The organism is Brevibacterium sp. GP-SGM9 (assembly GCF_047300845.1).
In the GTDB taxonomy this organism is placed as follows: domain Bacteria; phylum Actinomycetota; class Actinomycetes; order Actinomycetales; family Brevibacteriaceae; genus Brevibacterium.
In genome coordinates this window covers 1369584-1426789 of sequence record NZ_CP178563.1, presented here as the reverse complement: position 1 = coordinate 1426789, position 57206 = coordinate 1369584, and the positions used below count along the sequence as shown (strand labels likewise).

Here is a 57206-nt window from a genome sequence, read left to right as displayed (position 1 = left end):
TCTCCCGATCCATCTCCTCCTGGGAGCCGAGGATCCGCACCGGCATCTCCAGCTGTCCTGCCTCATAGCGGGGCAGCCGACGTTCGGCGACCCGGGCGGAGCCAGTGGCTCTGTCCGGGTCGGTTCGGGTGCGGAAGGGCTTGATCGTGGGCACCCGATCAGAATACGCGACGCGTCGGAGCGCGTGGGCGGCCCTTCGGTGCTCAAACTCGCTCTGGCATCCGTCGGTCCACACTTCCGTCGCAGACGCCGTCTCCCGAGGCGTTGTCTGCGACGGAACTGTGGATTGAGGTCACCCATTTCAGATTGAGGGGCGCCGCCAGACGGGAGGAGGCGCGCACTCAGCCGCCGGCGAGCTCCGGGTGGCGGGTATGGAAGTCCGTGGACTGTTGGAACGCGTGCGCGGCCGAGAACAGCAGCTGCTCGCCGAAATCATCGGCGACGAACTGTGCGGCCAGGGGAGTTCCCCGCTGGGTGAATCCCGCGGGCAAGGTGATCGAAGGCATCCCGCAGTTGTCGATGGGAGCGGTCGGCACAGTGGCGGCGGCGAACAGCTCGGGGTCCGAGCCGAGGCTCTTCATCTGCTCGACGGTCGGTGACCCGACTCCGATTCCGGGCAGCAGGAGGAGATCGATGTCTGCCATCAGGGATCGCATCCGCCCGGTGAAGGCTCGCCGGGACTCGAGGAGGTGATGGTAGTCGATGGCGGAGAGGCCCCGACCGATGTCGATGAGTCCGGAGAGGTCCGGCCCGTATTCGCTGCGCCTGGCAGGGTAGGTCTCATCGTGGACTCCGGCCGTCTCGACCCCGCAAAGCGCTGTCCAGTCCTGGGCCGCGGCCAGGAAATCCGGAGTCCGCACATCGATGACTCGCCAGCCCAGGTTCTCGATCGTCTCAATCGTCGATTCCAGCATCGCGTTCGTCGGCGCGTCGAAGTGGGCCTCGGCCAATTCGCGGTCGAAGCCGACCACCGGGCTACGGTCTAGGCGCAGGTGCTGGCTGTAGCGAGGCACCGGTTCGAGCGCCGAGGTGGGATCGTGCGGATCGTGTCCTGCGATGGTCTCGAGAATGATTGCGGCATCGCGGGCACTGCGCGTCATCGGTCCGATGTGATCGAGGCTCGGTGCGAGTGCGAAGATGCCGTGCCGGGAGACGCGACCCCAGGTGGGTTTGAGGCCGGTCACCCCGTTGGCTGAGGACGGCAGTCGGATCGATCCGCCCGTGTCCGAGCCGAGGGAACCGAAGCACAGGCCCGCCGAGGTGGCAACCCCCGAACCGCTCGAGGACACACCCGACCAGGTGGCCGAGTCCCAAGGATTGACCGGGGTCGGCAGGTCCGGATGGTGTCCGGTGAAGGCGCCCTCGGTCAGGCGCAGCTTGCCGAGGACGACCGCACCGGCCGCCCGAAGGCGGGAAACGACAGTGGCATCGAAGTCGGGGCGGAAGTCCGAATGGATCGTCGTCCCGGCAGCCGTGGGTGCGTCGTGAGTGTAGGCGAGGTCCTTGACGGCTATCGGCACGCCGTGCAGCGGACCGAGCCAATCACCGCGGGCAAGACGCTCATCATTGCGTTCGGCTTCGGCAAGGGCACTCTCACGCATGACGGCGGCAAAGGCGTTGAGAGAGGGATCGAGGCGGTCGATCCGGTCGAGCATGGCTGCGGTGACCTCCCGGGAGCTCAGCTGCCCGGTCTGGATCAGGCGGGAGATCTCGTGCAGTTCGCGGAATTCGACTCCGGTGTTCGCCGAGGTGGTGTTCATCGTGCCTCCTTGCGTCGGATGACCCTCATGCTAGCCGGGAACTCAGTGGCGGTCACGCCTTCAGCCGCCGGCGAGCTCGCGCAGCGCCTGGATGTGGGCCTCGATGCGTCTGCTGCCCTCTTTGCTGATGGAGACCCAGGTGCGGGGGCGTTTGCCCACATAGCCCTTATTGACGGTGACCAGCTCGGCTTTCTCGAGTGCGGAGATGTGGCGGGAAAGGACCGAATCCGAAACGCCGAGGGAGTCGCGGAGGAGTTTGAACTCGGCCCTTTCGCGATTCTTCAGGCTCGAGACGATGCCCAGGCGAGTCGGGTTGCCGAGGTCTGGGTCGATGCGGGCCAGGGAGTCGCCGAGATCGGGGATCTCATCGTCTTCGGGAATGTTCTGATACGGGTTCATGATCGCCTCCCGTTCAGCGGCGCAGGCCGACGAGGGCGAGGTTCGGGGAGGCGATCCACAGGAGACCGGCTGCGGCGAAGGGCACCCAGGAGGTCGGGGAGTAGGAGTCGACGATGATCGCGACGAGGTAGACGAGCATCGTCAGCGGCAGCCAGGTCAGCAGCAGCACCGTCGACCGGCGGCTCCAGCTCAGCGCCTTCGAGATGTAGACGATCATCGAGGGGATGAGCCAGGCGAGGCCGGCGCAGAGGATGATCAGCTGCGTCGTGTTGTCCTCGAGGATGCCGACGGCCACGAGACTGACCGAGACGACGCCGCTGAGGACGAAGAGCATCATCACCAGGGGCCAGGCGTCGCTCGATCGTGCCTGCCGCTGGGTGGCGTCGACCTGGGCGAGGAGGTCGCTGGCCTGTTCCGGGGTGGGGGTGGCGTTCATGGCTGCTCCTTCGGTGGGATCGGTGCCGGTGGTTCGGCGACTTTCGGGGTGGAAGTGATTTCATCCTAGCAACTACTTTCCATATTGGAAAGTAGTTTCACCGAAAAGTTCGTACAGTCCCCGTTTCCCGGTTCCCGCCTCCCGGTCTCAAGCCAGGGCCGAGGCGGCCACCGTGGCCACGAGCTCCGTGGCCTTCTCCAGGTGCTCCGCTCCCACCTCGCCGGTGAGGATGAGCGGATCGAAGGCCAACGACCAGCCGAGTCCGGTGCTGATCTGCTTCATCGCGGTCTCGGCTCCGGTGGTGTCGTACCCACCGTGGATCCAGTACGAGAAGGGCCGACCCGCGGTCGGATCCCTGACCTCGTCATAGGTGGTGTCGAAGAAATGCTTGAGCGCACCGGAGATATAGCCGAAATTCGCGGTGGTGCCGAGCACATAGGCATCGGCGGCGAGTACATCGGCCGCGCTCGCCTCCAGGGCGGAACGCACGACGACGTCGATGCCGCCCAACCCGGGCATCCGCAGCCCGGCCAGGGCCGCCTCGGCGATCCGATTCGTCGCCTCCGAGGGCGAATGATGAACGAGAAGTACGCTGACCATGGGCTCAGCCTAGCTCTCGGTGTGCGTGGTGTCAGTCCCCGCGCCTACAGTGGGAGGCGACGAGACACGAGGAGGACGCATGGCGATCATCGTCGACCCCCTGCGCGGGCGCCTGCGCCCTGAGCCGAGCCACACCGACGGCGAGATCATCGGGGCCCTCACCGCCTCGGCGAGCTCCGACTGGGCGGTGCTCACCGGTGCCGGCATGAGCACGGCCTCCGGCGTCCCCGACTACCGCGGACCCGACGCCCAGCCGCGGCGGCCGATGACGATCCAGACCTTCCTCTCCCACCCCGACCAACGGGCCCGCTACTGGGCCAGGTCATGGGTCGGCTGGCCGCGGATGCTCAGGGCCCGCCCGAACCGCGGACACCGGGCGCTGGCCGAGATCGACGTGGCCGGGATCGTCACCCAGAACGTCGACGGACTCCACCAGGCCGCCGCCGAGGAGGTCCCTGCTCCGAGCCCCGTCATCGACCTCCACGGCAGCCTCGACCGAGTCATCTGCCTCGACAACGGGCACCTCTTCGACCGGAACTGGATGCAGCGGCGACTGAGCGAACTCAACCCCGACTTCGTCGAACTCACCGGCATCGACCCGATCGATGTCGAGACCGCTCCGGACGGCGATGTCGAACTCGAGGAGACCGCGGGATTCCGGGTCGCCGACTGTCCGATCTGCGGGGGAGCGCTCAAACCCGATGTCGTCTACTTCGGCGACTCGGTGCCGGTGGAGCGGCAGCGGGAGGCGAACCGCATCTGTGAGCAGGCGGGCGGACTCGTGGTGCTCGGGTCCTCTTTGGCGGTGCTCTCGGGGCTGCGCTTCGTCCGCGCCGCCGCCAAGGCGGCCAAACCGGTCGTCATCGTCACCGACGGGCCGACCCGTGGTGACGAGTTCGCCGATTTCCGCTCGGTCTCCCGGGTCGCTGACTTCGTTCGGGACTGGGCCGCTGAACTCGGCATTCAGGTGAGTCCAAGGCAGTGATGACAGACTTCCGAGCATGACCAATCTTGCTCGCACCGAACGACTGCGCCTCGTCGACTCCGCCCGCCGTGCCGGTGAAGACGCCCCGACCCTGTGCGAGGGGTGGACGGTCCGCGACCTCGCCACTCACCTGATCATCCGCGAACGGCACCCCCGGGCGGCCCTCGGCACATTCGTCTCCCGATTCGACGACGCGCTCAAACAGAAGGCGGACGAGTACGCGGAGATGCCGTTTCCGCAGCTGCTCGGTCTCGTCGCCGCCCCGCCGAGGTGGACCCCGGGAGCGCTGCCGGGTGTGGAGTCCGCGATGAACACGAGCGAATTCCTCGTCCACCACGAGGACATCCGGCGGGCGGCGATCGAATGGATCCCCCGGCGCCTGTCCCGGTCGGAGAACGCCACCGCCTGGTCGCAGGCGAAGCTCATGCTGCTGCCGTTCGTGGCCAAGGCCGACGGTCCGGTCGAGATCAGCAGCCCCGAATTCGGCAGCCGCCGGATCGGGAAGAAGCGCGGCAGCTCGGTGACGATCACCGGGGAGCCGCTGGAGATCCTGCTCTACCTCATGGGACGTGAGCGGCACGCGCTCGTCGACGTGAAGTGAACGGCGTGAAATGAGTGCGACTCGGGAAAACCCCCGTCGAGGTCAGAGGTTTTAAGCATTCACTCAGCTGACGCGGATTCCTAGGCTGGTCTCAACAGCCAACGCAGAAGGAGAGACCCAGCCATGAATGCACCCACCGATCCCACCCCCGGACTGCACCAGCACACCGACTACCAGCAGCACACCGGCCCCCAGTCCTACGTTCCCGGCCCGGCGCCGAGAGCCGAAGAGGACCCGGGCAAGGTCCTCGGCATCATCTCACTGGTCGCGACCCTCTCGACGTTCCTCGGCTTCAACTTCCTCGGCCCCATCGCCGGCATCGTCACCGGCTACATGGCCCGCAACAACTCCCGTCGGGCCGGCTACGCCGACAACGAGATGGGCAAATGGGGCTTTATCCTCGGCATCGTCTTCCTCTCCCTGGCCGCACTCGGCGGTCTGCTCGGGCTCGGGTTCGTCGGAGCGGCCGGACTGTTCGGACTCCTCGGGGCCTGAGCTCCTCAGTAGCCCACCCAGGCTCCGCGCTCCTGATCTAGTACGCGCGGATGAAGCAGCGTCGAGGCCTCCACCTCACCGACCGACGAGCGATCGCGATCGGGTGGGAACGTCGTCGAAGCGGCGAGCACCTCAGGCGTGGCGAACTTCAATCCCCCGGGATGATCCCGGGGGACCGTCACGTCCGGACCGTGTTCCCCACCGTCGGGGACGGCGGCGAGGAAGTAGCCCCAGTCGCCGAAGCTGGGCACGTCCACGTGATAGGGCGTGGTCGTCAGGCCCGCCTCGGCGACTCCCTCGCCGATTCCCCAATACGCCTCCGGGGCGAAGTAGGGGGAACCGGCCTGCACGACTAGGCGAGCCGAGGGTGACATCACCTGCTTGATCAGTCCGTAGAACTCGACGCTGTAGAGCTTCGAGGTGGCGACGTCATCGGGGTCGGGCAGATCCGCGACGACGGCATCATAGTGTTCGTGCTTCGCCTCGCGCAGCCACGTGAAGGCATCGGCGGCGATCGTGCGTACCCGGGGGTCGTCGAGCGAATCCTCGTTGAAGTCCGTGAAGTGCTCCGAGGTCCGGGCGAGTTCGAGGACCCGGGGATCGAGATCGACGAGGGTGACGGTCTCGACGTCGGGGTATCTGAGGATCTCCCGCACGGCCAGGCCGTCGCCACCGCCGAGGACGAGGACGTTGCGTCGCGGACCGTTCATCAGCGGGTGGATGAGCGTCTCGTGGTACCGGTATTCGTCGGCCGAGGCGAACTGCAGATCCCCGTTGAGATAGAGCCGAGTGTCCCCGGTCTTCGGGGACTCGGTGAGCACGATCTCCTGATAGTCCGTGCGCTGGGAGTACACGATCGGGTCGCGGTAGAGACGCTGCCGGGTGGTCATCTCGATGTCGTCGGTGAACACCCACACTGCGGTGAGACCCCCGACGATGACGACGAGGAGACCGGCGAGGATGACCTGCGTGCGGGTGCGGATCTGCGCTCGGAAGAGCCACAGGACGATGAGGATGCCGACGACGGTGTTCGTGATGCCCACCGCCAGCGCCCCACGCGGCAGACCGAAGATCGGCAGCAGCACGAAGGGGAAGGCGAGCCCGCCGACGAGTCCGCCCACATAGTCGGCGGCGAAGAGATCGGCCACCGCACTCGAGGCCTTCTGCGCACGGATGCGCTGCACGAGCTCCATGAGCAGGGGGATCTCCGCGCCGATGAGGGCGCCGATCAAGAAAGCGAGGACGATCATCGCGACGGTGTAGACATCGGCGAAGGCGAACGCGAGGTAGAGGAGGATGACCGAGAGTCCGCCGATGATGCCGAGTGCGGCCTCGATGAGGGCGAAGGCGACGGCGGCGAACCGGGTCAGCCGCTTCGTCGCCAGTGAGCCGATGCCCATCGCGAAGACCATCACCGAGAGCACGATGGAGGCCTGGACGATGGTGTCGCCGAGGAGGTAGGAGCCGAGCGCGACGAGCGCGAGCTCGTAGACCATGCCGCAGCTCGCGCAGATGAAGACGGCCAGGAGGACGAAGAAGCGGGCAGGTCCCGGCTTCAGCGGCAGCGTTGCCGCAGCCGGATCGCTCGCAGCGGTGTCTGTGCTCAAAGGAGCGCTGCGGCCATGATGCCCGCGATGCCCAGGTGTGCGGTGGCGTTGACCCACACCTCGGGGTGGAACTGATCGGGTTTGACGATGTCGCCGAGCTTGCCCGGGGTGAAGGCGTCGATGAGCAGAAAGCTCAGGGCCATCAGAATGATGCCGACGATGCCGAAGACCAGGGTGGAGATGACCCCGAGAAGCAGGTCATCGGAGCTGGCCCTGATCGCGGCGATGACGATGATCGCGACACCGGCGAGGTCCGAGGCCACGAGCACCGCCGCGGTCCGCGACTTCTGCTGCCACAGCAGGACGTGGAGCTTGCCGGGGGTGAGGAGGTCGACGACGAAATAGCCGATGAGCATGAGCACGAGGCCGCTCACGGCATAGGAGAGGACGATCCCGATCTCCAGGAAGAGTTCTGCCAACATGTCTGCCTTTCAGAGTGCCATCTGTGCTGGTCGCATCGTGTCTGCCGTCATTTGCCCGTGCCGGGTCCGCCGCCGCGGAAGCCCGAGCCGTCGCCGTAGTTCGATCCGGTGGAGCTGCTGCCGAAGAAGGGCAGGAAGAAGAATCCTCCGCCGCCGGAGCCGCCTTCGTCATCGGAGCATCCGCGCATGACGTTTCCGATGAGCACGAGGATGACGATGAGGGCGATGATCGTGCCGCAGCCGAATCGCCTCGGTTTCCGCCCCGAGTCGTTGTTCGCAGGCCCCGAACCCCAGCCGCCCGAGCCGCCGGAGGATCCGCGGCCGTTCTCGGCATCGAAGTCGAAGGAGCCTCCGCCCATGGAGACGTTCGGGTCGCGGCTCATGCGTCCCTCCTCAGCTCGCTGTGGCTGTGCACGATCTGGCGATGCTGCGGATAGCAGTGCCAGGTCTGCCAGGCCAGCCTGTCGGGATCAACGTGGGTCAGCGCCAGGGCGGTGAGCGCGCTCGGATCTCCTGGGAAGGAGACGACGAGGTGATCGCCGTGGGCGCCGGAACGCCGGACCACCTCGGCGGCGGCAGCGGCGAAGTCACCGGGCACCTCGGTCAGGGTGCAGGTGAACCGGTGCCGGGAGAACCCCACCCAGGTGCCGTCGGTGCTCCGCTCCCTGCCCCAATCGGGGGCCTCACCGGCGCCGAGGCAGGCGAAGGTCTCGATGAAATCGTCGTCGACGATGACCTGGTGGGAGGAGCCGATGACGCGGAGTTCGAGGCGGATGTGCGGGTCTTCGGTCCCCGCGGGGACGTCGACGAACCGGGAAGCCAACGGGGTGATGGGTTCGTGATCGAGGGTGAAGCGCAACGCGGCGGCCGAGACGTCGGTGAACGCCACCTCGGCGCGCAGCGGCACCGTCGGAAGCGGGGGAGTGTGGGGGAGGTCGCGCATCAGCTGCTCGAGTAGATGGTGAAGGAGCCGACGGGAATGGACTCGCCGGTGCTCACCTCCCACCGCCCGTGGTCGAAGCGTTCGAAGGCGAGGAGCCGGTGATCGGCGGATTCGTAGTCGACATAGTCGACCCCGCCCTTCTCGTTCAGTCCGGTGGTGCCTTCGGAGCGGTACGAGGCGGTGCCGTGTTCGACGAGCTGGTACTCGGTGCCGTCGATGGTGATGGTCTTCGCCTTCGGCTCGATGTCGAGCTCGGGGCGGTCGCGCCACCGGGAGACCTGCAGGTCGGGGTCGTGTTCGACGGTCAGCCACAGTCGGGTCGCGGACTCGTCGGACTGGAAGAAGTGCTCGGCCCAGTCGTAGCCGCCCTCGGAGATGCGCAGAGTGCCGCGGACGAAGAACTTCTCATTGCCGAATTCGAGCAGATCGCCGGCCTTGATCGCTGCCGGATCTCCACCGGTGTCCTGTTCGGCGGCGAAGGGATCGCGGGGCTTCGGCGGGGTCCGGTCGGCGGTCTGTCGACGCTGCTTCGCGGCGCGTGAGCGGATGACGAGCACGGTGATGAGGACGACGAGGATGAACACGAGGACGGCGATGATGATGTTGGGCGACACGGGTGCCTGCTTCGCTTCGGTGGACGGGACTGTCACCGTTCACTCTAGTCGAATCGCCCCTCCAGCGCGGTCATCGTATCGACCGTGCGGAAGCCGAGATCGCGGTTGAGAGCGAGCATCGGCGCATTGCCGGTGGCCGTGTAGGTCTGGATCCACTTCCCGGCGGCGGCCTCGGGCACGTCCTGGAGCTGACGCATGTTCGCGACCTTGAGGGCACGTCCGATGCCGCGCCCGCGGTGAGCCCGATCGACGAGGGTGTCTTCCTGGATGACGATGTCCGGCTGATCGCGGGAGACCATGATCTCCGTGTAGCCGACCGCCCGATCCTCGACATGAGCCAGCGAGCTGACGAGGATCCAGCCGTGTTCGTCCATGCGCTCCTCATGGCTGCGGATCGCGGCAGTGTCGGCATGCCGGGTGCTGCGGGTGAGGTCCCCGACGGGCACGTCCTCATCCATCTGCACCCGCAGCATCGCCCAGTCCTCGAGGACCTCCTCGGGGCAGGCTCCGGTCCACGAGGTGACCGCGAAGTCCGGATCCGCGGCGACGACCGGCACCGAGGTGGCGGCCCCGGAATCCTTGTAGCGGTCGGCATCGGCGGTGAGATAGTCCGGCAGGTCGAGCAGCAGCCGATGCTCCTCGATGCCGATGCGCATGCCCCGCGACTGCGCGAACGCGATCCCGGTCGGACAGTAGGTCTCGGTCTGGACGACCTCGACCCTTCTGCCTCCCGGCTGCGCCTCGCGCAGCAGCGCCTCGACCGCCTCGGCGAGTGCTGTGGCCACCCCTTGACGGCGGTGTGTGGGGGAGACGCCGAGTTCGACCTCAGCGGGGGCATCGGTGATGAGCGCAAGCTCCGCGCCGCCGACGGCCTCCCCGCCGAGGTGGGCCACGAGTGCGATGTCCTGCTTGTCGGTGCGGGGGTGGGCGAACTGGGCGAGCAGGGCCGCAGGACTGCGCCACCACGCCGCCGTCCGCTCGGCGGTGTAGGCGTCGCGCATGAGCGCATCCCAGTCCCTCAGCCCCGCGGCATCATCGGGATCGATGCGTGTGATCTCGATCTCAGGCATGCTTCGAGTCGACCATGCCGGGCCCGGGTTTGCAAGGAACCGCCTCACTCCTCGTCGGGGTCGGTGCCCTTCTTCCGGTCGGCCGCCTCGGTGCCGTGGTCGTTGTCATGCCGGGGCAGGCGGGAGCCGATGTGGGCACCGGGCTTGTTCATCACGCGATGGATGAGGAGCGCGCCGAGGCTGAAGATGACGATGATGCAGACCGTGAGGAAGAGGACGGCGCCGAGACCGGGTTCCATCACTTCGCCAGTCGCCGGCGGTCGAGCCAATTCGCGAAGCGGGCGCGGAAGGTGCCCATGCCGACCGATCCGCCGACGACGATGGTCGGTTTCCGCCCCTGGGGAACCGCACTGACCGAGGACCTCACGGTGCCCCAGGTCTTCGAGAGACGGTCGACGTTGACGCCCCAGTCGTCGGGGACGACCACGACGACGGAGCCCATGCCCGCGACGATCTCGACGTCGATGCGCTCGAGGTCGGTGGTGACCTCGAGGAAGTTGAGTTCGATGTTCGACATCGACGGTTCGCAGCGGATGACGGCGGGCACCAGCCACCGGCCGCGGCGGTTCTCCGACTCCCAACCGGCCTTGAGCACGAGCGGCTCGGTCGCGTCCCGGCCGATATTGTTCGGGTTCATGACGTCCTGGCCGGGAGCCGGTGGGCGAGCCAGACCAGAGCCGGGAGTCTGAGGCCGGAAGCGGTCGGAGGGCAGGTTCGTCGTCAGGTCGGCCAGGACCTCGTCGAGGTCGATGGGGAACTTCGCCGCCTGCACCTTCTCCATCCGCTCGTCGAGTTCCTCGACGGTGATCCGTCCGTCCCCGGCGGCCTCGCGGAGCACCTCGATCGCCTCATCGCGTTCCTGGTGGCCGATGCGGATGGACTTCGCCGGGTCGGTGGGGCGCGCCTCGGGGTCGTTCTCGTCGGGACGGTTCGCGTCGGGGTCGGGGATGGCTGGACTCATGGACTCTATCGTGCCCGATGCGCACTGCCGTCGACAACGTCGGGGGACGTTCCGGCCGGCCCGTGTGTCGTGTCAGTCGTTGGCATTAGGCTAGGGGGCGTGTCCACCGCACTGTACAGAAGATACCGCCCAGAGACCTTCGACGAAGTCATCGGTCAAGAGCATGTGACCGATCCGCTGAAGGCCGCGATCGAACGCGGCCGCATCAACCATGCCTATCTGTTCTCCGGGCCCCGCGGCTGCGGCAAGACCACCTCGGCGCGGATTCTGGCCAGGTGCCTCAACTGTGAGAAGGGTCCGACCCCGGTCCCGTGCGGAGAATGCCCGAGCTGTCAGGACCTGGCCAACGGCGGCCCCGGTTCGCTCGACGTCGTGGAGATCGACGCGGCCAGCCACAACGGCGTCGATGATGCCCGTGACCTGCGTGAACGCGCCATCTACGCGCCCGCACGCGACCGTTACAAGGTGTTCATCCTCGACGAGGCGCACATGGTCACCTCGCAGGGCTTCAACGCTCTGCTCAAGATCGTCGAGGAGCCGCCGCCGCACATCAAGTTCATCTTCGCGACGACCGAGCCGGAGAAGGTCATCGGCACGATCCGTTCGCGGACGCACCACTACCCCTTCCGCCTGGTTCCGCCCGAGGCCCTTGGCAACTACCTCGATGAGCTGTGCACCCGTGAGGGCGTGCAGGTCGCCAAGGGCGTGCTGCCCCTGGTCGTGCGTGCCGGCGGCGGGTCGGTGCGTGACACCCTGTCCGTGCTCGATCAGCTCATCGCCGGTTCGGGTCCCGACGGCGTCGACTACGGGCGGGCGATCGCGCTGCTCGGGTACACGCCCGATTCGCTGCTCTCCGACATCGTCGACGCCTTCTCCGCAGGTGACGGGGGAGGGGTGTATCGCGCGGTGGAGAGAGTCATCGAGTCCGGTCAGGATCCGCGTCGCTTCGTCGAAGACCTCCTCGAACGCTTCCGCGACCTCATCGTCATCAATGCCGCACCCGAGGCGGCCCATGCCTTCCTGCCCGAGGTTCCCCCGGATCGGCTCGAGCGGCTGACTCTGCAGGCTCGCGGCTTCGGCCAGGGTGAGCTCTCTCGGGCCGCGGATCTGCTCAACCACGGGCTGACCGAGATGTCCGGGGCGACCTCGCCGAGGCTGCAGCTCGAACTCATCTGTGCCCGCGTCCTGCTGCCCGGTTCGGGACGCAGCCGCGACGCGGTGCTCAGCCGCATGGAGCGCATGGAACGCCGGATCGGCATGTCCGCGACGGGCACCGCTGCGAATGTGCCCCCGGCTCAGGTCGAGTCGCAGCCTGCCGGTCAGGCGGCTGGCGCTGGTCAGGCGGCTGGTGCCAGTCAGGTGGCCGATGCTGGTCAGGCGATGACGGGCGGGTCGGTTCCCGGGCCGGGGCAGGACGGTGTGTCCCGACAGGGTGCCGCGGCTCAGCGGGGCGGTGCTGCTCAACAGGGCGGTGGCGCCGGTTCGGCCGTGCGCGGACCGTCGACTGCGTCCGCCGCCGCGCACGATGACTTCGATGACCTCGCCGATATCGCCGTCGCCGCCGAGTCGATGCTCAATGATTCCCCGCGTTCGGCCCAGCCGGAGGCGGCGTCACAGTCTGTGCCACCTATGCCACCTGCGTCGACATCGGATCAGGGGGAGTCGGGACCGTCGGATGCCGCGGCTCACGATGAGGAGACTCAGGCCTCTGCCGATCGACCGGAGGAACAGGCGAATCTGCAGGCTCCGGAGCGGCAGAATCCGGCACAGCAGACTCCGGCACAACAGACTTCAGCACAGCAGGTTCCAGCACAGCAGAGCCATGACGCGAGTGCGGGGCCGAACGAGACAGAACCTTCGGATGCCAGATCCCAGGTCGGGTCCGAAGTCCCGGATGAGTCTCGAGCACCGGCTCCGAACCAGCCCGAGGGTTCGAGTGATCCGACGGCTCCGGAAGCGGGCTCGGTGGCCGGTGCCGGCGAGATCGGCGGAGAGATCGAAGCGATTCGTCGCGCCTGGCCGAGCATCCTCGCCGCTGTCGAGAAGCGCAGCCGCCTGACTCGTGCGATCATCGCTGCCAATGCGATCCCGCAGTCGTTCTCCGACGGTGTCGTCTACCTCGGTTTCAACAATGCCGGTTCCGTCCAGGGGTTCAAGCAGCGCGATCATGCGGCTAAGCTCGCCATGGCGATCAACGATGTCCTCGGCATCCAGGCGCGCATCGACGTCGGTGATGTCGGTCGCGTCAGCGGCAACTCGGGCGGCGGTCCGACGGGAGGTGCCGGCGGAGGCGTCGGCGGCAAGGGAGCATCGGCTCCCGGGTTGAGTGATTCCGGTGCCAATCGCGGTCCGGCGCCCAGCCAGCGTCGCCCCAGCCCGCAGGAAGTCGCCGCGGTCGTCGGCACCCGCGAGGTCGACAAGCCTCAGGTCGACCACGAGAAGTTCTGGGAGACCGGCGGGCCGGGCCAAGGACCATGGTCCTCCGACGACGAGGAGGGAGAACAGCAGGCTGACACGGCCGACGTCTCCGTCGATTCCTCGCAGTCCAACGCTGCTGCGGCCTCGACTGACCATGCACCCGGCCCTGCACCTGAACCTGAGCCTGCACCTGAACCTGAACCTCAGGCAGATCAGCCTGACCAGGCAGATCCCGCCGATCAGCCTGATCTGGCACGTCCGGAAGAACAGCCTGACCCGGCAGATCAGGCACCGACAGCCCCGGCCGACGACCCCGTCGCCGTCAGCGACACTGCGGCTGGGGACGAGATCTTCGTCCCTGACCTCTCGGACGACGACTTCTTCGCAGCTTCGAGCGCTCACGACAGTGAACCCGCAGCCGGTCACGAGGGCGATTCGGCCACGGCCGTCGCCGCGGAGGACCGTCCTTCGAATCCAGCGCCGGCACCGGATGCTGAGCACCGGGAACCGACTGCGGCCGATGATGACGCCGCCGAACCCATGGAGTACGCCCAGCCCCGGTGGGAGGAGCCGACCTGGCACGACGCTCCTGCCGGTGGGGTGGCAGAGGGCGCCGAACCTGACAGCTCCGATTCGACGAGCGCCGGCAGCGGAGCGGTCGACGTCGGCGCGGTCGTCGTCCCGCCGCCGGATGACGACGACCTCGACTTCCTCGACGACTATGCGGGTGCAGACTCCCCGAGTTTCGCCGCGCCGAACGAAGCCGGGCCGAACGATGCGGTGCCGAGCCAGACTGCGCCCCCACCGCAATCGCACGGGAACGGTGGGGCCAAACCGTTCAAGTCCCGCTTCGCCGCGCTCGCCGAGAAGCACGGTGCGAGCTCGGCTCAGTCGACCCCCTCGGGCTACGGATCTCAGCGGCCGGCGAGCCCGGATGAGTCGTATGGCGGCAGCGGGGCATTCGGCGGCAACGGCTCGGCCCAGGGACAGGGTGCCGACACATCCGAGCAGCACAGCGGTTCCGTAGAGGACGAGTATGATCCGGAGACGGACCTCGACGTATCGGAGGCCCCGCAGATCGGAGTCGACGTGATCGCACGCGTCCTCGGCGGCGAAGTCATCGATGAAAGAGAAGTATGAGCGCGGTTTACGAAGGTGCCCTGCAGGACCTGGTCGAAGAGTTCGGCAAACTCCCGGGCATCGGGCCGAAGTCGGCGCAGCGACTCGCGTTCCACATTCTCCAGTCCGAGTCCGCTGACGTCACCGCACTGGCGCAGGCACTGACCGAGGTGAAGAAGCGAGTGCGCTTCTGCGATATCTGCGGCAATGTGTCCGAGGAATCCGAATGCACCGTCTGTCAGGATCCTCGCCGGGATCGGTCGATGATCTGCGTGGTCGAGGAGCCGAAGGATGTCGTCGCGATCGAACGCACCCGCGAATACCGCGGTCTCTATCACGTCCTCGGCGGCGCGATCGACCCGATGGCCGGAGTCGGACCGGACAACCTGCGCATCAAGGAGCTGATGACGAGGCTCCAGGACGGCGAGGTCAAGGAGTGCGTGATCGCCACGGATCCGAACCTCGAGGGTGAAGCGACCGCCACCTACCTCGTCCGCCTGCTCGGCACTCTCGGCGTGACCGTGACCCGACTTGCCTCCGGGCTGCCTGTGGGCGGAGACCTCGAGTACGCCGATGAGGTCACCCTCGGCCGCGCCTTCTCCGGCCGCCGCGAAATCGACTGACTTCGCCGCACCGGATCGCTCTCCGCCCCTGGCGCCGCCAGCGATCAGGGCCACCTGCAGCGATTGTTCGGCTACCTCCGAGCATTTTTGGGCCCAGATCTGCTCGGAAGTAGCCGAACAATCCCGCCTCAACCGTGCCGCGCGCTGATTTGAGCGCTGTGCGTCCCCGCCTCAACCGTGCCGCGCGCCGACTCGAGGACTGTGCGTCCCCGCCCCGGTTGTGCCGCGACCCTTGACAGCATATCGATTATCGTGAAGTATGTTGTTTATCGATATATCGAAGAACGATAGCAATCGCTTGGTCGCTCGCAGAGTCCATGGACTCGAAGGGTTAGGGACAAGGCGGGAACGGCCACCAAGGGAAGGCGCAGTCATGTCACCGAATACGGGACGCAACGAACACCCCGAAAAGCGCAAGGCCTTCGGCGCCGGCTACGAGCTCTGGGTCGGTCTGGCGATCGGCTTCTACGTCGTCTTCGCCGTCACCGAGCTCATCACCGACCTCGTCCACTCCGAAATCAGGCTGCCTCTGCAGTTCGAGTCCGATGCCGTCTCGACGCTCGACTTCCCCGAGGCGACCGCGGCCTTGAGCGGGCTCACTCAGATCACGGTGTCGACGGGCGACATAGCCGCCGGCGCCCTGGTCCTGGTCATCATCGCGAAGATCGCAGTGATCCTCACGTTCCTCGGAGCAGCAATCGCGATCGTGCCCGTCATCCGCGCAATCGCCGCGGGAACGCCGTTCACGACGCGCTCGATCAAGGCGCTGAGTGCGCTCGAGTGGGTCGTGACCATCGGCTTCGTCCTCTATTTCGCAACGATGGTGCTCGGCAGCAACTGGGTCTCGGCAGAGATCGGCATCGCGAACGGGGTGGGACCGGGTGTCACCACGATGCAGGCCTTCCTCGTCCTCGGCGTCGTCGGCGGAGCCGAGCTCCTGCGCCGCTGCTTCCGTTCGGGAAGAGTCGCGCAGGAAGAGCTCGAAGGTCTCGTCTGATGGTCGAAGAGTTCGCGAACCTCAAGGTCAACTGCCATCTGGATGCGCTGCTCACCCAGCGCGGACTGAGTCTGACCGAACTGTCGAAGCGTGTGGGAGTCTCCCTGGCCAACCTCTCGGTGCTCAAGAACAACAGGGCGAAGGCGATCAGATACTCCACGCTCATCGCTCTCTGTCAGGCGCTCGACTGTCAGCCCGGTGACCTGTTCACCGTCGAAGCCGATCCATCCTGAGGCCACGACGCGAGCCGAGGGCCCTCCTGGTCCTCCCAGCGCCCGCTGGGAGGGCCATCGGGGTGTTCGCGCCATCCATTCAGCGAGGTCACCGGGGTGTCTGAATGACGGGCGGCCGTGAAGTGAGATGAGCGACCTCATACAATGGTCGAGGTGCCGGTTAGCCGACACGGCTGAAATCCTGATCGATGCAGCACGAGACCTCCATGTTTGGAACCATGGAATCGATCGCCCGGCACGGAACTTATCAGCGATAAGGAAGAGACTGCAGTGAGCATAGTCGTCCAGAAGTTCGGTGGGTCCTCGGTATCCGATGCAGAATCGGTCAAGCGGGTGGCCAAGCGAATTGTCGAATACCGTCAGGCCGGTCACGAAGTAGTCGTCGTGGTGTCGGCCATGGGGGACAGCACCGACGATCTCATCGACTTGGCCCAACAGGTTTCTCCCATGCCCCCGGCCCGTGAGCTCGATATGCTCCTGACTGCCGGTGAGCGCATCTCGATGGCGGTCCTCGCGATGGCGATCGCCAACCTCGGCGAGGAAGCCCAGTCCTTCACGGGATCCCAGGCCGGAGTCATCACCGATGAGCAGTTCGGCAAGGCCCGCATCATCGACGTCACCCCCGGCCGCATCCGTTCGGCACTCGATGAAGGCTACGTGGCCATCGTCGCCGGCTTCCAGGGAGTCAGTCAGACCGCGAAGAACATCACCACACTCGGTCGCGGCGGCTCGGATACGACCGCCGTGGCACTCGCGGCCTCCCTCGACGCCGATGTGTGCGAGATCTACACCGATGTCGACGGTGTTTTCACCGCGGATCCGCGCATCGTGCCCACGGCACGCAAGATCGATGAGATCGGTTACGAGGAGATGATGGAGATGGCCGCCTCGGGCGCCAAGGTCCTCATGCTCCGCTGCGTCGAATACGCCCGCCGCTACAACGTGCCCGTCCACGTGCGGTCCTCATTCTCTCGCAACCAAGGAACCTGGGTGACCGATTCACCCATCCCAGAAGCCTTCCGACAGGGGCGGGGACCATCGACCCCGGAAGCGGAATCAGAAACGGAGTCCACCATGGAACAGGCAATCATCTCCGGAGTCGCGCACGACCGCTCCGAAGCGAAGCTGACGATCGTCGGCGTCCCCGACGTTCCCGGCAAGGCCGCCGAGATCTTCAAGACCGTGGCCGGCCAGGAGATCGACATCGACATGATCGTCCAGAACATCTCCACTCGGGAACCGGGCAAGACCGACATCTCCTTCACCCTGCCGAAGACCGACGGTGCCAAGGCACTCGAGGCTCTCGATGCGGCGAAGGCCTCGATCGGCTTCGACCAGGTCCGCTACGACGACCAGATCGGCAAGCTCTCCGTCGTCGGCGCGGGAATGCGCTCCCACCCGGGCGTGACCGCGACTCTGTTCGAGGCCCTGAGCGAAGCCCAGGTCAACATCGACATGATCTCCACCTCGGAGATTCGCATCAGCGTCGTCACCAGGGAAGACCTGCTCGACGACGCCGTCCGCGCCGCCCATGCGGCCTACGGACTCGACAGTGATGACAACGAAGCAGTGGTCTACGGAGGTACCGGACGATGAGTGTGAATATCGGAGTAGTCGGAGCGACCGGTCAGGTCGGCGGCGTCATGCTCGATCTGCTGGCAGAGAACCCCGGTTTCGAGATCGCGAGCCTGCGCCTCTTCGCCTCGGCGAGGTCCGCGGGCAAGACCGTCGATTTCAAGGGACAGTCCATCACCGTCGAAGACGCCGCCGAGGCGGATCCCAGCGGACTCGACATCGCACTGTTCTCCGCCGGTGGAGCCACCTCCCGTGGTCAGGCGGAGCGTTTCGCCGCCGCCGGAGTCATCGTCGTCGACAATTCTTCGGCCTGGCGCTCGGATCCTGAGGTTCCGCTCGTCGTCAGCGAGGTCAACCCGGAGGCGCTCGACACCCTGCCCAAGGGCATCATCGCCAACCCGAACTGCACGACGATGGCTGCGATGCCCGTGCTCAAGGCCCTCGATGCCGAGGCGGGTCTGCGTCGCCTCATCGTCAGCACCTACCAGGCGGTGTCCGGTTCCGGTCTGGCCGGAGTCGAGGAACTCGCCGGTCAGCTCGAGGCCGGGGTCGCCGACTCTCGGAAGCTCGTCCGCGACGGGTCCGCTGTCGACCTGCCGGAGCCGAACTCCTACGTCGAGCCCATCGCCTTCAATGTGCTGCCGATGGCCGGATCCATCGTCGACGACGGCGAGCTCGAGACCGATGAGGAGAAGAAGCTGCGCAACGAGAGCCGCAAGATCCTCGGCAAGCCGGATCTCCTCGTCGCCGGCACCTGTGTACGGGTGCCCGTGTTCTCCGGCCACAGCCTGAGCATCCACGCCGAATTCGACGCCGACATCACCCCGGCCCGCGCCGCCGAGGTGCTCGCTGCGGCTCCGGGAGTCGAACTCGACGAGGTGCCCACGCCGCTCAAGGCCGCCGGCAAGGACCCGAGCTATGTCGGCCGCATCCGCGCCGATCAGTCCGCGCCCGAGGGCAGAGGCCTCGTCCTCTTCGTCGCCAATGACAATCTGCGCAAGGGCGCGGCACTCAACACCGTGCAGATCGCGGCGCTGCTCGCGAAGAAGCTCGAGTCGCAGGCCGCCTGAGGCGACTGAGCCAGAGTCGGCCGAGCCGAAGACGAACCGCCCGGGAGCACATGCTCCCGGGCGGTTCGTCGTCATGTCGAGCCCATGCCGGGCACGGGATTCGCGTGGATCAATGCGAAGCTCGAAAAAGTCGTCACTGGTGACAACTTTTTCAGGCCTGGCGTTGCAACGGTGCACATCTGCGTCGGGACCGACGTCTCCGACCACGCATAAACGTAGTGCTATATATAAATATTTATATTAGTGGTGGGTCCCGAGTCTGAGTAGTGTGATCGTCGTTGAAACCTTGATCACCGCGCACACTCCCGAAAGGTCCACCATGACACCTTCCCGACTCGGATTCGCCACCGGGGCCATCGCCCTGACCTCGGCCCTCGCCCTCAGCGGGTGCGGGGGAGGAGCCTCCGGCGCGGATGCGGACGATGCCGACCTCTCGGTCGTGACCTCGACGAACGTCTACGCCGATATCGTCTCCCAGGTGGCCGGGGACTTCGCCGAGGTGACTCCCGTCATCGACGATCCCAACCAGGATCCCCACGACTACGAAGCGACCACCCAGGATCGCCTCAAGCTCTCGAAGGCCGACCTCGTCGTCGAGAACGGAGGCGGCTACGACGCATTCATGACGACGATGCTCGAAGCCTCCGACGCCGATGTCGAGACCCTCGATGCCGTGTCGATCTCCGGGCTGCCCGGCTCCGAAGGGCTCGGCAACGAACCCCACGACCACGGTGACGAGTCGGGCCACGACGATGAGGCTCACGCCGGCGGCCACACCCACGAGGATGAGGAAGACGGCCACGACCATTCCGAAGACGGCCACGACCACGGCGAGTTCAACGAGCACCTCTGGTACTCGGTGCCGACGATGACGAAGCTCGTCGACGAAGTCGCGACCCACCTCGGCGAGGCCCTGCCCGAGCACAAGGACGACTTCACGGCCAATGCCGAGGACTACAAAAAGACCCTGAACGAGCTGCAGACGCAGATCGACGATGTGAAGAAGGACCACGAGGACGAGAAGGTCGCGGCGACTGAACCGGTGCCGCTGTGGCTGTTTGAGGACATGGGCCTGGAGAACATCACCTCGGACGAGTTCCTCGAGGCCGTCGAAGAGGGCAACGACGTGCCGCCACTCGTGCTCAAGGACGCCGAGAAGCAGATCTCCGACGGAGAGGCAGTGCTGCTTGGGTACAATACACAGGCGGCCGGTCCGCAGGCGGAGCAGCTGAAGACCACGGCCGAGAAATCCGATGTTCCGGTCGTCGACCTCGGCGAGACCATGCCCGCCGATACGCACTACGCGGACTGGATGGGCGACTACATCACCGACATCTCCACAGCACTCGAAGGGCATGATCACTGACAATGGCCAAGGAATCCGACGCTTCCGTGCAACCTTCCGTGCGGGAGCCGGTGATTCGACTCCGCGACGCCGAACTGCGATTCGGCGATCGCGTGCTCTGGCACGACCTCGATCTCGATGTCTCACCGGGCGAGTTCGTCGCCGTGCTCGGCCCCAACGGCACCGGCAAGACCTCCCTGCTCAAGGTCCTCCTCGGCCAGAACACCCTGTCGACGGGATCGGCCGAAGTCAGCGGGCGGCGCGTCCATTCGGGGAATTCGGCGATCGGCTACATTCCCCAGCAGCGGGGAATCGACCCGCACACTCCGATGCGCGGACGCGACCTCGTCCGCATGGGCATCGACGGCCACCGATGGGGGACAGGCCTGTTCTCCCGAGGTCGGAAGAAGAAGGTCGACGAACTGCTCGCCTCCGTCGGGGCGCAGGACTACGCCGACGCCCCCGCCGGCACACTCTCCGGCGGTGAGCTGCAGCGGCTGCGAGTCGCCCAAGCCCTGGCCAACGATCCCTCGGTGCTCCTCTGTGACGAACCGCTGCTCTCTCTGGACATGCACCACCAGAAGGTCGTGGCCGCGCTCCTGCACGAGCAGCGCGTCAGACGCGGCACCTCGGTCGTCTTCGTCACCCACGAGATCAACCCGATCCTGCCCTACGTCGACCGGATCCTCTACATCGTCGGCGGACACTTCCTCATCGGCACACCTTCGGAGGTGATGACTACCGAATCGCTCAGCCGGCTCTACGGCTCCCCGGTCGAGGTGGTCCGCGTCGGCGGGCGGCTCGTCGTCGTCGGTGGCGAAGAGGAATGCGTCAACCACCATGTCCACTCCGATGAATTCGACCCGGAAAGGGGTGCGATCTGATGAGCGCCGCAGAGATCTTCGGCACCCTCTTCACCTTCGAGGACTACGGCGAGCTCGTCGCACTGCTCGCGAACTCACTCGTCGCCGCCGCGCTGCTCGGGGTCGTCGGCGGACTCATCAGCGTCTTCGTCATGGCCCGCGACATCCCCTTCGCCGTCCACGGAGTCTCCGAGCTGTCCTTCGCCGGTGCCGCCTTCGCCCTCCTCGTCGGCTTCGACGTCGTCGGCGGATCGATCATCGGATCGATCATCGCGGCCCTCATCATCGGTGTGGGAGGGGCGAAGGCCTCGGAGAAGAATGCCATCATCGGTGTCCTCATGCCCTTCGGCCTGGGGTTGGCGATCCTCTTCCTCGCGCTCTACGACGGACGTGCGGCCAGCAAGTTCGGGCTGCTGACCGGCCAGATCGTCGCGATCACGCCGGGACAGATCAGGACCCTCGTCATCTGCTCCCTCGTCGTCCTGGCGGTCCTCGCACTCGTCTGGCGACCGCTCATGTTCGCCAGCCTCGACCCGGAGGTGGCTCGGGCCAAGGGAGTGCCGGTCTCCGTGCTCACGATCGTCTTCATGCTCACCCTCGGCCTGGCCGTGGCCCTGAGCGTCCAGGTCGTCGGCGTCCTGCTCGTCCTCGCTCTGCTCATCACCCCGGCTGCCGCGGCCACTCAGGTCTCGGCATCCCCTGTATGGGTGCCCGTGCTCAGCGTGATCTTCGCGGTCACCGCCTCCGTCGGCGGCATCCTCATTGCCTTGGGTTCACCGGTGGTTCCGATCAGCCCCTTCGTCACGACCATCTCCTTCCTCATCTACCTCGTCTGCCGCATCATCGGCGGTCGCCGCATGAAGTCCCTGCACCGCCGACGCACGGTCCGCGCCGCACGGCAGCACGAAGCCCCAGCGCTCACCACTCCCTGACGGCGGGGAGTGTCCGGGGGAGCGGATAGAGTTGTCGGAATGAAGAAACGTGCACTTTTCGCCGGGGCTCTCGCCGTTCCCGCGGCCGCCGGCATCTGGGCTGCGGGCATCGAACCGCACCTCTTCGCGATCCGTCGCCACACCCTGCCGATCCTTCCCGCTGGGGCCGAGCCGATGAGAGTCCTGCACGTCTCCGATCTGCATCTGGCTCCCTGGCAGAAGCATCGCGCGGCCTGGGTCAAGGCCCTGACCCGCCTGGAGCCCGACCTCGTCGTCAACACCGGAGACAATCTCTCGGCCGATATCGTGCCGGAGGTCATCGACGTCTTCGACGGCCTGCTCGACGTCCCCGGCGTCTTCGTCCTCGGCTCCAACGACTTCTTCTCCCCGCAGGCGAAGAACCCCGCGAAGTATCTGCGCTCACCCTCCGAGGTCAAGCACCGGGTCGAGCCCGATCTCGACGTCAAGGCGCTGGTGCGCGGGTTCGAACCGGATTCCGAGCGACCGGGCGCTCGCGGGTGGCATCTCCTCGACAACGCCGAGGTGAGCCTGACCATCCGCGGCACCCGGATCGACCTATGCGGCTTGGGCGATGCCCATATCGACCGTGACCGGATCCGCTTCGACGAGGACTCCGGAGTCGCCGAGGCGGAGCTGGAGTACCCCCGTTTCGCCGCCGAAGCGGGCCTGAAGGTGGGCGTGACCCATGCGCCGTATTCGCGGACCCTGGAGGCGTTCGCCTCGGCGGGGGCGGACCTGATCATGACCGGCCACACCCATGGTGGACAGATCCGGGTGCCCTTCTGGGGTGCCCCGGTGACGAACTGCGATCTCGATCGGACACGCGCGAGAGGTGTCTTCGGCTACCGAAAATCGACGGTGGAGATCTCGGCCGGTTTGGGCTTCTCACCGTTCTCACCGGTGCGTTTCGCCTGTCGGCCCGAGGTCAGCCTGCTCACTCTGGTGCCGAGAAGTTAGCTCGTTCATCGATTTCTGAAGATTTGCACAAGTCGTATTCGCTAAACTTGGTTTCATGGTGTCTCCTGAGTCAAATCCGAATCCGACCAAGATGGGCGCGTTCGCACAGTTCGTCGCCGTCAGCGCGGTGGCGGGAATCGTCGCCGCTGGTCTTGCCATCCCCGGAGTCGGTGTCGCAACTGCCAGTGCCAACAGCGCCGTCGAGATCTTCGATTCGCTTCCCGCCACCCTGGAGATCCAGGATCTCGGCCAGAAGTCGACGATGCAGGCCTCCGATGGTTCGGAGCTCGCGGAGTTCTACTGGCAGAACCGGGTCGAGGTGCCTCTCGACGAGGTCTCTCAGGACATGCAGAACGCGACGATCGCGGTCGAGGACTATCGGTACTTCGAACACGGCGGCGTCGACATCGAGGGCATCGCCCGTGCCGCGGTGCACAATCTTGTGTCCTCGACGACTCAGGGCGGATCGACGCTGACCCAGCAGTACGTGAAGAACGTGCTCGCGGAGAACGCCCACGCTGAAGAGAACTCCGAGGGTGTCGCGGCGGCCAAGGAATCCGAAGGCACCGCGGGCTATGCCCGAAAGCTGCGCGAAGCCAAGCTCGCGGTCGCGGTTGAGAAGAAGTACGACAAGAAGGACATTCTCAACCGCTACATGAACATCAACAACTACTCCGGTTCGCCGAATGCCTACGGTGTCGAGGCGGCGGCGTACAAGTATTGGGGGATCCACGCCAAGGATCTCAACATCCAGCAGTCGGCGATGCTCGCCGGCATCGTGCAGAACCCTTCGGCCTACAACCCGCAGCGGTTCCCCGACCAGGTCCTCAAGCGCCGGAACACGGTGCTGGGACAGATGCTCAAGTACGAGCACATCACGCAGAAGGAATACGACAAAGCGGTCAAGACCGACCTCGACCTCGACCTGCATGAGACGCCGAACGGCTGCTCCGCGGCCAAGAGCAAAGCCGAATTCTTCTGCGACTACGTCGTCAACGTGATCAAGAACGACAAATCCTTCGGCAAGACCGTCGATGATCGTATCGCGAAGCTCCAGCGCGGCGGTCTGACGATCAAGACCAGCCTCAATCCGGACATCCAGAAGATCGCCGACAAGCAGATCAAGAGCCGGGTTCCCGTGGGCGATCCTTCGGGTGCCGGCCACGCCTTGGTGACGGTCGAACCCGGCACGGGTGAGGTCATCGCTATGGCAGAGAACCGCGAATACACCGCGGGCGAGGTGAAGAAGAAGGACAAGAACAAGAAGACGAGTGTCAACTACACCGTCGACAAAAAGCACAACGGCGGCGGCGGATTCCAGGTCGGCTCGACGTGGAAGCCCTTCGTTCTGGCGACCTGGCTGAAGTCGGGCAAGAGCCTCAACGCCACGGTCAACGCGACCAAGCGAAACTTCCCCGCCAGCTCGTGGAAGTACGACGGCTGTCCGAACATGGCCGGTGACTGGGATCCGAACAACGCCGGCGACGGCAAGGGCAACGGATCGATGAGCGTCATCAACGCGACGAAGAACTCGGTGAACACCGGGTACGCCGCGATCGGCAACCAGCTGAACATGTGCGACATCATGGACACCGCCATGGACCTGGGAATCCGCTACGGCAGCGGTGAGAAACTCGACTTCAAGGACAAGTCCGGCTTCATCCAGGCTCTGTCCCCATCGTCGATCCTCGGTACCACAGAGACCACCCCCATCGCCATGGCGGCGGCGTTCGCGACCTTCGCGAACGAGGGCGAATTCTGCGGACCGAAGCCGATCACCGAGATCAAGGACCGCAACGGCAAGAAGATCGACATTCCCGGAGAGGGCTGCAAACGGGTCCTCGACAAGGAAGTGGCCAAGGGAGTGTCCTACGCCCTGACGCAGACGTTCAACGGCGGTACGACCAGCGGTCTGGGTATCGGTGTTCCCGCCGGTGCGAAGACCGGTACGACGAACTTCGAGGTCGGCCACACCTGGCTGCTCGGGTTCACAAAGACGCTGTCCACTGCTGTCTGGACCGGTGACCCGGCCGGCACCAGGGACTGGCGCAGGAACGGCTCCGGCAAGGTCAGCGGACAGGTCTTCGGCGCGACGATCTCCGGTAAGACCTGGCAGGCGTACATGAGCCAGGCCGTCAAACACACCAAGGGCAACACCGGCTTCCCCAAGCCCAGCGGGAAGTACTTCTCGGGCGGCGGCTCCAGCGGCGGCGGATCCTCCTCGACCGGCGGTGGCGGCGGCGGTACCGGAGGCGGCGGTGGAGGCACCGGCGGCGGTAACGGCGGCGGCAGCACTGGCGGCGGCGGAAACGGCGGCGGTGGCGGTGGAGGCACCGGCGGTGGAGACGGCGGCGATGGCGGCGGCGATGGTGGCGACGGCGGCGACGGCGGAGGAGACTCCCCGGGCCTCGGCGGCAACTGACGCCACCGAGTTGAACGGCGATTCGAACGGCAACACGGGGCGAGACGATCATCATGATCGTCTCGCCCCGTTTCTGCCATGATGACGATGTCGCAAGCCGAAACGGTCCGGTCTCGGTTAGTGTTGGGAGCGATATCGACACCCATCGTCGATCCTCTGGAATCGAAGTGGCGGATGCTCGTCCCGTGCACCCGAGATTCCTGACAGACTGGGGTTTCTCAGCCGGATACAACTCAAGGAGAATCATGACCAAATGGGAATACGTCACCGTGCCGCTCATCGTGCACGCGACCAAGCAGATCCTCGACCAGTGGGGTGAGGACGGCTACGAGCTCGTCCAGGTCGTGCCCGGGCCGGACAACAACGGTCTCGTCGCGTACCTCAAGCGCCCCAAGGAATGACCTCAGGAGCGCACCAGCTCCACTGACACCCACCATCCCGGATCCACCCCGTCGAAAGAAGAGCCATGTCGAAGACCCTTGATCGCATCGCCGAGCTCGGCCTCGAACTCCCGCAGGTCGCCGCCCCCGCCGGTGTCTATGTGCCCGCGCTGCGCACCGGCAACTATGTCTACACCTCCGGTCAGCTGCCTGTCGTCGAGGGCAAGCTGCCGGCCACGGGCCACGTCGGTTCCGACGTCGATCTTGAGACCGCCTATGATCTCGCCCGGACCGCCGGACTCAACGCCCTGGCAGCCATCGCCGGAGTCATCGGAGACCTCGATACGATCGTCCGCGTCGTCAAGGTCACCGGCTTCGTCAACTCCGCCGATGACTTCACCCAGCAGCCGGCCGTCATCAACGGCGTCTCCGAACTCTACGGCGAGATCTTCGGTGACCGCGGGCAGCACACCCGCAGCGCCGTCGGCGTGAACACTCTGCCGCTGGGCACCCCAGTCGAGGTCGAGGTCGTCGTCGAGGTTGAAGGCGATGCCGCTTAGCGGACGCACCCTTCCCGTCTCGTCGGAACTGCGGTGGCTCCTCGATCACTGGCAGTCCGACGGGCGGATGCCCGTCCCCGAAGCTCCACGGCCCGCCTCGGCGATCGTCCTGATCAGGGACTGCGCCGAGGGTCTGGAAACCTATATCACCCGGCAGCTCGACGCCAGGGGAGTAGAGGACCGCAATCGCTGGGCTTACCCGACCTCGAGCCTGCGCCCGGGTGATGTGCGCAAACTTCCCTTGTCCGGGTGGAACTCGGCTCGGTGCGCCCGCGCTCTCAACATCGAGAACAAGTCTCGCGCCCTCAACCACTTCTCCGCCGCGGCCCGCATCTGCTTCGCCGCCGCGGGAATCCTTCTGGCCGAGAACGTCGACCGCGACGTCGTAGCCGCACCGCAGTCCGATTGGCACACCACCCGCTCCCGGCTCTTCACGAACGAGGTCGCGTGGTCCCAGATACTGCGCGAACGCGACCTCCGGCTTCGCCCGGACCTGTGCAAGCCCTGGCTGCGGTGGATCAACACCTCCACACAGCTGCACCGCTTCGACACCACCTTCTTCGTGGCCACGGTGCCCTTCGGCCAAGAGGTCGACTTCCTCTCCCCGAACGAAACCGCCGGTGGATGGAAACGTCCCGGCCAAGTCCTTGCCGACGCCGGGGGAGACCCCAACAGCATCGGCGCGAGCACCCGCCTGATCATCGAGAGCCTCCTCGAGATCCCCACCGTCGGGGCGGCCATGGCACAGGTCCGCAGCCTCCACCCGCTGCGCCCGGAGGTCGTCAGCGAAGACGGGGAGTGGAAGGTCGTCATCCAACCCGGCAGGGATCCGCACAGCAAGGGCACCCTGCGCGACTTCGCGGTGGCCGTCGGCGATGACGAAGGCGACCAGGGCCCGGGATTCCTCAGCTTCAACGACGCCGATGACGATGCTGAATCCGATGACGAGGAGACCGACGAACCATGATGATCCGCGCGAACAACCCCTCCCCGATGACCCTGACCGGGACGAACACCTACGTGCTCACCAGCCAGGACGACGCCTCGGCGGTGATCATCGATCCCGGACCGGAGATGGCTGAACATCGCCGGAACTTCCTCGCCGAGGTGGGCGACCGGGATCTGGCCGCCATCGTGCTGACCCATCAGCACGCCGATCATTCGGAGATGCTCGGCAGCGTCGAGGACTGGGCCCCCGAGGTCCCCGTCTACGCGGTGCTCGACCGGTTCTCCCGATACGTGGACCCGGTGGCCGACGGGGATCGGATCACCTTCGGGAACTCGCCGGCCGATGTCCTCGAAGTCATCGCCACTCCCGGCCACACGATGGACAGCATCAGCCTCATCCACGCCGGTGCCCTCTACAGCGGGGATACGATCCTCGGGGAGGGGACGACGATCGTCACCCACCCGGAAGGCTCCCTGGGGGACTATCTCGACTCACTCGACCGACTCCGCGGCCTCCTCGACGACGGCTCGTTCTCGATCATCGAACCCGCCCACGGACCGCGGATCGACAATCCCGCCGAGGTGATCGACTACTACCGCCGGCACCGCCGTGAACGCATCGACCAGGTCAGGGCCGCCTTGGACGAAGGCGCAAGGACCGCCTCGGAGGTCTGCGACATCGTCTACCACGACGTCGACCCGAGCGTGCGCGGTGCCGCCGAACAGATCGTCAAGGCCCAGCTGAACTACCTCGGCGCCCTGCCGGCGAACGAGGAATGAATCGGTGAATACACGAACGCCCCGACCACATGGCCGGGGCGTTCGTCGACGACTTGAAGTCAGCGGGCGCGGTTGCGCATACGCTCCATGTCGAGGATGACGACCGAGCGCGCCTCGAGGCGGATGAACCCGCGGGCGGCGAAGTCGGCCAGAGCCTTGTTCACGGTCTCACGGGAAGCGCCGACGAGCTGCGCGAGCTCTTCCTGAGTGAGGTCGTGGGCGACGAGGACACCGTCCGGAGCCGGCTTCGAGAAGCGGGAGGCCAGGTCGAGCAGAGCCTTGGCGACACGACCGGGAACATCGGAGAACACGAGGTCGCCGACGGTCTCATTCGTCCGGCGCAGACGCTGAGCCAGGGCCTTGAGCAGGTTCATCCCGGCCTGCGGGCGATCCTTGAGCCAGGTGGTCAGGTCCTCGTGCTTGAGGCTGAGCAGCTCGGACTGGGAGACCGCGGTGACGGTGGTGGACCGTGGACCCGGATCGAAGAGGCTGAGCTCGCCGATGATCTCGCCCGGTCCCACGACGGAGAGCAGGTTCTCACGGCCGTCGGAGGACTCACGGCCGATCTTGAGCTTACCCGTGGAGACGATGTAGAGCTCATCGCCGGCCTCGCCCTCGTGGAACAGCGCGGTTCCCCGACGGAGACTCCGCGGGTTCATGAACTTCATCAATGCGCTGGTGGCCTCATCGTCCAAACCTGCGAAGAGCGTCGCGCCCCGCACAACTTCAATGTCCACTGTGTCCTCCTTGTCGTGGTAATCACACATAAATCTACCTGGTCAACGGTATCGATACCAGCAAAGACGCGGGAGTGTGGCTGACTATTGGGAAACAAGGAGATCTGCCGGGTCCGTGTGAGGTGGGTGACTGCGGAAATCACAGCCACGGATTAGGATGGGGAATCGTGTTGACGGTGGCCGAGAAGAGTGCGCGGAAATTCGCCAGGGAGACCCCTTTGGGCCGGACTCGGCGTGCCCGGAAGATCAATCGCATCCTCGCCGAGGTCTATCCCAACGCCGAATGCGAACTCGACTTCGCCACTCCGTTCCAGCTGCTCGTGGCCACCGTGCTCTCCGCCCAGACCACGGACATCCGCGTCAATGCGGTCACTCCGGGCCTCTTCCGGGCCTTTCCTGACGCCCACGCACTGGTGGTGGCCAACCTCGTCGAGGTCGAGGAGCTCATCCGCTCCACCGGCTTCTACCGGGCCAAGGCCCGCAACATCGTCAAGCTCGCGCACGAACTCGTCGACGAATACGACGGAATCGTGCCCGACACAATGGACCAACTCGTCAAACTCGCCGGCGTTGGACGCAAGACCGCGAACGTCGTCCTCGGCAACGCCTTCGACACCCCGGGACTGACCGTGGACACCCACATGGGGCGCCTGGCCCGCCGGTTCGGCTGGACCGAGGAGACCGACGCCGTAAAAGCCGAACACGACATCGCCGCCCTGTTCCCGACCAGCGAACTCACCCTCCTCTCGCATCGGGTGATCTTCCACGGCCGCCGCATCTGCCACTCCCGCAGGCCCGCCTGCGGAGCCTGCCCGCTCACGGCCGTATGCCCGTCCTTCGGCATCGGCGAACTCGACCCGGACAAGGCTCGGGACATGCTGAGATTCGAAATGGCCCCCGAGGCGACGGCATGAGTGCCGAGGCTCTCGGCGGGACTCCCGCGCACGACCCCGAGGTTCGGGACCGTGCCCTGCGGGCGCAGCTGAGCGAGCTTGCTGACTCCCACGGGTCCCCGCTGTGGCTGCGTCGTTCGAAAGCTCCCGGTGCGGTGACCGCCCGAGACGCCGCCGTGCTCATGCTCTTCGGTCGTGGCGGGACACCCCGCACCGAGGCGGGAGAAGCAGAGCTCACGCGACTGTCCGGACTCGGCGTCGAGGACGTCGACATCGTCCTCCTCCAGCGTGCGGCGACCCTGCGCCACCATCCCGGGCAGGTCGCCTTCCCCGGCGGCGGACGCGACCCCGAGGATGCCTCGCTCACAGCCGCCGCGCTGCGCGAGGCCGAGGAGGAGGCGGGCATCGTCCCCGACTCCGTCGACGTGCTCGGGCAGATGGATCCGCTCTACATCCCCGTCAGCAAGTTCGAGGTCACCCCCGTCATCGGTCATTGGGTTAGGCCCGGAGCGGTGCAGGTGATGGACGAACGTGAGTCCTACTCCGTCTATCGGGTGGCGATCGCCGACCTCGTCGCCCCGGCCAACCGCGGCACCTTCGCCCGACCCGATCTCAAGATCTCGACTCCGGCCTTCGACGTCGGAGTGCTCAAGGTGTGGGGCTTCACCGCCGGCATCCTCGACTTCGCCCTCGACCAACTCGGCTGGTCGGCGACGTGGGACACCGCGACGCCGATCGACATCGACTTCTGACTCGCCGAGGCGGTCCCGGGTGAACGTGTCACCGCCGTCCCGCTTTGGCTGAGAACAGTCGGGCTGCCCAGATCACGGCGATGCCGAGGATCACCGCGCACCAGGCGGCCGCGAGCGTGCCCGCCGAATGAATGCACGGACGGCGCCGAACCCGAAGGTTCGACGCCGTCTGTGTCGCTCTGCTGTGCGGGTGTCCCTCAGTAACGGGGTCCCGAGGGGTTCTTCACGGCCCGTTTGACGGATGCGACCAGGGACTTGGCCGAATCGATGGCCGTGCCCGGAACCGGGTTGCCCTTCTTGAACAGGGGCAGTGCGATGAGCACGAGGATGATCGCGAGGACGGCGAGGATGCCGAAGATGATGAGGAAGCTTCCCCACCACGGCCAGCCGAGTCCCTCATGGAAGGCCGCTGCTCCCGCGAAGATCACCATGAACGAGGACAGGAACAGGAAGAACAGGGCGACGACGGCCAGTCCGGCACCGATGCCCAGGTTCTTCGCTCCGGCCGTCGCCTCGGCCTTGGCCAGGGCGATCTCTTCCTCGGCGATCGCTTTGGAATCGTCGCCGATGCCTTTGATCAGTTCGCTGATCGACCTTTCGGCCATGAGTGCTCCTATCGACAGGAAAGTGGACTATCTGACTCAAGAGTAGTCTGATCGGACCCGGTCACCAAAGAGGTGTCGGGCGAACTGTCGAAAAACCCGCTTGTTCAGGACTTCGCCACCGACTGCTCGATCTGATCCATCACCGAGGCGTCGGCGAGGGTCATCGTGTTGCCGACCTCCCTGTTCTCCGCAACATCCTTGAGCAGGCGGCGCATGATCTTGCCCGACCGGGTCTTCGGCAGATCGGTGACGATGTGGACCTTCTTCGGCTTCGCGATCGGTCCGATGTCCTTGCCCACGTGCTGCCGCAGCTCCTCGGCCGTCTCCGGGGAGTCCTCGACGCCGTTGCCGACGATGACGAAGGCGATGACGGCCTGACCGGAGGTGTCATCGGCCGCCCCGACCACGGCCGCCTCGGCGACCTTGGGGTGGGCGACGAGCGAGGATTCGATCTCCGCGGTCGACAGGCGGTGCCCGGAGACGTTCATGACATCGTCGACGCGACCGAGGAACCAGATGTCGCCGTCTTCGTCCCGGCGGGCGCCGTCACCGGCGAAGTAGGTCTCCTCGAACCGGGACCAGTAGGTCTCCTTGAAGCGCTCCGGGTCTTTCCAGATCCCGCGCAGCATCGACGGCCAGGGCTGTCGGATGACGAGCAGACCGCCCTCGGGTCCGGCCGGGTTCTCGCCGGAGTCGTCGACGACATCGACGGAGATGCCGGGGATCGGTCGCTGTGAGGACCCGGGCTTCGTCGACATCACGCCGGGCAGGGGAGCGATCATATGTGCACCCGTCTCCGTCTGCCACCAGGTGTCGACGATGGGGCAGCGCTCGCCGCCGATGACGCGGTGGTACCAGCGCCACGCCTCGGGGTTGATCGGTTCGCCGACGCTGCCGAGCAGGCGCAGGCTGGTCAGATCGTACTTCGCAGGGATCTCCTCGCCCCACTTCATGCAGGTGCGGATCGCCGTCGGGGCGGCGTAGAGGGTCGTCACCTTGTACTTCTCGACGATCTCCCACCAGCGTCCCTGATGCGGGGTGTCGGGTGTGCCTTCGTAGACGACCTGGGTGAGGCCTGCGGCCAACGGACCGTAGGTGACATAGGAGTGGCCGGTAACCCAGCCGACGTCGGCGGTGCACCAGAAGACATCGGTCTCGGGTTTGGCATCGAAGACGGCCTTCATCGAGTACACGACCTGGGTGATGTAGCCGCCCGAGGTGTGCAGGATGCCCTTCGGCTTGCCCGTCGTGCCCGAGGTGTAGAGGACGAAGAGCGGCTGCTCCGAGTCGAAGAACTCGCACTCGTGTTCGGGGTTGGCCTGCTCGACGGTGTCGTGCCACCACTGATCGCGGCCTTCGACCCAGTCGACGTCCTGACCGGTGCGGCGGACGACGAGGACGTGGTCGACGGGTGTGTCCCCGTGGGAGAGCGCTTCATCCACGGCCGGCTTGAGGCTGGTGGGTTTGGTGCGACGGTAGCTGCCGTCGGCGGTGATGACCACGCGCGCCTCGGCATCGATGATGCGTGAGCGCAGGGCGTCGGCGGAGAATCCGCCGAAGACCACGGAGTGGGCGGCGCCGAGGCGGGCGCAGGCGAGCATCGAGATCATCGCTTCGGGAATCATCGGCAGGTAGATCGCGACGCGGTCGCCGGTCTTCACCCCGAGTTCGGTCAGTGTGTTCGCCGCCTTGGACACCTCGGCGAGGAGTTCGGCATAGGTGAAGGACCGGGAGTCGCCGGGCTCGCCTTCGAAGTTGATCGCCACGCGGTCGCCGTTGCCGGCGTTGACGTGCCGGTCGAGGCAGTTGTAGGCGACATTGAGCCTGCCGCCGACGAACCATTTCGCGAAGGGCGGGTCGGTCCAGTCGAGAACTTCCCCGAAGTCTTGGTTCCAGTCGATGAGATCGCGGGACTGCTCGGCCCAGAAGCCCAGGTAGTCGGCGTCGGCCCGCTCGTACTCATCGGCCTTGACGTTGGCGGCAGCGGCGAAATCCTCTGGTGGGGCAAAGGTCTCGGTGTGATCGGCTGAGCTGTCAGTCATTTTTCCCTCCGGCTTCTTTGGTGGATCGAAAATTCTAGTTGCACTGTATACCCGCGATGGGTGCTCGGGTCACCCCGATCCGAGCGATGAGCGGGGGAAGTGGGGGTAGCCGTCGCGCCCCGAATGTGCTACACGCCACATTTCCGTTCCTCCCTGGTCTCGCCGAAGTGGTCGGGACCGGTGCGTGCGCACCTGACAGAGAGCACAGAATGGGTGCATCGGCAGGTTCTGTTCTGCAAGGATGGGGTCAGAGTCTGTCAGGATGGACACTGCACAGACACAGGAATGTCGATGACCCTGTCCCCAAGATCGAGTGGAGTTAAGCGATGAGTTCGCCGCAGCATCCAACCGGATCCGGACCACAGCCGTGGCACGATCAGCCCTCGCAGCATCCCGGCGGAACCGGCCAGCCTCCGGCCGGACAGAATCCGAGCTTCGGCCCGGGCCCCGGTCAGTACGGCTCGGCTCCGAGTCCCGCCTACGGTTCGAACCCGGGCCCCTATGGTTCGGCACCCGGCCCCTACGGCTCGGGTCCGGGAGCCCAGAACCCTGGGCCGGCAGGATCTGCACCGGCCGGCTACGGTTCCGGACCGGGTCCCTACGGTTCGGGTCCGGGTCCCTATGGTTCCGCTCCAGGTCCCTACGGTTCTGCTCCCGGCCAGTTCGGTGCGGCGCCGCAGAAGCGCCCCCGCACGGGACCGGGTCTGCTCGGACCGCTGACGCTGCGCGACCTGTTCATCCTCTTCGCGGGACTGCTCGCGTTCATCGCTCTGTTCGTGCCCTTCCGGAAATACAGCTTCGAGACGTACACGCTGTGGCACTGGAACGTCGGTGACATGGGTTCGCTGGTCTTCACCGTGCTGGGGATCCTGCTCATCTCGGCGGCCGTGCTCGTCAACAAGCTCGGCAATGGTCGTCTGCGCGTCGGTTCGCTCAGCCTCGACCAGTTCATCTCGGTCGTCTCCGCAGCGGCATTCACCTATGCCTTCATCGATCTGCTCACCGCTGCCGTCTTCTGGCACGTCGGTGCCTACCTCGCCTTCTTCGCCTCCCTGATCGCGTTCTTCGCCGGAGTGTTCACGATGCTTCCCTTCTTCGCGAAGGAATTTTCCATCCGTGAGGAGAGTCCCTCGCATCCGAAGGCCCGCGTCGTTGCCCAGCGTTCGCCGCACCCGGCGCCGGTGGCGCACATGCCCGGGGACACCCCCGGCTTCGGCGGACCTTCCGGCGCACCGCAGTCCGGACCCGGACCGCAGGGTCACGGTCAGCAGGGAACCGGACAGCAGGGGCCCGGTCAGCAGGGGCAGCCTGGATTCGCTCAGCCCGGTTTCGCTCAGCCCGGTCAGCCCGGCCAGGCTGGTGGGCCAGGTCAGTTCGGCGGACAGGACCAGCCCGGAACCCACGGTCAGCCGGGGGGATCCGAGCAGTTTGCTCAGCCGGACGGTCAGAACCAGCCCGGCCCATTCGGTCAGGAACACGGTCAGTTCGGTCAGCAGCCCGGCCAACCGGGACAGGCCGAGCAGCCGGTCGAGACCGCAGCCGAAAACCCCTACGCCCCGCCTGAGCAGCGCAGGGAATCCTCGTCGAGCTCCTTCGCACCTCCGGCCGAGACCGGACAGGGAGTCGGGGGTGACCAGCCGGTCCAGAGCACCGGGTCGGGTCAGACCTACCTCGGAGCCTCGGACCCCCAGGATCCGAAGCACACGCAGAGCGAGCCGACTCAGACCTTCGGCTTCGGCGCACTCAGTGCACAGGCCGCACCGTCGGCATCCGATCCCGCGTCTGCCGCCGACTCCTCGGTGACCTCGACCTCCGCCGAGGCGAGCCCCGAGTCATCCGCAGCCGCGGACTCCCGATCCGGTGACGATTCGGCTACGAATTCCGAGCGCCCAAGTGCTGGGGCCGGCGCGGCCGCCGGTGTCGGGGCTCTCGGTGCCGGAGCCGTGATCGCCGGTGCCGCCTCGGCGGACTCGGATTCCGATGCGCCCGAGTCCGATGCACCTGTCTCCGACTCGAGCGTCTCCGCCTCTGATTCGCCCGCGTCCGACTCCGAGGCCGAGCGTCACCGGGGTCGGCATGCCGCACCCGAGCACGATGCGACGACATCGCAGCCGGGCGCCGCAGCCGATGATCGAGACGCTCGGTCGAATGACCGCGGTGAGGAGCCCGCTGGGAGCAGCGCTGTCACCTCGGGCGAGCACAGCTCGCTGGCCTCGAAGGTCAATGCGCCCGAGCCCGAGGTCACCGCGACCGGCGGCGAGCGCTCCGAGGCCGGGGCAGACAGCTCCGAGGCCGCAGCCAACGGTGAGAAATCCGAGACCACCGATGCGGACGGACGCGGGCCGAACGACAACGTCCGCTCGACCGAAGCCACCGTCGTCAGCAGCCCGGCCGAAGCCGAATCGGGTGAGGCGCGGTCGGTCGCTCAGGAGCGCGCCGATGCGAACGGGGACACCGTGCCTGAGAGCTCGGAGCCGACGCAGTATGTTCCCGTCGGACGGTACGGAAACGGCGCGGACTCCCGGTCGGACCGTTCCGAGTCTGCCGAGCAGTCCGCGCGTTCAGCACAGACCGACCGCGCGCAGCAGCCTGAAGGTTCCGCACAGCAGCCTGAGGGCTCCGCACAGCCCGAGGTCTCGGATCAGGAGACAATGAAGCAGACGGCAGTCGATGCGGAACCGGTGAGGAATGTCTCCGGTGACGATCAGGGCAACCGCGGTGCGGACTCTGAGGGATCCGACGGCGAGCGGGAGGACGGCGGTCGCCCGATTATCCAGGCCTTCTGGTTCGCCGTTCCCGAACCCCGCGAAGCCGTGGATCCGACCACCGGAATGCCGGTGTTCACGATCTACCCGGGGGACTGGTACCTCAGCCTCGAGGACAACGGCTCCTGGTTCAAGGTCCGCGACTCCGAGGGACGCGAAGGACTCCTGCGCAACATCGACGGAATCCAGCGCGGCTGAGACCGCAGCCGACTCTCGCTCTGCGCCTGTGGATGCAGGTCGGCCGGCAGAACCCGAATGCTCGGGCTGAGGCCGCCGCAACGGCACACCAGGGCCGCTGAGCAGGAAAGACAGCGGCATCGACGTCGAAGGGCGTCTCCTGTGACTCGAACTCACAGGAGGCGCCCTTTGCGCATCCCATCCACAGGCACCCGTTCGTCCCTGTTGCGACCACTGCGTGCGGGGCACGCTGTGAGCATGCAGGTAGCCCTCATCACCGACCTCGGTGCGATCACCGAAGAATGCGCCCGAGTCGCCGAAAGCATCGGAGTCACACTCACGGTGCTGCCCCCGGACTCCGGCGGCTGGCAATCGGCCTCGCTCATCCTCCTCGGCGAGGACGTGCGCGAGGCCCCGGCCACGGACCATGCCGACCGCATCCTCGTCGTCCTCGACGGCGACGAACAGGGATCGGCCTGGAAACGGGCGGCCCACCTCGGCGCGGATCAGCTGGCGGTGCTGCCCTCTGCCGCGGAATGGCTGAGCGGGCGAATGATCGCAGCCATCGAACCGCCGACCGCTCCCGGTGTCACCGTCGGGGTCGTCGCCGGATGCGGGGGAGCCGGAGCCTCGGTCCTCTCCTGTGCCCTGGCCAGACGTGCCGGACCCGATGTCGACACGGTCCTCGTCGACGCCGACCCGCTGGGCGGAGGGCTCGACCTCGTCCTCGGGGCCGAACAGGTGCCCGGCCCGCGCTGGGCCGACCTCAGCGCCTCTCGCGGACAGCTGCGCCCCTCGACCCTGGCTCAGGCTCTGCCCCGTCACGAAGGCCTCGCGATCCTGTCCTGGGGACGAGATGACACCCTCGATCTCGACCCGGACGTCTTCGACGACTTCCTCGCCGCAGCCGGGCAGGCCTTCGAACTCGTCATCGTCGACCTGCCCCGCCACGCCCCACCGCAGTGGACGCGCCGCTGCCACCACGTGCTCCTCGTCTCCCCGGCCCGGGTCCGCTCGGCCGTCGCCGCCTCCCAAGTCGCCAAACGTCTGTCCCAATCCCATCCCGACGTCCGACTCGTCGTCCGCGACACCGGTGCCGGGGGCCTCGATGCCGAGCTGCTCGCCGATTCCATCGGCCTGAGTCTCGCCGGCAGCATCCGCGACGATCGGGGACTCTCGGCCGCCGTCGACCGTGGTGAGGGCATCCCCGGCGGTGCCCGCCTGGGCAGACTCGTCGACCGTCTGCTCGGGGAGTGGATGGAATGAGCGAATGGCTCGACGCCTCCCTCGTCGCCGAGGTCCGTAAGACCCTGCTGGACGATCCCGGGCCGGTGACCACGGCCGCCGTCGCCGAGGCGGTCCGCCGGACCGGACGGGTGCTCGGCTCCAGCGCCCTCCTCGAGCTTGTGACCAGGCTGTCCGCGCAGCTGTCCGGGGCCGGACCCCTGCAGTCCGTGCTCGAGGTCCCTGACACCACCGACGTCTTCGTCAACGGGCCGCGGGAGATCTTCGCCGACACCGGCTCGGGTCCCGAGCTGCTCGACCTGTCCCTGGGCTCCGAGGAGGAGGTGCGGTCCCTGGCCGTGCGTTTGGCGGCGCTCGGCGGTCGCAGGCTCGACGATTCGAGTCCCTTCGTCGATGTCCGCCTCCCCGACGGGGTGCGGATGAACGCGATCGTCCCGCCGATCTCCGGGGACCACACCTCGATCTCCTTCCGCGTGCCCAAACGCTCCGGCTTCAGCTTCGCCCAGCTGCAGGACGATGGCTTCATCCCCGGCGAACTCGGCGAGATCCTCACCGAGGCGGTGTGCTCGCGGGCGAACATCCTCATCTCGGGTGGGACCGGTACGGGGAAGACCGTTCTTCTCGGTGCCCTGCTCGGTCTCGTCGAATCCGGTCAGCGCCTCGTCATCGTCGAGGACTCCAGGGAGCTCATCGTCGGCCACTCCCATATCGTCCAGCTCGCGGCCCGCCAGGCCAATGTCGAGGGCGGCGGCGAAGTGACGCTGACCGACCTGGTGCGCAACGCCCTGCGGATGCGGCCCGACCGCCTCGTCGTCGGGGAGTGCCGCGGTGCCGAGGTCCGTGACATGCTCACGGCGCTCAACACCGGGCATGAGGGCGGATGCGCGACGATCCACGCGAACACCGCCGATGCGGTGCCGAGCCGGGTGGCGGCCCTCGGTGCACTGGCGAATATGAGCCCGCAGGCGGTGTTCTCCCAGTTCTCAACCGCCATCGACCTCGTCATCCACCTCCGTCGGGTCGGGCCCGATCGAGGGATCACCGAATTGGCGATCCCGACCAGGGTCAGCGCCGAGGGTGTGGTGATGGAACCGGTGTGGGGACGTGCCTCACCCCAAGCGGAGGGCACCTTCAACCGCCGTGCTCTCGCCCGGTTCGAGGCCGTGCTCGAACAGAAGGCCGCCTGATGCTCACCGTCCTCGCCGTGCTCCTGGCCGTGAGCATCATTCTCAGTGCCCCGCTCGATCCCACCCGCAGGCTGCGCGAGCTGCTGCCGGCGGCAGGCGGCGGAAATGACGTCGGCGTCGGGGGCGGTGGTCGTCGTGGGCGCGCCCGACGGCAGGATCCCGAACAGGAGAAGCTGTGGGCCATCGGCACCGTCGAGAACGCCGCACATCTGCTCAAGGTGGGCATGACTCCGCAGGCGGTGATGGCGACCCTGAGCCGGCAGAACGAGGATCTGGGTCCGATCTCACGGGCGATCTCGCTGGGGGAGGAGCCTGGGCGGGCCATCGTCACCCGCAGTTCCGGACTGCCGCCGGCCGCCGCCGAGGTGATGGCGGGCATGGCGGCGGTGTGGACCGTGTCCGAACGTTCGGGGGCGCCCGCGGCCGACATGATCCTCCGCTATGCCGCCGCCCAACGGGACGCCCTCGACGCCGACCGGGAGCGGCGGATCGCGATGGCGGGGCCCAGGTCCACGGTGCGGGTGCTCAGCTGGCTGCCGCTCATCGGCGTCGGACTCGGACTGCTCATCGGCGTCCGACCGGCCGAGCTGATCGCGGGACTGCCCGGTCAGCTGAGTGTCGGTCTCGGACTGCTGCTCTACATCCTCGGCCGCTGGTGGATGACGGCGATGATGCGAAGCGCCGAGCGGTGACGACGATGATCGGTCTGCTGGTGGGAGTCTTCGTGGCGGCCGGGGTGCTGCTGTGGTCGGGGTCGACATCCGGGCGGCTGCAGCGGCTGCTCGGGGCGGCGGGGTCTGGCAGGCCAGCGGGCGGATCGGGCGCGTCCGGTGCCGGCGGGACTGCCGGCACCGGCGGGGCTGCTGGCTCTGGCGGGTCCACAGTGTCGGGCGGGGCGGGCGACCTCGCTCGAACCGAGGGCGCGGTCGCCGATGATCAGCTGGCTTTCGACCTCGATCTCGTGGCGATCTGCCTGACTTCGGGCCTGCCGATCCCGGTGGCGCTGCACCTGAGCGCCGAGGCGACCGATGACCGCTCCGGACTGCAGCGGATCGGGCGGGCGATGACGATCGGCGGTCAACGGCTGTCCGCCGACGATCGACTTGCACCGGTGCTGGAGGTCTTCGAATTCTCCGAACACACCGGAGTCGGTCCGGCACCGCTGATCGAATCGGTGGCCAAGGAGCTGCGCGACTCCTCCCGCCGGCGCCGACAGGAGGCGGCCGCTGCCCTGGGAGTCAGACTCGTGGTTCCCTTGGGCGTGTGCATCCTCCCGGCGTTCCTGCTGCTCTCGGTGGTGCCCGTCATCATCTCCCTGCTCTCCGACCTCACGACCGTGTTCTTCTGAGTCGGGGTCCCCTCTGTCCGACTGCGCACCTGAGGCCATCCGACTTCGCACCTGGGGCTGTGGACGACCGGGCGACGAGCGGCCGGGTCGCTCGAATTTTGAACGGGCGTTCAGGAGGGATTGGTAGGGTCGTTCTATGGCACAGGTAACACCCTTCAACCAACTGTCCAACGTCGAACAAGCCGAAGACTACGCCGAGAATCTCTTCACGGGTCGCTCCGTGAGGATGCGTCCGCTGCGCCAGGATGACCTGCCCTACCTCGAGCAATGGTGGTTCGACCCTTCGATCGTGGTGCTCCAGAATCACACGGTCCTGCCGCGCCCCGAAGGAGGGGTCTCCGAACAGTTCTCGCTGTGGAGCGCGAACAAGACCAGCGAATCGGTCGGGTTCAGCATCGAACTCATCGAAACCGAGGAGTTCGTCGGCCATGTGACCCTGTTCGAACGCGATCCCATCAACCAGTCCGCGACCCTGGCGATCGTCCTCGGACCCGAATTCCATGGCCGCGGCTACGGTTCCGATGCCGTGCGACTGGCGATCAAGTACGGATTCCTCCAGCTCGGTCTCAATCGCATCGAACTCCAGACCTGGGCCTTCAACACTCGCGGCATCGCCTCCTATACGAAGGCCGGATTCGTCGAGGAAGGCAGGCGTCGTGAGGCCGTGTTCTTCAACGGACGCCGCCACGACCAGGTGATCATGGCCATCCTCAAGGAAGACTGGGCCGGCCGGAGCTGAAGCGTCACCGCTGCGCTCTGCGATCGTCAGAGTCGTGCGCTCTGACCCTCACTGACGTGCTCGAGGCTGTGGACAGGACTCTCACTCGCGTGCCGGCGACCTGTGGACGGTGATCCCGTTTCCACAGGCTCGTTTCGAGCCCTCGACACCCTCGGTGCCTGCCCTCCAGGCTGAAGGTCCGTTCGCAGATCGCGAGCACGGACTTCCACCAGGAGGAGAACATGAGCGAGACCACGAGCACACCGCTGCCACCACCGGAGAACGATGAACTCCCACCCGACTGCGCGGCACCACCCGGCATCGGGTTCGATGACAGAGACGAGTTCTGGGGCCCGGACGCCGGAGCGACCACGGCCGAATACGCGATCACCACATTGGCGGCCTGCGGATTCGCAGCCCTCCTGGTCGTCATCCTGAAATCGGGTCCGATCAAGGAACTCGTCACCGGTGTTATCCAGACCGCTCTCGGCCTTGGGGGCGGATCCTGACATGGACGGTCGGCGCTCTCGCGGGCGGGCCGAGGCGCGCGATGCGGACGCGGGGACGGCCACAGCGGAATTCGCCGTGGTCATGCCTGCCATCGTGCTCCTCGTCATCATGCTCACGGGAGCCGCCGCCGTCGGCTTCTCCCAGCTGAGGGCCTTCGACGCCGCTCGTTCGGCCGCCCGTGAGATCGCGCGCGGAGAACCGCAGGCCGCCGTCGTCGATGAGGCGCAGAAGCATGCGGGAGACGCCGCGAAGGTCAGAGTCCGCGCCGACGGCGGGTACTCCACCGTGACGGTGACCATCCGACTGCCCGCCGCGATCATCTTCATCGACACGGTCGAAGCGAACGCGACCGCCCGGATGGAAGGACAGCGAGGGGACGGACAATGACGAACATCGTCGTCGGACTCGCTTCGATGGTCCTGGTGCTCGTCACCGCCATCGGCAGCCTCGGGCAGGCCTTCGTCGCCCACAGCAGAGCCCAGAGCGCAGCGGATCTGGCGGCACTGGCCGCCGCCGATGCCGTCCGCGGGCTCGCCGCGGGAGAACCCTGTGACATTGCGAAGGAGGTGGCGAAGAAGAACGGCGGCTCGGTGGTCGACTGTCGGGCCTCGATGAGCGAGCAGAGCGCGTACGTCGAGGTCGCCGTCGACATCCCCGGCCCGTTGCCGAAGGTCAAGGAGAAGGCCGTCGCCGGCAAGTGAACGCTTCAGCCCTGACGCGAGGCTCCTCAGCCGAGGAATCCTCTCGAGCGAATGCTCCGCTCAAGCGAGGGTCCCGCTCAGCCGAGGACTCCGCGTAGCAGTCGCAGGGCGGCGTCCTTCTCCAGGGGCTCATTGCCGTTGCCGCACTTCGGCGACTGCACACAGGAGGGGCAGCCGTCGATGCATTCGCAGGCGGCGATCGCATCCCGGGTCGCGGCCAGCCAGTCCTCGATGACCGTGCTGCCGCGTTCGGCGAAACCGGCCCCGCCGGCCAGACCGTCGTAGACGAAGACCGTGGCCAGGCCCGTGTCGGCGTGCAGCGCCGTCGACACTCCGCCGATGTCCCACCGGTCGCAGCCGGCGAAGAGCGGCAGCAGACCGATCGAGGCATGTTCGGCGGCATGGACGGCACCGGGCAGATCGGCCGCGACGATCTCGGCCTCGTCGAGCAGGGTCTGCGGGATCGTCCACCACACGGCCTTCGTCTGCAGGGTCCGCTCCGGCAGGTCGAGTTCGTGCTCGGCGATGATCGCCCCACCGCGCTTCGCCCGCATCCGGTAGGCGACGACCTGATCCTTGACGTCGACGGTGCCGCTGCACACGCTCACCCCCGACGGCAGGACTCGCTGAGCGTCGGTGGAGACGATCTCGATCTCCGTGGCCGAGCGCGGCTGCGTCGTGTAATCGACCTCGGAGCGTGCGATCAGAGCGATTCGCTCCTCAAGGTCGAGGTCGAGGACCGTGAAATCGGTGCCCTGATGGGTATACACCGCACCGGGATGGGCGCCGGTGTGCGCCCCCGATTCGTCGACCGTACCCAGCAGAGTGCCGGTGCTGGCCTCGACGAGGCGGAACTGACCGCTGCCGCTGCCGCGGATGTCGGAGAGATCCGTGGCGGGTTCGTCCTTGGCCCAGAACCATCCGGTCGGGCGGGCACGTAACAGCTTGCGCTCGACGAGGTCGGTGATGACCGAGGCGGACTCCGGTGGGAAGTGCACGAGGTCGGCCTCCCGCAACGGCACCTCGGCGGCGGCAGCGCACAGCTGACCGGAGAGCACATGCGGATTGCCCGGGTGGATGACCCCGGCATCGACCGGAGAATCGAAGATGACCTCGGGATGGTGGACGACATAGGTGTCGAGGGGATCGTCACGGGCGATGAACACCGCCATCCAACGCTGCCCGGCCCGACCTGCCCGCCCTGCCTGCTGCCACAGGGAGGCCAGAGTGCCCGGCCACCCGGAGATGATGACGAGATCGAGCCCGGAGATGTCGATGCCCAGCTCGAGCGCATTCGTCGAGGCCACTGCCAGCAGGCGACCCGAACGCAGGGCTGTCTCCAACAGGCGGCGCTCCTCGGCGAGGTACCCGCCCCGATAGGCGGCGACCTTGTCGACCAGCGAATCGTCGACCTGTCCGACCTGCTCGCGCACGGTCGATGCGAGTGCCTCGGTGCCGCGACGGGAGGCGATGAACGTGATCGAGCGATACCCGGCACACATGGCGTCGGTGATGACATCGGCGGCCTCGACCAGGCCGCTGCGCCGATCACCGCCGGGAGAGACCGGCGGTTCCCACAGTGCGAAGCTGCCCGCGGCGCGCGGGGAAGAATCCTCTGCCACGGCGTGGACCTCACGGCCGGTGAGTTTGGCGAAGGCCGCGGCGGGTTCGGCCATCGTCGCCGAAGCCCCGATGACCACGGGGTGCGCCCCGTAGTGGGCGGCGATGCGCAGCAGCCTGCGCAGGATCAGCGCCACGTGCGATCCGAAGACGCCCCGATACCGGTGGGCCTCGTCGATGACGATGTAGCGCAGGGATTTGAACATCCGGGCGAAGCGCTGATGCTGCGGCAGGATCCCCCGGTGGAGCATGTCCGGGTTGGTGAACACGATGTTCGCATGCCGCCTGGCCCAATCCTTCGACGCCTGCGAGGTGTCCCCGTCATAGGCGGCCGGGCGGACCCCGCGGACGATGAGCCGCTCGAGCTTGCTCAGCTGATCGGCGGCCAGCGCCTTCGTCGGGGCGATGTAGATCGCCGAGGAGGTGCGCAGCTTGTCACGGGTGGCCTGGATCGATTCGAGCACCGGCAGCCAGAACCCCAGGGACTTCCCCGAGGCGGTCGGCGTCGCGATGACCACATCGGACCCGTCCCGGGCGGCCTGTGCGGCCTCGAGCTGATGCTCCCACAGCTGATCGACGCCGATCGCATGGCAGGCGTGCTTGAGCTCTTCGTCGATCCAGTCCGGCCACTCGGCGTCGCGTTCGAATCGCTGCGGAATGTCCCGGACGTGGACGAGCCGCTCATCCCGGACACCGAAACCGGTGACGATGTCGAGGAGGGCAGAAGAGGTCATGGCCCTAATTATTGCGCAGTCGTTAGGATTCTTCTGTGACCGAACACAGTGAGACGATTCCCCGCGAGACGATCCTGGCCGACACCCTCTACCGGGCCGGCTACACCGAACCCCGGCTCCGACAGTTCTGGGGGTCCGCCGTCTCCGATGCCCTGGTCCGCAACAATGCGGCCCCGGCCATCCACGTCTGCCTGACCACTCTGGACTCGGAAGCAGCCGCGGAAGCAGCCTCGGAGTTCGACCGCAGGCTCGCCGTCCTCGCCCTCCTCTTCCACTTCCACCGCGAGGTCGAGGGCAGGCTCATCCGGGATGCCCTCGGTGAGGAGGCCTATGACATTGCCGTCGCGGCGGGGCTCATCGTCGGCCACGGCTGTGACGATGACACCACACCGGACAAGGCGCTCGCCCCCTTCGCCCTCGTCCCTTTCGAGCTGCCGGTAGGGGTGCCCCGAGGCTTCCGTCCCGGGGATGCGAACCTCTATCTCGTCAGCGACCACGGGACGCTCGTCGAGCCCGGCATCCTCGGCGGGGACTTCGTGCTCGGCCTCGGCGGGGCCGGTCGCACCCTGGTGTCCATCACCCCGCGCGAACGGGTCGAGCTCGCCGCCGACATCGGCACCGGCTGCGGAATCCAGGCCCTGCTGCTGGCCCGGCATGCGAACAGAGTCATCGCCACCGACATCTCGCACCGCGCCCTGCACCTGGCCGAACTCTCCGCCCGTCTCAACGGCATTACCACGATCGACTTCCGGCACGGGTCGATGCTCGAACCCCTGGATGAGAAGGTCGACCTGCTCGTGTCCAACCCGCCCTTCGTGATCACCCCGCGCACCTCGGAGGTCACCTTCGAATACCGGGACGCAGGCATGAGCGGGGACCGCCTCGTCCGCTCCCTGTTCGCCGCGATCCCCGAGGTTCTGGCACCGGGCGGACGCAGCGTCTGCCTCGGCAACTGGGAGACCACCTCGGCGAGCGATGAGGGTCCCGAAGCCTGGGTCACGGACCCGGAGACCTCCGTTCTCGTCATCGAACGGGAGACCCTCGACCCGGTCGCCTACGCCGAAACCTGGATCCGCGACGGGGGAGTGCCGCGAGCCGGTGAGGACTGGAACCGGGCCACCGCCGCCTGGCTCGACGACTTCGCATCCCGCGACGTCGCCCAGATCGTCTTCGGGTACGTGCTCATGTCCCGGGCAGATAACGATGTGCCAACGATTGCCCCTCCCGCCCCGGCAAGCCCCGCCACAGATCGGACCGAGGGGCTGCGCGCCCGGGTGCGGACCACCTCGGCGGCGGCGAACAATCCCCACGGACTCGGCGAATTCCTCTCCACGGTCTTCGCCCTGCGCAGCTGGCTGGCCACCGCCGAGGCGGGCGAGATCGCGGACACCGCGTTCACCCGCTCACCGGATCTCGTCGAACACCGCCACCATGTGCCCGGCGAATCCGAACCCACCTCCATCACCCTGGAACAGGGCATCGGCTTCGGACAGGTCTTCGACCTCGATACGGCGCTGGCCGGGTTCGTCTCGGTCGCCGATGGGAGCCTGACGCTGCGGCAGACCGCCAACGCCTTGGCGCAGCTGCTCGACGTCGACCCGGTGGCCCTCGAAGACCAGCTGATTGCCCAGGTCAGAGCGCTGGTGGCCGAAGGTGTGCTGCTGCCGGCCACGGAGTCGCCGGCGCCCTGATGAGCACGTGTTCCGGGTGCCGGTGACGGGGCCGAAGCGGGGGTCGGTCACAAGGACCGTGGGGCAGCGATCACAAGGACCGTGGGGGAATAGCGATAGGATCGAAAACCGTTGACCCCGAGGTCGGGCCGCTGAAGCCCGATGCACGGCGAGCAAGATCAACAGTGTTACATTGGGCCGGATCGTCCCTATCATCGATCACCCTGTGCCCCGAGAGGAATGTGAAAGCGTGACCACAACCGAGAAGAAGCCCCGTCGTCTCGTCATCGTCGAGTCTCCGACGAAGGCGCGAACGATCGTGGGATACCTCGGCGACGGTTATGACGTCGAGGCCTCGGTCGGACATATCCGCGACCTCCCGACCCCTTCGGAACTGCCCGCCGATATGAAGAAGGGGCCCTACGGCAAGTTCGCCGTCGATGTCGACAACGGCTTCGACCCCTACTATCGGGTCGACCCGGGCAAGAAGAAGAAGGTCACCGAACTCAAGCGACTCCTCAAGGACGCCGACGAGCTCTATCTCGCAACGGATGAGGACCGCGAGGGAGAGGCCATCGCCTGGCACCTGCTCGAGGTGCTCAAGCCGAAGATCCCCGTCAAGCGCATGGTCTTCCACGAGATCACCCCCGAGGCGATCGAACGCGCATTGGAGAACACCCGTGACATCGACGAGGCTCTCGTCGATGCACAGGAGACCCGACGCATCCTCGACCGCCTCTACGGCTACGAGATCTCACCGGTGCTGTGGCGCAAGATCCGGGCCGGGCTCTCGGCCGGTCGTGTGCAGTCGGTGGCGACTCGACTCGTCGTCGAACGCGAGCGGGAACGCATGGCCTTCGTCCCCGCCGACTACTGGGACCTCGATATCGATCTGGGTCTGCCCGACGGCACGAATCCCTTCGCTGCGAATCTCTCCACCCTCGACGGGGCTCGCGTGGCCACCGGACGGGACTTCAACGACAAGGGCCAGCTGAAGAACGCCTCGGCGACGGTCGTCGATCAGGCCCGGGCCGAAGCACTGGCCACGGAGCTCAACGGGTCGGCGAAGGATTCGCTGAGCGTCACCTCGGTCGAGTCGAAGCCCTACTCCCGCCGACCAGCGGCCCCGTTCACCACCTCGACCCTGCAGCAGGAGGCCGGCCGCAAGCTGCGCATGAGCGCACGCCAGGCCATGCGCACGGCGCAGTCGCTCTACGAACACGGCTACATCACCTATATGCGTACCGACTCCTCGGCGCTGTCCGGGCAGGCGATCGCTGCCGCCCGCAAACAGGTGACCGAACTCTACGGTCCCGAATTCGTGCCGCAGTCGCCGCGTCAGTACTCGAGCAAGCAGAAGTCCGCGCAGGAGGCCCACGAGGCGATCCGTCCCGCCGGTGACTCCTTCCGCACTCCGGCGCAAGTGTCCAAGCAGCTCGGCGGTGAGGAGTTCCGCCTCTACGACTTGATCTGGAAGCGCACCGTGGCCAGCCAGATGGCCGACGCCAAGGGAAAGACCGCGACGATCAAGGTCCGCGCCGAACTCGACGGCGGACACGACGCCGGCTTCAGCGCCAGCGGCACCGTCATCACCTTCCGCGGATTCCTCGCCGCCTACGAAGAGGGCACCGACGCCTCCCGCTACGACACGAAGTCCGGGGAGTCGCGGCTGCCGCAGGTCGAAGAGGGACAGGCTCTGTCCGTGGTCAAGGCGGAAGCCGACGGCCACACCACCGCACCGCCGCCGCGCTTCACAGAGGCCAGCCTGGTCAAGCAGCTCGAGGAGCTCGGCATCGGCCGTCCCTCGACGTATGCGGCCACGATCTCGGTCATCCAGGATCGCGGCTACGTGACCACCCGCGGCAACGCTCTGGTTCCGAGCTGGTTGGCGTTCTCCGTGGTCAGACTCCTCGAAGAGCACTTCACCGGACTCGTCGACTATGCGTTCACCGCGGATCTCGAGACCGAACTCGACCGCATCGCTATGGGCGAAGAGGACCGCAACGCCTGGCTGGCCCGCTTCTACTTCGGCGACCAGGGACAGGACCGTGAGGGGCTCAAGGAGGTCGTCGACGATCTCGGCGACATCGACGCCCGTGCGGTCAACACGGTGCAGATCAGCGAGGACGTGGCTCTGCGCGTCGGTCGCTATGGGCCCTACCTCGAGGTGGCGTCGCAGGTCGAGGGCGAGGATCCCAAGCGGGTCTCGGTGCCCGAGGACCTGGCCCCTGACGAACTGACCGCCGAGAAGGCCGCCGAACTCATCGAGACCCAGGGCGGCGAGGACCGCGAGCTGGGGACCGATCCCGAGACCGGTCATGCGATCGTGGCGAAGAACGGCCGCTTCGGGCCCTACGTCACCGAGGTGCTGCCAGAGCCCGAGGAGAAGCCGAAGCGCGGAGCGAAGAAACTGAAACCGCGCACCGGTTCCCTGTTCAAGTCCATGAATCTCGAGACTATCGACCTGGAGACCGCGCTGCGCCTGCTCAGTCTCCCGCGCGTCGTCGGACAGGACGACGAAGGCACCGACATCACCGCTCAGAACGGCCGCTACGGACCGTACCTGAAGAAGGGCACGGATTCGCGGTCGCTGACCGAAGAGGAGCAGATCTTCAACATCACCCTCGACGAGGCGCTGAAGATCTACGCTGAGCCCAAGCAGCGTGGCGGACGTCGTGCCGCGGCCCCGTTGAAGGAGCTCGGCGAGGACCCGGAGACGAAGAAGCCGGTCGTCGTCAAGGACGGTCGCTTCGGCCCCTACGTCACCGACGGGGAGACGAACGCGACCCTGCGCAAGGACGACTCCGTCGAGGCTGTGACCCTGGAACGTGCGGCCACGCTGCTGGCCGAGAAGCGCGCGAAGGGACCGGCGAAGAAGAAGGGCCCGGCCAAGAAGAAGGGCCCGGCCAAGAAGGCTCCTGCGAAGAAGTCGACGGCGGCGAAGACCACTGCGGCGAAGAAGACGACCACGGCGAAGTCGACGGCCAGCAAGTCGACTGCGGCGAAGAAGACGGCAGCGTCGAAGACCACTGCCGCCAAGAAGACGAGCACGGCGAAGCCGAAGACTCCCTGAGTCGGCTCGCCTCGTCGACTTGCGGACGATTCGTGATGTTTCACAGCGTTGAATCCATCACGGATCGTCCGCAACTCGGCAGCGCCTCCGTGGCTCGCGTGGCTCGGCAGCGCACGGGCGCCCGGGCAGCGCGTTGATAACCCGGCAGCGCGCCCGCAGCGGGACCCACGAGCTCGCCCTCCTGAGTGAGCAGAGGCAAGCTCGAGGCCTGAGCTCAGACCTCGCCCGAATCAGCTCCGGCCGCCCCAGCGGAAGTCCGCGCGAACTCCTCAAGAGCATCCCCGTCGAGGCGGTAGGTCTCCCATTCGTCCTGGGCCTTCGCGCCCAGTGACTCGTAGAACCCGATCGAGGGAGTGTTCCACTTGAGCACGCACCATTCGAGTCGGGTGTAGCCTCGGTCCCGGCACAGCTGCGCCAGCCGGCCGAGCAGCGCCTTGCCGGCACCGCCGCCTCGGTGCTCCGGGTCGACGAAGAGATCTTCGAGCCAGATCCCGTTCTTCCCCGTCCAGGTGGAGAACGAATGGAACCAGATGGCGATGCCGATGATCGCACCCTCCGCCTCGGCGACGTGACCGTAGGTGTTCGGATGCCCATCGGCAGGGAACATCACGGCCGCGAAGTCATCTTCGGTGGCCTCGACAGCCTCGGGTTCCTTCTCGTATTCGGCCAGCCCGTGGACGAGGCGGAGGATGGCGGGCAGATCCTCCCGGGTCGCTTCACGTACGGTCACGCTCATGTGTCTGCCTTCCTCGTTGTCTCCGGCTCTTCAGAGCCGGTGCTTGTCCACATAGTCCGGTACGGCCGCGAGCTCCGCGGGATTCGGGGACTCCGGCGCGAGCGGGTGGGCGTTCGCATAGTAGGCGGCGAACGCCTCGGCGACGGCATCGGTCCTGACCTCGGGATGAACCTCACTGATCGACCCTCCCGTCGCCGGGTCCCAATCGACGCCGAGCGCCGCTTCGACGTCGGTGAGAACGGCCCGGATCGGATCCGGGTCCTCGACGATGATGGAGGAAGAGAACAGCCACGCGCCCGAGACCACGCGCTGCGCGGTTCCGATGGCCTTGATCCGTCCGGCGACGTTGACGCTGTGCTCGCCGGGGCAGTATTCGCCGGGAATCTCGCCGAGGCGAGCGTCGATGCCGATCGACCGCAGCACCTCGACATAGTCGTCACCGAAGGCGGAGAATCGGGCGGTCGTGTTCGTGATGAAGGAATCACTGGGTTCGATGTGGTCGATGACCAGTGACCCCCGATGGTAGGCGGCAGCTCGCCCGCCGAGGCTGCGCAGAGCAGGCGTGAAACCGTGGTCCCGGGCCGCTTCGATCGCGGTGGGGAAGCCGGGCAGGAACCGATCCCGAGCTCCGAAGGCCAAGGTCGGAGCGGGCCGGTAGATCCGCAGGGTCGCCCCGCGCGCCCCGGTCTTGACCGAATCGAGCAGGACCCGGGCAAAGGCGAGCTCCTCGAGCGGATCCAAGCCCTCGGCGGCGACGCTCGTCATGGCCGTATTCTCACTGTGCACGCACACAAGAGTAGAGGATCGGGATCGGTTGCAGGAGATCGGACCGGGTTCCAAGAGATATGTCAGTCGGGACAGATAGTGTAGGGACGTGAGCATGTTGACGACTACAGGACATCGACTTCCCGGAGCCCCTGGCCGGCTGGTCACCGAGACCGCAGCGTGGGGCGCCCTCATCGCCCTCGTTGCGATCAGCTACATCGTGGCTGGAACGAGCGGATTCTTCGCCACCGTCGGCGGACGAGCCTTCACCGCCACGGCCGAATCGCTCGGCGCGGGCGGATTCGACAACCAGCAGGGAAGCCTGTCTCTGCTCATCGTCTTCGTACTCTCCTGCACCGGACTCTTCATTCCCAGCAAGGTCTTCGCGACCAAGGCTCCGGCGATCCGCAAGACGGCGCTGAGCGTGGCCGCGGTCATCGAGGCCGCCCTGCTCATCGTCCTCAGCCTCGCCCCGAGCGCCTGGCTGACCTGGGTCGCCGCCCTGTTCCTCGGGGGAGTGGTGGGCCTGCTAATGAGCATCAGCCCATTCACGAACGAGAAGCCCTGGCGCCGAGTCGGAATTCCGGCGACTGTGCTCGTCTTCCTCTCCTGCGTCTTCCAGATCCTCGGCGGAGCCGCCGCCGGAACCCGGGCGTTGGGCTGGGTGAGCCTGCTGGTGGGCATCGGCATGGCCGTGGGCGCCGTCATCGTCTTCCTCACCCCCGAACGCGCACTCCACGCCGAAACCGCGACGACAGGCTCCTTCCCCTCCCTCAAGGCTCGTGTCGCCCGACCGGCCGCGAGCATCGCCAACCCGTGGGTGTGCATTGCCCTGTTCGCCGTCCTCGGCACGACGTTCATGTTGGCTCAACCCACCGCCGTCGAACACAACTTCGGGCAGGCAGGGTATGCGCTCATCATCGCCTGCTGCCTGATCGGCTGGGCGATCGGCTTCGAGATGGGGCCGACCTTCGCACCCGGCATGTCGAGGCCACGCGTGTCGACCTTCGCGCTGCTCGTCTCCGGTGTCCTGCTCATCGCCACCGGAGCCATCAACGAACTCTCAGGCAAGGTCGTGCTCTCGGCCGCCATCGCCTTCCTCGTCGGCATCGGCGTGCGATCGCAGCCCTATGACTTCTCACGTCGGATCGGCGCCGTGGCCGGCGCGGGGCTGGCTCTGATCATCAATGCGCTCGACCTCGGCGGAGTCGTCGATGTGGCTTCGACCGCCGATTGGCTGCTCGCCCCCAGCGATGTCGCCTTCATCATCATCGGCGTGGCCGCTCTCATCGCCGGCATCATCGGCCTCTTCGTCTTCGACCCGCACAAACTGCAGGGACTCTCGGTCGATATCGTCCACGGATTCCGTCCGCCGAGCAACGCCGAGAGCTCCGCCGGTGGCCTAGGGACCTCCGCCGAGCGCCTCGGCGCCGGTTTCTTCATCGCCATCGAAGGCGGGGACGGATCGGGTAAGAGCACCCAGATCAAGCGGATCTCCCGCGCTCTGGCCGACGAAGGCCACAATGTCGAGGCCACCCGTGAGCCCGGTGGAACCGAGCTGGGTCGACAGATCCGTTCCGTGCTCTTCGACTCCGAGAAGCCCAGTGCCCGCACCGAGGCGCTGCTCTTCGCCGCTGACCGGGCCCACCATGTGACCTCGCTGGTCGACCCGAGTCTCGACGCCGGGAACATCGTCATCACCGACCGCTACATCGATTCGACGGTGGCCTACCAGGCCGCCGGCCGCAACTTCGATCCGAAGACGATCCTGGCCCTGAGCAGGTGGGCCACGCAGGGCCTCGTTCCGCATCTGACCATCGTCCTCGACATCGATCCGGAGGTCGCGGCCGAGCGGATGGGCAAACGCGCAGAAAGCAACTACCTCGACGAGGAGAACCAGCAGTTCCACCAGCGCGTGCGACAGACCTATCTGACACGCGCCCACAAGGAACCCGACCGCTATGTCGTCCTCGACGCCTCGGTCAGTCCCGATGAACTGACCGCGGAGATCCTCACCGCGATCCACGCCCGCCTGCCCAATGAGTTGAGCACACGCTCGGGTGCGGCGGCCGGTGCCGTGGCCGCCGGTGCCGGTGCGGCAACAGTTGCACCGCCTGCCGAGAAGACCTCCGACACCGAGGCGGCTCCCACATCCGCTTCCGAGTCGGCGTCCGACGACAGCGCCGAGGCGGCAGAGGAGTCCGAGTCCGACTCAGTCGCCGCGCGTGGAGCCGAAGGCGACTCTGAAGCCGGATCCGGTCACGGTTCGACCGCCGATGAATGGACTTCACCTGCGGACGAAGACGACGACACGCCCCCCGAACCCGGCACCCGGTTCGTCCCCGTCACCGGCGACCGCTTCCGGCCAGGAGCCGTCTCCGACGAAGAGGTCGCGGATTCCGAGCATTTCCCGATCGAACGCGTCGACCTCGGCGCCGACCTGCGCGACCCTGAGGCTAATGAGAGTCCGGCCTTCCCCGCCGGTGACGCCGAGGCAGACCCGGTGGATTCGGACCTGCCGGCCGCCGCTGTCGACGATGCGGATCGGAGCGACTCGGACGTCCGAGCCGATTCGAGCTCTGCGCGAGAAGATTCCTCGGATGAAGACGCCGCGACAACGGTCCTGCCCGCACAGCGGTTCACGCCGAGCGCACCTGCAGCAGGGGACGACGATGACGATGACAGCGTTCCCACGAACGTCATCGACACACGTTCTGCAGAGGAAGCCGAAACACGTGTAGTCAAGCAGGTCGACCACAGTTCGGATGATGATGCAGAGACCACGGTGCTGCCCGCACGCAGTGCTCGGGCGATGAGCCGTGAGCGGCTGCATGCGCAGGCGGAGATCGAACGTCAGGCGCGGGAGCGACTCCGCCGCCAGCGCGAGCGCAACAACCGTCGCTTCACCAACCCGGAGGATTCCTGAGGTGAGTGTCTTCGACGAACTCGTCGGTCAGTATGATGTGGTCACGCAGCTCGAATACGCGCTGCGCTCACCGGCGGCGATGACCCATGCATGGCTGTTCACCGGTCCTCCCGGGTCAGGACGATCGAACGCGGCTCGTGCCTTCGCGGCCGCGCTGATCGCCGGGGGAGAGGAGAACACCGAGGTGACCGCGCGGGTGCTGGCCGGTCATCATGAGTCCCTGACGATCATGTCGACCCAGAAGTCGGTGATCTCGATAGATGAGGTCCGCGAGCTCGTGTCCAAGGCGCAGTCCGCCCCGGTCAACTCCGCTTGGCGGGTCGTCATCATCGAAGACGCCGATCGGATGATGGAGCGCACGGCCAACGTTCTGCTCAAGGCCATCGAGGAGCCGCCTCCGGCGACGGTGTGGCTACTGTGTGCCCCGAGTCCGATCGACGTGCTCACGACGATCCGGTCACGGTGTCGACCGGTGCGTCTGCGCATTCCGTCTCGGGATGCCGTGGCGCAGCTGCTGATGGAGCGCGACAGTGTCGGTGAGGACAAAGCGCGGTGGGCCGCCGCGGTCGCACAGAACCATATCGGTCGGGCCAAGTACCTGGCCCTGAACGAATCGGCCGGAGCTGAGCGCAAAGCGATTCTTGCCATTCCCGGCAAGCTCACCTCGGTGGGGGCGACGATTCGTCTGGCCGGTCGCATCGTCGATGAGGCGGCCGAGACGGCGAAGTCGCGGGTCGAGGCCCGCAATGCCGCCGAACGCAGTGAGCTGATGACGACCCTGGGCATCGAGGGGGAGAAGACCGTCCCGCCATCGGCACGGGCGCAGATCAGGAAGCTCGAGGAAGAGCAGAAGCGTCGTTCGGTGCGGGCCCGCAATGATGAGCTCGACCGCATCTTCCTTGAGCTGATGAGCCTCTACCGCGACATCCTCATGTATCAGCTGGGAATGCGCGAGGGGTGGATCAACGCCGGAGAGGATGATCTCATCGCCGAGCAGGGAAATCGCGACGGAGCGGATACGACGCTTCTGCGCATCGATGCCATCACCGAGGCCAGGCGACGGCTGCAGACGAACATGTCGCCGGTCCTCATCGTCGAATCGGCATTTGTGCTGCTGTCGAATCCCTGGCTGCAGGAGGACCGCAGCGAAGCGCTCTGAGTCTCAGGCTCTTAAGTCTCAGGCTTCTGCGACTCGGTCTTCGTCGAGGAGTTCGCCGACGAGTGCGGCGGTGAGTTCGACCCGGCGAGGGATCCAGATCTGCTGGGCGTGCTCGGTGCGGGCGTGGGAGCCGCCGCCGACTGTGCCCAGTCCGTCCAAGGTCGGGGTCCCGACGCCGGCGGTGAAGTTCCCGTCCGAACCGCCGCCCACGGCGACCGAGCGCAGCGGAGGATGGCCTAGTTCTCCGCTCAGTCGTTGCGCCCGGGCGTAGAGTCCCATCGCCATCTTCTCTTCCAAAGGCGCGCGGTTGATCCCGCCCTTGAGTTCGATCTTCGCACCGGCGACCGTCGGCTGCAGGGCGCGGAGGGCCCCGTCGATGCGTTCCTGTTCGGCCACCGCGGCGGCACGGGAGTCGATGCCCACGACCGCCTTGGCCGGAACGGTGTTTGTCGTCGATCCGCTGTGCATGACCGTGGGGACGACCGAGGTACCCACTGAGGGATCGTGCAGGGCGGCGATGGCCACCACCTGGTTAGCGACCTCGATCGTGGCGTTGATTCCCTTCTCGGGCTCGACTCCGGCGTGCGAGGCCAGACCTGTGACCTCGAGCGAATAGATGGCGACACCCTTGCGGGCGATCTTGACCGCGCCGTCCGGTGCGCCGCTCTCGAAGACCAGGGCCGCTGTGGCACCTCGCGCTTCGTCCTCGATGATCGTCCGCGAGCCGGGGGAGCCGAGTTCTTCGTCGGCGGTGATGAGGATGCTGATGCCGTCGAGGGTGCCGCGCTCGTTGCGCAGCTGAGCCATGGCGTAGAGGGCGATGAGCAGACCGCCCTTCATGTCGTCTGCTCCGGGGCCGCGCACGATTCCGTCGTGGACGGAGTAGGGGAATTCGGAGAGCGTACCGCTCGGCCAGACGGTGTCATGGTGGCCGACCAGCACGACCTCCCGGGGGCCGGTGCCGAAGCGCCAGAGCACGTGCGGGTGCGAGTCGGTTTCGATGATCTGGGGTGCCGCCCCGAGCAGTCCGGTGCCGATGCGGGAGACGAGTTGGGCGCTGCGGGCCAGAGCTGCCGGGTCGTGGGAGAAGGACTCACATTCGATGAGCGCTCGGAAATCACTCATGAAGTCATTCGAGTCGAACTCGACCACGTACGTCACCCTTTTCAGTTGCGGAAAACCTGTCCCGTCAAGACTAACTGGTCGTGATCGGGACGAGTCGCTCGACGTCCCCGCGGAGACGGTGTGGGGGTCCTCTCATCGTTTTGACCACCGGTGCAGAAGTTGGCTAAAGTTAGGTCGGTTGCCGCCTTAGCTCAGTCGGCAGAGCGATTCACTCGTAATGAATAGGTCGCGGGTTCGATTCCCGCAGGCGGCTCGGCAACTCCCTCTGACCAGCAAGTATGTTGGTCAGAGGGCTTTCTTTACTGCCCCACTGAATGGCTGCCTCGGCACAACGATGTCGACCCAAAGAAAGTGTCAGTGACCTGAGGCGCTGCATGGGGTCTCTTGCATGACGGAGACGCGTGCCCGGAGCTTGTGTTGAAGATGGCGGCTTTGTCGTCGATGGCCCGCACAGTGTAGCAATGCTCGTCAGTTCAACCATTCATTGTGAATTCGAAGAGTGAGCCGACTATGCGACCGGGTATATGAAGAGGGCCCGAACGGTCTTGCGTAGAAATTCACTCACCTTCTGCTGTCTTGGCCAACGTCACCTGACGATCTTCAGGTGAGGTGCCCTGAGCCGGGTGAGCGTTCTTGCTGGTCGTCTCGGAATTCTCATAAGGTCTTCGTACTCGGGTTCCTAGCCTCAATAGTTGGACTATTTGACTCGCAACCTGCGTGAGGCAGTCGCTCGTGCTTCAGGGTCGCACCTGAGACTGGATCTGGTATATTTCAACTTTGGAAGAGGCCCCTCGACAGTGAGGGCAAATACCTCAGGATGCGACTGTGCGAGCCGTGGTGTTGTGCGGGGCTGTGGCACGATGTCGGCATCATCGCTTGCGATATATCTACAAACTCGGGCGGTGCCGACGGGCGCAACCGGGCAACTCACCGGTCGAATCCTTCGATGGTGTACTGGCAGTCGGTCGCATTCGATAGTGTCACTGCGCACATAATCCGGCTCTTCGTAATTGAGAGTGTAGATCTGTGATTCCAGGACACGGCGAGTCGCTGCCCGGATAGACGTCGAGGTCTTCCGATGATGGAAGTTCTCACACAGTCCATCCGAAAGACCTCGACGTGGCCAAGCCTACTTTCTCAACCCCTGACCTCACGAGATTCTGCCGACTCGACACCCTCGATCTCACCTGCACCGGCCAACACATCACCGGACACACAGCCATACTGGAATGCCGACCCAACACTGCCGATGACTGGTGCCGTCGGTGTGGTGGGCACGGGATCGTCCGCGATACCGTCGTCCGTCGTCTGGCCCACGAACCTTTCGGCCACCGACCGACCACGCTTCATATTCGCCTCCGCCGCTACAAATGCGTCGAGTGCGGCCTGGTATGGCGGCAAGACACCACTGCTGCGGCACCACCGCGAGCGAAGATCTCTCGAACCGGCCTCGACTGGGCGTTGCGTGCTCTCGTCATCGATCACGATACTGTGTCCGTGATCGCTGCGAAACTCGCCGTGTCCTGGCACACCGCGAACTCCGCAATCCTCGCTGAAGGTCGCCGGTTGTTGATCAATGACC

The 57206-nt window shown here is 66.3% G+C and carries 54 protein-coding genes and 1 tRNA gene (2 of these 55 cut by a window edge); 35 read left to right on the top strand and 20 right to left on the bottom strand.

Going from position 1 to position 57206, the window contains the following annotated elements:
* The 5 genes from ACH82I_RS06570 to ACH82I_RS06550 all read right to left on the bottom strand — a co-directional run.
* Window positions 1-154, bottom strand: the beginning of a protein-coding gene (locus ACH82I_RS06570) for an AraC family transcriptional regulator (protein WP_413336316.1). The gene continues 671 nt to the left of window position 1, outside the view; the window shows 154 of its 825 coding nt (coding positions 1-154); its start codon is at window positions 152-154; its stop codon lies beyond the left edge, outside the window.
* A 187-nt stretch (window positions 155-341) separates the two neighbouring features.
* Complete coding sequence (locus ACH82I_RS06565) at window positions 342-1760, bottom strand: amidase (RefSeq protein WP_413336314.1); 1419 nt, start codon at window positions 1758-1760, stop codon at window positions 342-344.
* Window positions 1761-1820: 60 nt separating this feature from the next.
* A complete protein-coding gene (locus tag ACH82I_RS06560; protein WP_413336312.1) occupies window positions 1821-2159 on the bottom strand; it encodes a winged helix-turn-helix domain-containing protein in 339 nt (112 codons plus the stop codon).
* Window positions 2160-2172: 13 nt separating this feature from the next.
* A complete protein-coding gene (locus tag ACH82I_RS06555) occupies window positions 2173-2595 on the bottom strand; it encodes a hypothetical protein (protein ID WP_413336310.1) in 423 nt (140 codons plus the stop codon).
* Window positions 2596-2742: 147 nt separating this feature from the next.
* On the bottom strand, window positions 2743-3195 hold the full coding sequence (locus tag ACH82I_RS06550; protein ID WP_413336308.1) for a flavodoxin family protein: 453 nt from the start codon (window positions 3193-3195) through the stop codon (window positions 2743-2745).
* A 79-nt stretch (window positions 3196-3274) separates the two neighbouring features.
* Here ACH82I_RS06550 and ACH82I_RS06545 point away from each other — a divergent pair, with 79 nt between their 5' ends.
* The 3 genes from ACH82I_RS06545 (at window position 3275) to ACH82I_RS06535 (ending at window position 5276) form a co-directional block, all read left to right on the top strand.
* Window positions 3275-4180 (top strand): Sir2 family NAD-dependent protein deacetylase, encoded by a 906-nt coding sequence (locus ACH82I_RS06545; RefSeq protein WP_413336306.1) that lies wholly within the window; start codon window positions 3275-3277, stop codon window positions 4178-4180.
* 16 nt (window positions 4181-4196) lie between these two features.
* Window positions 4197-4781, top strand: coding sequence for a TIGR03085 family metal-binding protein (locus tag ACH82I_RS06540; RefSeq protein WP_413336304.1), 585 nt, complete (start codon window positions 4197-4199; stop codon window positions 4779-4781).
* A gap of 123 nt (window positions 4782-4904) precedes the next feature.
* Window positions 4905-5276 carry a DUF4190 domain-containing protein gene (locus tag ACH82I_RS06535; protein ID WP_413336302.1) on the top strand — a complete coding sequence of 124 codons (372 nt, stop codon included), beginning with the start codon at window positions 4905-4907 and terminating at the stop codon, window positions 5274-5276.
* Window positions 5277-5281: 5 nt separating this feature from the next.
* Here ACH82I_RS06535 and ACH82I_RS06530 read toward each other — a convergent pair whose 3' ends face one another.
* Genes ACH82I_RS06530 through ACH82I_RS06495 form a run of 8 tightly spaced genes read right to left on the bottom strand, consistent with a single transcriptional unit; the run spans window position 5282 to window position 10893 of the window.
* Window positions 5282-6883, bottom strand: a complete 1602-nt coding sequence (locus tag ACH82I_RS06530; RefSeq protein ID WP_413336300.1) for a polyamine aminopropyltransferase — start codon at window positions 6881-6883, stop codon at window positions 5282-5284.
* Window positions 6880-7305, bottom strand: coding sequence for a DUF350 domain-containing protein (locus ACH82I_RS06525; RefSeq protein WP_413336299.1), 426 nt, complete (start codon window positions 7303-7305; stop codon window positions 6880-6882). Before ACH82I_RS06525 ends, ACH82I_RS06530 begins: the two co-directional genes overlap by 4 nt.
* Window positions 7306-7352: 47 nt before the next feature.
* Window positions 7353-7688, bottom strand: coding sequence for a hypothetical protein (locus ACH82I_RS06520; protein WP_230747466.1), 336 nt, complete (start codon window positions 7686-7688; stop codon window positions 7353-7355).
* Window positions 7685-8248 carry a DUF2617 family protein gene (locus tag ACH82I_RS06515; protein WP_413336296.1) on the bottom strand — a complete coding sequence of 188 codons (564 nt, stop codon included), beginning with the start codon at window positions 8246-8248 and terminating at the stop codon, window positions 7685-7687. Before ACH82I_RS06515 ends, ACH82I_RS06520 begins: the two co-directional genes overlap by 4 nt.
* A complete protein-coding gene (locus ACH82I_RS06510) occupies window positions 8248-8898 on the bottom strand; it encodes a DUF4178 domain-containing protein (protein ID WP_413336294.1) in 651 nt (216 codons plus the stop codon). The genes ACH82I_RS06515 and ACH82I_RS06510 overlap by 1 nt, the downstream gene beginning before the upstream one ends.
* Window positions 8899-8906: 8 nt before the next feature.
* The gene (locus ACH82I_RS06505) at window positions 8907-9932 is read right to left on the bottom strand and encodes an N-acetyltransferase family protein (RefSeq protein ID WP_413336292.1); all 1026 of its coding nucleotides are present in this window, start codon (window positions 9930-9932) and stop codon (window positions 8907-8909) included.
* A 44-nt stretch (window positions 9933-9976) separates the two neighbouring features.
* Window positions 9977-10174, bottom strand: coding sequence for a hypothetical protein (locus ACH82I_RS06500; RefSeq protein WP_413336290.1), 198 nt, complete (start codon window positions 10172-10174; stop codon window positions 9977-9979).
* A complete protein-coding gene (locus ACH82I_RS06495) occupies window positions 10171-10893 on the bottom strand; it encodes a DUF1707 SHOCT-like domain-containing protein (protein WP_413336288.1) in 723 nt (240 codons plus the stop codon). The genes ACH82I_RS06500 and ACH82I_RS06495 overlap by 4 nt, the downstream gene beginning before the upstream one ends.
* A 99-nt stretch (window positions 10894-10992) precedes the next feature.
* Between ACH82I_RS06495 and ACH82I_RS06490 the strand changes: the two genes are divergently transcribed.
* From ACH82I_RS06490 to ACH82I_RS06420, 15 genes are all read left to right on the top strand, one after another.
* The gene (locus ACH82I_RS06490; protein ID WP_413336286.1) at window positions 10993-14451 is read left to right on the top strand and encodes a DNA polymerase III subunit gamma and tau; all 3459 of its coding nucleotides are present in this window, start codon (window positions 10993-10995) and stop codon (window positions 14449-14451) included.
* Window positions 14448-15053, top strand: a complete 606-nt coding sequence (gene recR / locus ACH82I_RS06485; RefSeq protein WP_230747488.1) for a recombination mediator RecR — start codon at window positions 14448-14450, stop codon at window positions 15051-15053. The genes ACH82I_RS06490 and recR overlap by 4 nt, the downstream gene beginning before the upstream one ends.
* 373 nt (window positions 15054-15426) lie before the next feature.
* The gene (locus ACH82I_RS06480; protein ID WP_413336284.1) at window positions 15427-16050 is read left to right on the top strand and encodes a DUF2975 domain-containing protein; all 624 of its coding nucleotides are present in this window, start codon (window positions 15427-15429) and stop codon (window positions 16048-16050) included.
* Window positions 16050-16283, top strand: a complete 234-nt coding sequence (locus ACH82I_RS06475) for a helix-turn-helix domain-containing protein (protein WP_230747492.1) — start codon at window positions 16050-16052, stop codon at window positions 16281-16283. Before ACH82I_RS06480 ends, ACH82I_RS06475 begins: the two co-directional genes overlap by 1 nt.
* 270 nt (window positions 16284-16553) lie before the next feature.
* Window positions 16554-17879, top strand: coding sequence for an aspartate kinase (locus tag ACH82I_RS06470; protein WP_413336282.1), 1326 nt, complete (start codon window positions 16554-16556; stop codon window positions 17877-17879).
* Window positions 17876-18928, top strand: a complete 1053-nt coding sequence (locus ACH82I_RS06465; RefSeq protein WP_413336280.1) for an aspartate-semialdehyde dehydrogenase — start codon at window positions 17876-17878, stop codon at window positions 18926-18928. Before ACH82I_RS06470 ends, ACH82I_RS06465 begins: the two co-directional genes overlap by 4 nt.
* Window positions 18929-19247: 319 nt before the next feature.
* Window positions 19248-20294: a metal ABC transporter solute-binding protein, Zn/Mn family gene (locus tag ACH82I_RS06460; protein WP_413336278.1), complete on the top strand. Its 1047-nt coding sequence runs from the start codon at window positions 19248-19250 to the stop codon at window positions 20292-20294.
* A gap of 2 nt (window positions 20295-20296) precedes the next feature.
* Complete coding sequence (locus ACH82I_RS06455) at window positions 20297-21157, top strand: metal ABC transporter ATP-binding protein (RefSeq protein ID WP_413336276.1); 861 nt, start codon at window positions 20297-20299, stop codon at window positions 21155-21157.
* Window positions 21157-22068, top strand: a complete 912-nt coding sequence (locus tag ACH82I_RS06450) for a metal ABC transporter permease (RefSeq protein WP_413336274.1) — start codon at window positions 21157-21159, stop codon at window positions 22066-22068. The genes ACH82I_RS06455 and ACH82I_RS06450 overlap by 1 nt, the downstream gene beginning before the upstream one ends.
* A 39-nt stretch (window positions 22069-22107) precedes the next feature.
* A complete protein-coding gene (locus tag ACH82I_RS06445) occupies window positions 22108-23046 on the top strand; it encodes a metallophosphoesterase (protein WP_230747517.1) in 939 nt (312 codons plus the stop codon).
* Window positions 23047-23101: 55 nt separating this feature from the next.
* A complete protein-coding gene (locus ACH82I_RS06440; protein ID WP_413336272.1) occupies window positions 23102-25468 on the top strand; it encodes a transglycosylase domain-containing protein in 2367 nt (788 codons plus the stop codon).
* Between the two features lie 245 nt (window positions 25469-25713).
* Complete coding sequence (locus tag ACH82I_RS06435) at window positions 25714-25869, top strand: hypothetical protein (RefSeq protein ID WP_009883339.1); 156 nt, start codon at window positions 25714-25716, stop codon at window positions 25867-25869.
* A gap of 65 nt (window positions 25870-25934) precedes the next feature.
* Window positions 25935-26408, top strand: a complete 474-nt coding sequence (locus ACH82I_RS06430; RefSeq protein ID WP_230747519.1) for a RidA family protein — start codon at window positions 25935-25937, stop codon at window positions 26406-26408.
* Window positions 26398-27375, top strand: coding sequence for a hypothetical protein (locus tag ACH82I_RS06425; RefSeq protein WP_413336269.1), 978 nt, complete (start codon window positions 26398-26400; stop codon window positions 27373-27375). The genes ACH82I_RS06430 and ACH82I_RS06425 overlap by 11 nt, the downstream gene beginning before the upstream one ends.
* Window positions 27372-28136 carry an MBL fold metallo-hydrolase gene (locus tag ACH82I_RS06420; RefSeq protein ID WP_413336268.1) on the top strand — a complete coding sequence of 255 codons (765 nt, stop codon included), beginning with the start codon at window positions 27372-27374 and terminating at the stop codon, window positions 28134-28136. Before ACH82I_RS06425 ends, ACH82I_RS06420 begins: the two co-directional genes overlap by 4 nt.
* A gap of 59 nt (window positions 28137-28195) precedes the next feature.
* On the opposite strand, the gene ACH82I_RS06415 is transcribed toward ACH82I_RS06420, so the two are convergent.
* On the bottom strand, window positions 28196-28873 hold the full coding sequence (locus tag ACH82I_RS06415; RefSeq protein WP_230747522.1) for a Crp/Fnr family transcriptional regulator: 678 nt from the start codon (window positions 28871-28873) through the stop codon (window positions 28196-28198).
* 167 nt (window positions 28874-29040) lie between these two features.
* Here ACH82I_RS06415 and nth point away from each other — a divergent pair, with 167 nt between their 5' ends.
* Together nth and ACH82I_RS06405 are read left to right on the top strand one after the other, a co-directional pair.
* Window positions 29041-29787, top strand: a complete 747-nt coding sequence (gene nth, locus ACH82I_RS06410; protein ID WP_413336266.1) for an endonuclease III — start codon at window positions 29041-29043, stop codon at window positions 29785-29787.
* Window positions 29784-30518, top strand: a complete 735-nt coding sequence (locus ACH82I_RS06405) for an NUDIX hydrolase (protein WP_413336265.1) — start codon at window positions 29784-29786, stop codon at window positions 30516-30518. Before nth ends, ACH82I_RS06405 begins: the two co-directional genes overlap by 4 nt.
* Before the next feature lie 197 nt (window positions 30519-30715).
* On the opposite strand, the gene ACH82I_RS06400 is transcribed toward ACH82I_RS06405, so the two are convergent.
* Both ACH82I_RS06400 and acs read right to left on the bottom strand, forming a co-directional pair.
* Complete coding sequence (locus ACH82I_RS06400; protein ID WP_230747527.1) at window positions 30716-31123, bottom strand: phage holin family protein; 408 nt, start codon at window positions 31121-31123, stop codon at window positions 30716-30718.
* A 104-nt stretch (window positions 31124-31227) separates the two neighbouring features.
* Window positions 31228-33165, bottom strand: a complete 1938-nt coding sequence (acs, locus tag ACH82I_RS06395) for an acetate--CoA ligase (RefSeq protein ID WP_413336263.1) — start codon at window positions 33163-33165, stop codon at window positions 31228-31230.
* A 326-nt stretch (window positions 33166-33491) separates the two neighbouring features.
* Between acs and ACH82I_RS06390 the strand changes: the two genes are divergently transcribed.
* The 9 genes from ACH82I_RS06390 (at window position 33492) to ACH82I_RS06350 (ending at window position 41816) form a co-directional block, all read left to right on the top strand.
* Window positions 33492-36128, top strand: a complete 2637-nt coding sequence (locus ACH82I_RS06390) for a hypothetical protein (protein ID WP_413336261.1) — start codon at window positions 33492-33494, stop codon at window positions 36126-36128.
* A gap of 237 nt (window positions 36129-36365) precedes the next feature.
* The gene (gene ssd, locus ACH82I_RS06385) at window positions 36366-37373 is read left to right on the top strand and encodes a septum site-determining protein Ssd (protein WP_413336259.1); all 1008 of its coding nucleotides are present in this window, start codon (window positions 36366-36368) and stop codon (window positions 37371-37373) included.
* Window positions 37370-38539: a TadA family conjugal transfer-associated ATPase gene (locus tag ACH82I_RS06380; protein ID WP_413336257.1), complete on the top strand. Its 1170-nt coding sequence runs from the start codon at window positions 37370-37372 to the stop codon at window positions 38537-38539. The genes ssd and ACH82I_RS06380 overlap by 4 nt, the downstream gene beginning before the upstream one ends.
* Entirely contained in the window at window positions 38539-39231 is a 693-nt protein-coding gene (locus ACH82I_RS06375; protein WP_413336255.1) for a type II secretion system F family protein, read from the top strand. Before ACH82I_RS06380 ends, ACH82I_RS06375 begins: the two co-directional genes overlap by 1 nt.
* Complete coding sequence (locus ACH82I_RS06370; protein ID WP_413336253.1) at window positions 39195-39887, top strand: type II secretion system F family protein; 693 nt, start codon at window positions 39195-39197, stop codon at window positions 39885-39887. Before ACH82I_RS06375 ends, ACH82I_RS06370 begins: the two co-directional genes overlap by 37 nt.
* Before the next feature lie 136 nt (window positions 39888-40023).
* On the top strand, window positions 40024-40626 hold the full coding sequence (locus ACH82I_RS06365; protein WP_230747549.1) for a GNAT family N-acetyltransferase: 603 nt from the start codon (window positions 40024-40026) through the stop codon (window positions 40624-40626).
* 221 nt (window positions 40627-40847) lie between these two features.
* Window positions 40848-41114, top strand: coding sequence for a DUF4244 domain-containing protein (locus tag ACH82I_RS06360; RefSeq protein WP_413336251.1), 267 nt, complete (start codon window positions 40848-40850; stop codon window positions 41112-41114).
* Window position 41115: 1 nt separating this feature from the next.
* Window positions 41116-41502: a TadE family type IV pilus minor pilin gene (locus ACH82I_RS06355; RefSeq protein ID WP_413336249.1), complete on the top strand. Its 387-nt coding sequence runs from the start codon at window positions 41116-41118 to the stop codon at window positions 41500-41502.
* A complete protein-coding gene (locus ACH82I_RS06350) occupies window positions 41499-41816 on the top strand; it encodes an Rv3654c family TadE-like protein (protein WP_230747556.1) in 318 nt (105 codons plus the stop codon). The genes ACH82I_RS06355 and ACH82I_RS06350 overlap by 4 nt, the downstream gene beginning before the upstream one ends.
* Window positions 41817-41893: 77 nt before the next feature.
* On the opposite strand, the gene ACH82I_RS06345 is transcribed toward ACH82I_RS06350, so the two are convergent.
* Window positions 41894-44170: a DEAD/DEAH box helicase gene (locus ACH82I_RS06345; RefSeq protein WP_413336246.1), complete on the bottom strand. Its 2277-nt coding sequence runs from the start codon at window positions 44168-44170 to the stop codon at window positions 41894-41896.
* 35 nt (window positions 44171-44205) lie between these two features.
* On the opposite strand from ACH82I_RS06345, the gene ACH82I_RS06340 reads away from it, so the two are divergent.
* Window positions 44206-45861, top strand: coding sequence for a methyltransferase (locus tag ACH82I_RS06340; protein ID WP_230747561.1), 1656 nt, complete (start codon window positions 44206-44208; stop codon window positions 45859-45861).
* A gap of 229 nt (window positions 45862-46090) precedes the next feature.
* Window positions 46091-48913 (top strand): type I DNA topoisomerase, encoded by a 2823-nt coding sequence (gene topA / locus ACH82I_RS06335; RefSeq protein WP_230747570.1) that lies wholly within the window; start codon window positions 46091-46093, stop codon window positions 48911-48913.
* 214 nt (window positions 48914-49127) lie between these two features.
* On the opposite strand, the gene ACH82I_RS06330 is transcribed toward topA, so the two are convergent.
* Window positions 49128-49649 carry a GNAT family N-acetyltransferase gene (locus ACH82I_RS06330; RefSeq protein WP_230747571.1) on the bottom strand — a complete coding sequence of 174 codons (522 nt, stop codon included), beginning with the start codon at window positions 49647-49649 and terminating at the stop codon, window positions 49128-49130.
* A 30-nt stretch (window positions 49650-49679) separates the two neighbouring features.
* A complete protein-coding gene (locus tag ACH82I_RS06325; protein WP_230747573.1) occupies window positions 49680-50414 on the bottom strand; it encodes a biotin/lipoate A/B protein ligase family protein in 735 nt (244 codons plus the stop codon).
* A gap of 115 nt (window positions 50415-50529) precedes the next feature.
* Between ACH82I_RS06325 and tmk the strand changes: the two genes are divergently transcribed.
* Together tmk and ACH82I_RS06315 are read left to right on the top strand one after the other, a co-directional pair.
* Window positions 50530-53340 (top strand): dTMP kinase, encoded by a 2811-nt coding sequence (gene tmk, locus ACH82I_RS06320; RefSeq protein WP_413336244.1) that lies wholly within the window; start codon window positions 50530-50532, stop codon window positions 53338-53340.
* A 1-nt stretch (window position 53341) separates the two neighbouring features.
* Window positions 53342-54499, top strand: a complete 1158-nt coding sequence (locus ACH82I_RS06315) for a DNA polymerase III subunit delta' (protein ID WP_230747576.1) — start codon at window positions 53342-53344, stop codon at window positions 54497-54499.
* Window positions 54500-54517: 18 nt separating this feature from the next.
* Here the strand turns inward: ACH82I_RS06315 and ACH82I_RS06310 are convergent, their stop codons facing one another.
* Window positions 54518-55624, bottom strand: a complete 1107-nt coding sequence (locus ACH82I_RS06310; protein WP_413336242.1) for a M20/M25/M40 family metallo-hydrolase — start codon at window positions 55622-55624, stop codon at window positions 54518-54520.
* A gap of 180 nt (window positions 55625-55804) precedes the next feature.
* Between ACH82I_RS06310 and ACH82I_RS06305 the strand changes: the two genes are divergently transcribed.
* A tRNA-Thr gene (locus ACH82I_RS06305) sits at window positions 55805-55877 on the top strand.
* Between the two features lie 866 nt (window positions 55878-56743).
* A protein-coding gene (locus ACH82I_RS06300) for an ISL3 family transposase (protein ID WP_413336240.1) crosses the window boundary here: on the top strand, window positions 56744-57206 show its 5' portion. It continues 629 nt past the right edge of the window; the window shows 463 of its 1092 coding nt (coding positions 1-463); its start codon is at window positions 56744-56746; its stop codon lies off the right edge, out of view.

Bases quoted from the DNA above. Each gene is read 5' to 3' on its own strand.
- ACH82I_RS06565 (WP_413336314.1), bottom strand. From the start codon at position 1,760: ATGAACACCACCTCGGCGAACACCGGAGTCGAATTCCGCGAACTGCAC.
- ACH82I_RS06560 (WP_413336312.1), bottom strand. From the start codon at position 2,159: ATGAACCCGTATCAGAACATTCCCGAAGACGATGAGATCCCCGATCTC.
- ACH82I_RS06555 (WP_413336310.1), bottom strand. From the start codon at position 2,595: ATGAACGCCACCCCCACCCCGGAACAGGCCAGCGACCTCCTCGCCCAG.
- ACH82I_RS06550 (WP_413336308.1), bottom strand. From the start codon at position 3,195: ATGGTCAGCGTACTTCTCGTTCATCATTCGCCCTCGGAGGCGACGAAT.
- ACH82I_RS06545 (WP_413336306.1), top strand. From the start codon at position 3,275: ATGGCGATCATCGTCGACCCCCTGCGCGGGCGCCTGCGCCCTGAGCCG.
- ACH82I_RS06540 (WP_413336304.1), top strand. From the start codon at position 4,197: ATGACCAATCTTGCTCGCACCGAACGACTGCGCCTCGTCGACTCCGCC.
- ACH82I_RS06535 (WP_413336302.1), top strand. From the start codon at position 4,905: ATGAATGCACCCACCGATCCCACCCCCGGACTGCACCAGCACACCGAC.
- ACH82I_RS06525 (WP_413336299.1), bottom strand. From the start codon at position 7,305: ATGTTGGCAGAACTCTTCCTGGAGATCGGGATCGTCCTCTCCTATGCC.
- ACH82I_RS06520 (WP_230747466.1), bottom strand. From the start codon at position 7,688: ATGAGCCGCGACCCGAACGTCTCCATGGGCGGAGGCTCCTTCGACTTC.
- ACH82I_RS06515 (WP_413336296.1), bottom strand. From the start codon at position 8,248: ATGCGCGACCTCCCCCACACTCCCCCGCTTCCGACGGTGCCGCTGCGC.
- ACH82I_RS06505 (WP_413336292.1), bottom strand. From the start codon at position 9,932: ATGCCTGAGATCGAGATCACACGCATCGATCCCGATGATGCCGCGGGG.
- ACH82I_RS06495 (WP_413336288.1), bottom strand. From the start codon at position 10,893: ATGAGTCCAGCCATCCCCGACCCCGACGCGAACCGTCCCGACGAGAAC.
- recR (WP_230747488.1), top strand. From the start codon at position 14,448: ATGAGCGCGGTTTACGAAGGTGCCCTGCAGGACCTGGTCGAAGAGTTC.
- ACH82I_RS06480 (WP_413336284.1), top strand. From the start codon at position 15,427: ATGTCACCGAATACGGGACGCAACGAACACCCCGAAAAGCGCAAGGCC.
- ACH82I_RS06475 (WP_230747492.1), top strand. From the start codon at position 16,050: ATGGTCGAAGAGTTCGCGAACCTCAAGGTCAACTGCCATCTGGATGCG.
- ACH82I_RS06465 (WP_413336280.1), top strand. From the start codon at position 17,876: ATGAGTGTGAATATCGGAGTAGTCGGAGCGACCGGTCAGGTCGGCGGC.
- ACH82I_RS06460 (WP_413336278.1), top strand. From the start codon at position 19,248: ATGACACCTTCCCGACTCGGATTCGCCACCGGGGCCATCGCCCTGACC.
- ACH82I_RS06455 (WP_413336276.1), top strand. From the start codon at position 20,297: ATGGCCAAGGAATCCGACGCTTCCGTGCAACCTTCCGTGCGGGAGCCG.
- ACH82I_RS06450 (WP_413336274.1), top strand. From the start codon at position 21,157: ATGAGCGCCGCAGAGATCTTCGGCACCCTCTTCACCTTCGAGGACTAC.
- ACH82I_RS06445 (WP_230747517.1), top strand. From the start codon at position 22,108: ATGAAGAAACGTGCACTTTTCGCCGGGGCTCTCGCCGTTCCCGCGGCC.
- ACH82I_RS06440 (WP_413336272.1), top strand. From the start codon at position 23,102: ATGGTGTCTCCTGAGTCAAATCCGAATCCGACCAAGATGGGCGCGTTC.
- ACH82I_RS06435 (WP_009883339.1), top strand. From the start codon at position 25,714: ATGACCAAATGGGAATACGTCACCGTGCCGCTCATCGTGCACGCGACC.
- ACH82I_RS06430 (WP_230747519.1), top strand. From the start codon at position 25,935: ATGTCGAAGACCCTTGATCGCATCGCCGAGCTCGGCCTCGAACTCCCG.
- ACH82I_RS06425 (WP_413336269.1), top strand. From the start codon at position 26,398: ATGCCGCTTAGCGGACGCACCCTTCCCGTCTCGTCGGAACTGCGGTGG.
- ACH82I_RS06420 (WP_413336268.1), top strand. From the start codon at position 27,372: ATGATGATCCGCGCGAACAACCCCTCCCCGATGACCCTGACCGGGACG.
- ACH82I_RS06405 (WP_413336265.1), top strand. From the start codon at position 29,784: ATGAGTGCCGAGGCTCTCGGCGGGACTCCCGCGCACGACCCCGAGGTT.
- ACH82I_RS06400 (WP_230747527.1), bottom strand. From the start codon at position 31,123: ATGGCCGAAAGGTCGATCAGCGAACTGATCAAAGGCATCGGCGACGAT.
- acs (WP_413336263.1), bottom strand. From the start codon at position 33,165: ATGACTGACAGCTCAGCCGATCACACCGAGACCTTTGCCCCACCAGAG.
- ACH82I_RS06390 (WP_413336261.1), top strand. From the start codon at position 33,492: ATGAGTTCGCCGCAGCATCCAACCGGATCCGGACCACAGCCGTGGCAC.
- ssd (WP_413336259.1), top strand. From the start codon at position 36,366: ATGCAGGTAGCCCTCATCACCGACCTCGGTGCGATCACCGAAGAATGC.
- ACH82I_RS06380 (WP_413336257.1), top strand. From the start codon at position 37,370: ATGAGCGAATGGCTCGACGCCTCCCTCGTCGCCGAGGTCCGTAAGACC.
- ACH82I_RS06375 (WP_413336255.1), top strand. From the start codon at position 38,539: ATGCTCACCGTCCTCGCCGTGCTCCTGGCCGTGAGCATCATTCTCAGT.
- ACH82I_RS06365 (WP_230747549.1), top strand. From the start codon at position 40,024: ATGGCACAGGTAACACCCTTCAACCAACTGTCCAACGTCGAACAAGCC.
- ACH82I_RS06360 (WP_413336251.1), top strand. From the start codon at position 40,848: ATGAGCGAGACCACGAGCACACCGCTGCCACCACCGGAGAACGATGAA.
- ACH82I_RS06355 (WP_413336249.1), top strand. From the start codon at position 41,116: ATGGACGGTCGGCGCTCTCGCGGGCGGGCCGAGGCGCGCGATGCGGAC.
- ACH82I_RS06350 (WP_230747556.1), top strand. From the start codon at position 41,499: ATGACGAACATCGTCGTCGGACTCGCTTCGATGGTCCTGGTGCTCGTC.
- ACH82I_RS06345 (WP_413336246.1), bottom strand. From the start codon at position 44,170: ATGACCTCTTCTGCCCTCCTCGACATCGTCACCGGTTTCGGTGTCCGG.
- ACH82I_RS06330 (WP_230747571.1), bottom strand. From the start codon at position 49,649: ATGAGCGTGACCGTACGTGAAGCGACCCGGGAGGATCTGCCCGCCATC.
- ACH82I_RS06325 (WP_230747573.1), bottom strand. From the start codon at position 50,414: ATGACGAGCGTCGCCGCCGAGGGCTTGGATCCGCTCGAGGAGCTCGCC.
- tmk (WP_413336244.1), top strand. From the start codon at position 50,530: ATGTTGACGACTACAGGACATCGACTTCCCGGAGCCCCTGGCCGGCTG.
- ACH82I_RS06310 (WP_413336242.1), bottom strand. From the start codon at position 55,624: ATGAGTGATTTCCGAGCGCTCATCGAATGTGAGTCCTTCTCCCACGAC.